Below are 57,671 nucleotides of genomic sequence, written 5' to 3' on the forward strand. Positions count from 1 at the left end.
CTGTCCTGTCCGCTTCACCGCCATCGTCATTCCCCCAAGGCTTTGCCCTAGGGAATCACAACTGGCGGATTACGCAACAGGCCCCTTGTGGGAGAAGGTGGCGCGAAGCGCCGGATGAGGGGTATCTATCCGCACGGAATACGCTGAGACACACCCCTCACCCAAGTGAGCCTGTGTCTGCCGGCGTCGCTGCCCTCTCCCACAAGGGGCGAGGGCACATTCATGCGCATCGCGCTCGTCGCAAAATCAGAGATCCCGCTCCCAGGTCTCGCCGACCAGATCGGCGCCGAAGCTGTGGTGCTTCTCTTCCTTCACGAGCTTGAATCCCGCACTTTGATAGATGCCGCGTGCGGCAACCAGGATGCTTTGCGTCCACAGCGTCATCCTGCTGTAGCCGCGCTCGCGTGCACCCTGGATGCATTGCTCGACCAGCGCGCGGCCGACACCGAGCCCGCGCGCTTTCTTCTCCACCTGCAACAGGCGCAGCTTGGCGATCTCGTCGGTGGCCTTGACCAGGAAGATCGAGCCGACCGGCTCGCCGCCCACTTCCGCGATCCAGCAGTGTTCGCGCGCGGCATCGTAGTTCTTGATGAACTGTGCGCAGATCTCGGCGACCAGCGCCTCGTAGCTGATGTCCCAGTTGTAGTCCGCGGCATAGGCGGCGGCCTGCTTGGAGATGACCCAGCCCATGTCACCGACGCGGTGGCTGCGCAGCATGAAAGCCGCAGGCTGGGTTCGACGTTGCTCCAGCACGGCCTCGATGGTCGCCATGGCCTGCGTGAGCCGCGTTGCATCGCTGGCCGAAAGCTGGGCCAGCATTGCGGCGACCTCGTTTTGCGAGCTCAGGTTCAGCTTGGCGTAGGTCTGGCGGCCCTTGGCGGTGAGGCTGAGCTGGTATTGCCGGCGATCGGCGGGCAGGGGCCTTCGCGTGATCAGCCCCTTTTCGTCGAAGCTTTGCACGATGCGGCTGAGATAGCCGGGGTCGAGGCCAAGCTCGTTTCCGATCTCCTTTGCCGCCAGCTCGTCGCGATGCGCGAGTTCGTAGAGCACCCGGGCCTCGCTGAGCGAGAACGGGCTCTTTCCGAGATGCTGGTCGAGCACACCGAGCTTGCGAGTATAGAAGCGGTTGAAGGCGCGGACCGCCGCGATGCGATCGTCAGCGACCTGTTCGATCGCAAGGGCTGATGGGGAAGAGCTTGATGGCATGGGGCACCTCGATACTTGCCATTGTCAATTAATTATTTGACTTTGGCAAGTATGCGGTGACTTCAGCCGACCATGACGATCCGGCTGCGCAGCATGGTCCGGGACGAGCGGCCGAGCCGGCGCAGCAGCCGTGCCTCGGAACGGCGGGCCTGCGGCGGGTAACCGCCGATCCGGTCGTAATGATCACGCGCAATCAAAAGACCCTGATCGCCGAGCGGGCCGATCACCCTGCGCACCACGGCCCGGAGGACGTCGCGCAATCCGGTATCGGCGTAAGGCGAGCGCGCATAGCGGAACACGGCAGCACGGTCCCGTCCGCTGGTCGCGACGGCCTGGATGAACTGGGTGGTTTCCTCGATCCAGCCGGTTTCGAGCACGGCGCCTGCGGGCAGGAACATCAGCCACGGCGAGCGGGCCTGGAGCGCGCCGGCCGCGAGCGCGGCGCCTTGCGAAGATCCCTCGAAGCCGACGAAACGGCAGCCTGCGACGTCGGCAACCCGCTCGATGACGCCATTGCGGGTGCCGTCGACCAGAAGCACCTCGCGGATGACGCCGGCGGCGGCCCCGGGGACCAGCGCGGCCAGAGTCGCCACCGCGGTCTGCTCGACGCCTTCGGTCGGAATGATGACGCTCAGCATGATTGAGGCTTCAATGTCTGCACTTCGGGAGAAGCGTAGCTTGTTATGATGTTGTCATAAACACGTGGCGTTGCCGAGTGCAACTTTCCGGCCGCGCTTCGGCGTGCGATGGTAAACTGCAGCCAGTCCTCGCAGCCAAATGTGTCACGCGCGGGTTGGCGATGTTGCCGAATGTTTCGGCACAAGTGCGTCCCGGGGGTATTAACCCGGAGTTTTACGGCGACATTGCGCGGCGCGCGGGTAGCCGGCTCCTGCAGGGAGGGTGCGCCCTGCAAGAAAGGTTCGAACGGGAAATGTGTGACTTTGGTGCCGGCGGAGGCTTCCTGTGAACGCCGATCAACTCGCTGTTGGCACGGCGTCAACGTCGCCGAAGCCGGAGGCTGCGCCGACCTTGCGGATCCGCGCGCTGATGCTGGGCGACCGCATCAACGCCGCCGGTCTCGAGATCGGCACGCTGGTCTCGTCGACGCCCGCCGCCTTCCGCGTCCATGCCGGCCTTGCCGTGATTTTCCGTTACGGCGTCGTGGTGCTGATCGGGCTGCTCCCGTCCGAGGAGAAAGTGCTGATCGACAGCCTGAAGCCGCGGGTGATCGGCGAGCTCAGCCCATATGAGGAAGAGATCGCGCAGGCACAGCTCTGCAAGGATGAGAGCGCCGAGGCCATCCAGCCGGGCGGGCCGATCTGCCTCGCAAAGTTCTCCGACGACCGTCTGCTGCTGGTTGCGGACGCGCTCGCCAAGAGCACGTCGCTGGCGCGCGACGAGCGCCGCGTCGCCGCGGTCTTCGATGTGATCGAGCCGTTTGCACGGGAGCTCGCCGAGCACGGCCGCACGCCGCGCCGTCGCAAGGGCATCCTGCAATTGATCGGCAATGCACTGCTGGTGCAGCAGCGCGTCGCCGGCCGCGTCGCGATCGCCGAGAAGCCCGACGTGCTCTGGGAGAAGCCCGAGCTCGACCGGCTCTATTCCCGCCTCGAGGACGAGTACGAGCTGAAAGAACGCCTCGACACGCTCGAGCGCAAGCTCACCGCGGTGTCGGAGACCGCCAACGCGCTGACCGACATCATCGACACCCAGCGCTCGCTCCGCCTGGAGATCGCGGTCGTGGTGCTGATCGTGATCGAGGTCGCGATCGGGTGTTTTCAGATATGGTCGGGAACGCATTGAGCGTTTTTTTCGCGCGCTGTTGTGCCTCAATCTCCACGAGTCCGGTGTCGTAGGGTGGGCAAAGGCGCTCTTGCGCCGTGCCCACCAGCTGTCGCCGCGGGAGAAAGATCGTGGACACGGCGCTTTTCCGCCTTTGCCCACCCTACGATATTGTCCCTTTAGGTTGCAGCACCGCTGCACAGGTGGCGTGCGATCGTCATCTCCTCATCCGTCGGGATGACGAACACGTCGACGGCGTTTCCGCCCCCGCTGATCCGCTCGCGCGCCGCGTCATTCGCCGTCGCATCGATCCGCACGCCGAGCCAGCCGAGCCGCTCGCCGATCGCGCTGCGGATCTCCTTGGCGTGCTCGCCGATGCCGCCGGTGAAGACCAGGCAATCGAGGCCGCCAAGCGTGGTCGCCATCATCGCGACCTGCTGCGCCGCGCGGAAGGTGAAGAGATCGACCGCCTCCCGTGCGGCAATCTCGCCGCTCGCCAGCAGCGTGCGCATGTCCGCGGAGATGCCGGAGACGCCGAGCAGGCCCGACTGGTGATAGAGCAGGTGCTGGACATCCTCGATCGACATCTTCTCGTGCTGTTGCAGATAGAGCAGCACGCCGGGATCGATCGTGCCGCAGCGCGTGCCCATCACGAGGCCGTCAAGCGGCGTCAGTCCCATGGTGGTGTCGACGCTGCGGCCGTTGCGCAACGCGCACAGGCTGGCGCCGTTGCCCAGATGCGCGATGACGGTGCGCTTGGCGACGACCTCCGGCGCAATCTCGGCGAGGCGTCCCGCGACATATTCGAAGGAGAGGCCGTGAAATCCGTAGCGTCGCACGCCTCGTTCCTCGTAGTGCCTCGGAATCGCGAAGCGGCTCGCGGGCGGCGTCAGGCCGTGATGGAACGCCGTGTCGAAGCAGGCGATCTGCCTCAGCGCTGGCCGGATCGCCGCGAGCGCGCGAATTGGCGCGAGGCACCGCGGCTGGTGCAGTGGCGCCAGCGGCGTCAATGCCTCCAGCTTCGCGGTGACGTCGTCCGTCAGCGCGACCGGGCCTGAATAGTCCGGCCCGCCATGAACGATGCGATGGCCGACGGCGCGCAGATCACGTTCGCCGAACCGGTCCTCGATGAAGGCGAGCACATCGGCGAACAGATGGTCGCCGTCGGCGTCCGGCGCCTCTGTCCGCGTCTCGAACAGGTCTTGGCCCGCGGGGCTCTTCACCACCAGCCGGGGCTTTGCCTCGTGCTCGTCGAGCAGCCCCTTGCAGAGCAGGCTGGGTTCAACAGCAGAGATGTCGAACAGGCCGAACTTGATGCTCGACGATCCCGAGTTGAGGACGAGGACCGTGTCCGGCATGGCTAATCGCCGGCCTCAGTCGGGGTATTGCCGCCGGAGCTGTTGGGCCAGACCCATTCCTGGACATCGGGCATGTCCTCGCCGTGCTCGCGCACGTAGCGCGAATGCTCGATCAGCTTGTCGCGGAATTGCTGCTTCGCCTGCGCAGCTTTGGCCGCCAGCCCGGGCACGCGTTCGATCGCCTCGATCGCGAGGTGGTAGCGGTCGAGCTCGTTGAGCACGACCATGTCGAACGGCGTCGTCGTGGTGCCTTCCTCGGCAAAGCCGCGCACATGCAGGCCGGCATGGTTGGTGCGGCTATAGGTCAGGCGGTGGATCAGATAGGGATAGCCGTGATAGGCGAAGATGACAGGCTTGTCGCGCGTGAACAGGCTGTCGAAATCGCGGTCCGAAAGCCCATGCGGATGCTGATCCCTGGGCTGCAGCGTCATGAGGTCGACGACGTTGACGACGCGGATCTTCAAATCCGGCAGCGCCTTGCGCAACAGATCGACGGCGGCGAGCGTCTCCAGCGTCGGCACATCGCCGGCGCAGGCCATCACCACGTCGGGCTCGCCCGTTGCATCTTCCGTCCCTGCCCAGGTCCAGATGCCGATGCCGGCATCGCAATGCGTGGCCGCTTCCTGCATCGAGAGCCATTGCAGCGCCGGCTGCTTGCCGGCAACGATGACGTTGATGCGGTTATAGGTCCGCAGGCAATGGTCGGCGATCCACAGCAGCGTGTTGGCATCCGGCGGGAAGTAGATGCGAACGATATCGGCCTTCTTGTTGGCGACGAGATCGACGAAGCCGGGATCCTGATGGCTGAAGCCGTTATGGTCCTGCCGCCAGACATGCGAGGTCAGGAGATAGTTGAGCGAGGCGATCGGGCGCCGCCATGGCAGATCGCGCGTGACCTTGAGCCATTTGGCGTGCTGGTTGAACATGGAATCCACGATGTGGATGAAGGCCTCGTAGCAGGAGAAGAAACCGTGGCGTCCGGTGAGCAGATAGCCCTCGAGCCAGCCCTGACAGAGATGCTCGCTCAGCATTTCCATGACGCGGCCGTCCTGCGCGAGGTGCACGTCGTAAGGCTCGATCGGCTCCATCCAGACCCGCTCGGTCGCCTCGAACACCGCATCCAGCCGGTTTGACGCGGTTTCGTCCGGGCCCATGATGCGGAAATTGCGCTCCTTCGCGTTGAGGCGGATGACATCGCGCAGGAATTTGCCGAGCTCGCGCGTCGCTTCGGCTGCGACGCCGCCGGGTTGCGGCACCTCGATTGCGAAGCTGCGGAAGTCCGGCAGCTTCAGCTCCTTCTTGAGCAGGCCGCCATTGGCATGCGGATTGGCGCCCATGCGGCGAATGCCTTCGGGCGCGAGCGCCTGAAGTTCTGGAATGAGCGCCCCGCTCTGGTCGAACAGCTTTTCCGGCTCGTAGCTGCGCATCCAGTTTTCGAGCACTTTGAGGTGCGCCGGGTTCTCGCGACAGCCCGCCACCGGCACCTGATGCGCGCGCCAAAAGCCCTCGACCTTCTTGCCGTCGACCTCTTTCGGGCCGGTCCAGCCTTTCGGGCTGCGCAGCACGATCATCGGCCAGCGCGGCCGCTCGACTGCCTTGCGGCCGTCGCGGGCGTGCTGCTGGATCGAGCGGATGCTGGCGAGCGCAACGTCGAGCGCATCCGCCATGGCCTGATGCATCAATTTGGGATCGTCGCCCGCGACGAACAGCGGCTCGTGGCCGAACCCGCGGAACAGGTCGCGGATCTCGCTGTCCCGCATCCGCCCGAGCACGGTCGGGTTGGCGATCTTGTAGCCGTTCAGATGCAGGATCGGCAGCACCGCGCCGTCATGCGCGGGGTTCAGGAACTTGTTGGAGTGCCAGGAGGCCGCGAGCGGGCCGGTTTCCGCTTCGCCGTCACCGACCACGCAAGCCACGATCAAGTCGGGATTGTCCAGCGCCGCACCGTAGGCGTGCACCAGCGCGTAGCCGAGCTCGCCGCCCTCGTGGATCGAGCCCGGCGTTTCCGGCGCCGCGTGGCTCGGAATGCCGCCGGGAAAGGAGAACTGCCTGAACAGCTTGCGCAATCCGTCCGTGTCGCGCGCGATGTCGGGATAGATCTCGCTGTAGCTGCCTTCCAGATAGGTGTTGGCGACCATGCCCGGCCCGCCATGGCCGGGACCGCAGACATAGAGCACGCTGACATCCAGCGCGCGGATGACGCGGTTGAGATGGGCGTAGATGAAGTTCAGGCCGGGCGTCGTGCCCCAATGGCCGAGCAGACGCGGCTTGATGTGCTCGGCCCGCAAGGGCTCGCGCAGCAGCGGATTGTCGAGCAGGTAGATTTGCCCGACGGAGAGGTAGTTCGCGGCGCGCCAGTAGCGATCGAGGAGGTCGAGGTTGCTGCTTGCCGCGGCCGATTGTTGTTGATTTGTCATGTTCCTGCTGACCTTCACCCGGCGATCGTCACCAACATTGTTCCGCGACGATTGATCCCTGGCCGGCATCAAACGAAATCGTTGCGACGGGTGTGTTGCGTGAGGTCAAAGGACCGCGCCCGAAATTTGAGCGGCTACTTTGCATGGGGTTGTTTTCCCATTTTTTGTTTGTGTTCTTGATTTGTTCCGTTGTCGTGCTATCTTGGCTTCATGAGTCCAGCAGCATCCTCTCATGCTCTCAAACACCCGCCGGTCAAGGCGCCCTCCGAGCCGGCGGGTGTGGACTCTGACTTTCCAGAGCTTGGCGTCGCCATCGACCGCGCACGCAGGCGGGGGCGGGGCGCACAGTCGAATGCCAGCGGCCGCTATGAGGCCGAGGCGCGCGTCGCCTTCGACGACGGCTGGCAGAGCCTGGAAGAGCTGCCGCCGTTCAAGACCAGTGTGGGGGTCGACACCTCGCGCAAGGTGATCACCCGCAACGATTCCCCCGATATCGGCTTCGACCGCTCGATCAATCCCTATCGCGGCTGCGAGCATGGCTGCGTCTACTGCTTCGCGCGGCCGACCCATGCCTATCTCGGCCTGTCGCCCGGGCTCGACTTCGAGTCAAAGCTGTTCGTCAAGCCCGAGGCGCCGGCGCTGCTGGAGAAAGAGCTCGCCGCGACCGGCTATGAGCCCCGGATGATCGCGATCGGCACCAACACCGATCCCTATCAGCCGATCGAGCGCGAGCGCAAAATCATGCGCGGCATCCTCGAGGTTCTCGAGGGTGCCGGCCATCCCGTCGGCATCGTCACCAAGTCGGCGCTGGTGGTGCGCGACATCGATATCCTCGCGCGGATGGCCAAGCGCAACCTCGCCAAGGTCGCGATCTCCGTCACCTCGCTCGATCCGAAGCTCGCGCGCACCATGGAGCCGCGCGCCTCGACGCCGCCGAAGCGGCTGGAGGCGCTGAAGCAGCTCTCGGACGCCGGCATTCCCACCACGGTGATGGTTGCGCCTGTAATCCCCGCGCTGAACGATTCCGAGATCGAGCGCATCCTCGATGCTGCCGCCCATGCCGGCGTCAAGGAAGCCTCCTATGTGCTGCTGCGGCTGCCGCTGGAGGTGCGCGATCTCTTCCGCGAATGGCTAATGGCGAACTATCCCGACCGCTATCGCCACGTTTTCACGCTGATCCGCGACATGCGCGGCGGCCGCGACTACGATGCGAAATGGGGCGAACGGATGAAGGGCACCGGACCAATGGCCTGGACCATCGGCCGCCGCTTCGAGATCGCCTGCGACAGGCTCGGCCTCAACAAACGGCGCTCCAAGCTGACGACCGATCACTTCGCGCGGCCGAAGCGGAACGGCGATCAGCTCAGCCTGTTCTGATCGGGGAAGTGGAAGAGGCGTCGCATGGTCAAGGAACTTCACCCGCCGGTGCCGCGGCTCACTGTCATCACGCTTGGCGTCAGCGATATCCGTGCCAGCATCGCTTTTTACGACGCGCTCGGTTTTGCGCGCCGGCTAAAGGCGACCGGCGAGGCCGTCGCTTTCTACGATACCGGTGGCCCGGTGCTCGCGCTGTATCCCTGGGATCAGCTCTCGGCCGACGCGACGTTGCCGGACCAGCCGAGGCCAGCGACCTTCCGCGGCATCACGATCGCCTGGAACTGTCGGACCCGAGAGGAGGTCGATGCGGTGCTGGCCTTTGCTCTCGGCAAGGGGGCAAAGCTGCTGAAGGCCGCGCACGAGACCGATTATGGCGGCTATTCCGGTTATTTTGCCGATCCCGACGGCCATCCCTGGGAGGTCGTGGTCGCGCCCGGCATCGAGGTCGGCGAGGACCGGCGGGTGCATCTGGCTGAATAGGGCGGCCTGAATAACGGGAATTGCGCGGGGTTCCCGGTTGCGCCGGCCGGGCCGCTTGCGCACGATCCCCGCCATGATTCGGGACAAGTCCGCCAAGACATCCGCCACGACACCGGCCAAAGACGCGCCAAAGAAGGACGCAGCGAAGAAGGCAGCGCCCGCCAAGGCCGGCAAAGCGCCTGCGACCAAAACAACGACCGTTCCCGCAGGCAAGAAAGGCATCATCGCGGTCGCACCGCCGAGCTTCCGGCGCGAGCGCGCGCTGATCAAGCGCGGCGTCTGGCCGGTCGCCGGCTGCGACGAAGCCGGCCGCGGGCCGCTCGCCGGCCCCGTGGTAGCCGCGGCCGTGATTCTCGACCCCGACCGGATTCCGCGCGGCATTGATGATTCCAAGCGCCTGACCGCCGAGGAACGCGAAAAACTGTTCGACAAGATCTGCGCCACCGCCCAGGTCTCGGTCGCCGTCGCCTCGCCCTCGCGAATCGACCGCGACAACATATTGCGCGCCTCATTGTGGGCGCTGAAGCGCGCCGTGGTGGCACTGCCGGAGGCGCCGAGGCACGTCTTCGTCGACGGCCGCGACCGGCTCGACACTCCTTGCGATTGCGAAGCCGTGATCGGCGGCGATGGCATCGTGCTGTCGATCGCGGCGGCCTCCATCATCGCCAAGGTGACGCGCGACCGCCTGATGTGCGCGCTGGCGCAGGACTGCCCAGGCTACGGCTTCGAGCAGCACAAGGGCTACGCCGTCCCCGAGCACCTCGACGCGCTCGACCGTCTCGGCCCCTCGGTCCATCACCGCCGCTTCTTCGCCCCGGTTGCGGCGGCGCGTGCCAAGCACATGCCGTGGACCGTCGAGCCGGTGCAGGATCTGTTTACGGTGACCGAGGTCGAGGTGCCGGTGGAAGCCAGCGTCGAGATCGACGCGTCGGCGGGTCTCTAACGGCTCTCTCCGCTGCCCTCTTCGCCTCTCCCGCCTGCGGGGAGAGGCCGCTTCCATCCGAGATGGGATGCGGGTGAGGGGCAGCCTCCGCGAGTCCATCTGTCACAGTGATTACCGACGCAGCCCCCTCACCCTGACCCTCCCAGCGCGAGCGAAGCTCGTCGCGCCCCGTAAGAACGGGGAGAGGGAGCACACCGTCGTTGCCACGACGCGTGACGCCCCTTATCAAAGTGTTTGTGAGCGAATAGGGCCGGCTGGACGGGTTGGCTGCATCTTTCGGACGTTGCATGCGGTTTACCTCCCTGGTCATCGAGCTCATTCGCGCCCGGCCGCGGCTGATCGTCTGGATCGCCGTGCTGCTGCAGGCCGCGATGTGGCTGTTCGTGGCGCTGGTGTTCTACCGCAGCCCGCCCGGCAGCCTCGCGACGCTCCTGGCTTTCGGACGTGAATACCAGGTCGGCACCGATCTCGGTCCGCCCTTGCCGGTCTGGCTCGCCGACATCGCCTATCGCGCCGCCGGCGGCCACATGTTCGGCGTCTATGTGCTGGCCGAGCTCTGCGAGATCGCGACGTTCATTGCGCTCTATCACCTCTCCCGCGCCGTGGTCGGCTCGCAGCAGGCGGTGCTCGCGGTGCTCTTGACCATGACGGTGCTCGCCTTCTCCTCGTCGGCGCTCGACTTCGGCCCGCTTGTCCTGGCCCGGCCGCTCTGGGCGCTGCTGCTGCTGCACTCCTGGCAGATCATCGGCCAGCGCCGCGGCAATGCCTGGTTCGCCTGGTCGATCGAGGCCGGTCTCCTGCTGCTGACGACGCCCGCGGCGATCTTCCTGTTGCTGCTGCTCGTCGTCTTCGCGGTCTCGACCGCTGGCGGCCGCCGGACGCTGCGCGCGCTCGATCCGCTGTTCGCGCTTGTTGTCGTCGCGGTGCTGGCGCTGCCCTATGCGGTCTGGCTGATGCGTGCCGAGACTCTCGTGATGCCGGCCCTGCCGCAAGTTGCGGAACTGAATGCCCGCGCCCTGCATGCGGCCTGGCTGTTCGGCGGCCTCGTGCTCGGGGCCGCTGCGATCCCGGCGCTGACCTTCCTCAACGCCGGCCTGTTCGCCGGCAAGGGCGAGGAGCCGCCGATCATCTTTAGGCCGCCGGTCGAGCCGCTGGGGCGCAACTTCGTCTATTTCTTCGCGCTGGCGCCTGCGCTGGGCGCGGTGCTGATCTCCGGCCTGCTCGGGCTCGAGTCCGTCGTCGGCGGCGCCGGCGTCGTGCTGGTTGTGTCCGGGCTTGCCGTGGTGGTCGCAGCCGGCGATCTCATCGCGATGCGCCGTGCGCGGATGCTGCGGACGGTCTGGGCCGCCGCCGTCGTGGCGCCGGCCGTCGGCGTCGTGCTCGCCGTCCTGCTGCTGCCCTGGACCGGCACGAACGAGATCGCGACCTCGATGCCGGCGCGCGCGATCTCGGACTTCTTCGACGAGAGCTTTGCCCGCCGCACCAACCATCGCCTGCGTGCGGTGGCCGGCGAGACCCAGCTTGCGAGCCTGATCACGCTGCATTCCGGCCGGCCGCATCTCTTCATCGACGCCGACCCTGCGCGCACGCCGTGGCTCAATCAGGCCAAATTCAGCGAGACCGGCGGCGTCGTGGTCTGGCGTGCCTCCGATACCGCCGGCACGCCACCGCCGGACATCCTCAAGCGCTTTCCCGGCATCGTCCCGGAGGTGCCGCGCGCCTTCGAATGGCTGGTGACCGGTCGTCAGCAGCTCCTGCGCGTCGGCTGGGCCATCGTGCGGCCGAAGGGGACGTGAGCCGCGCGCGTTGTTACGGACGCTGAAATCGTAGGGTGGGCAAAGGCGCAACGCGCCGTGCCCACGATAAAGGTGGTGGGCACGCTTCGTTTTGCCCATCCTACGAGAGCTGCGTGCCGCACCGCGTCCGGGACACGAGAGCTCACTAGCCCGCCAGCACCTTGGCGATCGCGCGCAGATCCTGCCAGGCCAGCCGCTTGTAGGACGGCGAGCGGAGCAGATAGGCCGGATGGAACGTCGGCAGCGCGCGGATGGTGCGCCCGCCGGCGTCGTACTCGAACCAGCGCCCGCGGGTGCGCATGATGCCTTCGCGCGTTCCGAGCAGCGTCTGCGTCGAGGGATTGCCAAGCGTCACCAGCACGTCGGGATTCACGAGCTCGATCTGGCGCTGGATGAAGGGCAGGCAGATCTGCGTCTCCTGCGGCGTCGGCGTGCGGTTGCCGGGCGGCCGCCACGGAATCACGTTGGCGATGTAGGCCGTGCTGCGGTTGAGCCCGATCGCGCCGATCATGAGATCGAGCAGCTTGCCGCTGCGCCCGACGAAGGGCAGCCCCTCGATGTCCTCGTCGCGGCCCGGCGCCTCGCCGACGAACATGATACGCGCCTGCGGATTGCCGTCGGCAAATACCAGCCGCGTCGCAGTGTGTTTCAGCGCGCAGCCCTCGAAGCTCTGCATCAGCTCGCGCAGCGCTTCCAGCGTCGGCGCAGTGCGCGCGGCCTCGCGTGCGGAGGCAATTGCGATGTCCGGCGCCGGTGTGGCCTCGCCGCGCATGGCCGCGGGGGCGGCGACAGGACGAGGTGCCTCGACCGGAGGCGCCACGCGCGGGGCCGGCGGCGGCGCATCCAATTCCGCCAGGCGGTCGATCGGTTCCTCCGCGAGCGCGCAATCGACACCGGCCTCCAGATAGAAGGCGAGAAGCTCGCGGACGGTGGGTGCGGGTTCGGGTATCATGGGAAAGTCTGACTATTATAGCATAGCGTTTTCGAGCGAAGTGGCCACCCGGTTCGCGTGAAGAAAACGCGTCAAAAAAGATGGGACCTCGCCGGTTCTGGCCTACCAGAACCGGGGAGGTCCCGTTTAGGGCGCCTTGCACCCCCCCTTGCACCCCGGCGAAACGCATTTCCGAGGTTGTCCTACCCGGAAAAATCGGAAACAAGAGGGCGCAAATGACCAAGGACCGTCTCAAGGGCTGAGATCAGATGAGCACCGAAGAACTTCCCCCGCGCGAATCCATGGAATTCGACGTCGTCATCGTCGGCGCCGGCCCCTCGGGCCTGTCGGCCGCGATCCGGCTGAAGCAGCTCAAGGCCGATCTCAACGTCGTCGTGGTGGAGAAGGGCTCCGAGGTCGGCGCGCACATTCTCTCCGGCGCCGTGATCGACCCCGCAGGGCTCGACAAGCTGATCCCGGACTGGCGCGATGATGCCGACTGCCCGCTGAAAACGCAGGTGAAGGACGACCGCTTCTACTGGATGACGGGCGGCGGCGCGATCAAGCTGCCGAACTTCATGATGCCGCCGCTGATGGACAATCATCACTGCTACATCGGCTCGCTCGGCAATGTCTGCCGCTGGCTGGCGCGCAAGGCTGAAGCGCTTGGCGTCGAGATCTATCCGGGCTTTGCTGCGGCCGAGGTGCTCTATGACGACGCCGGCAACGTCAAGGGCATTGCCACCGGCGACATGGGTATCGGCCGGGACGGCAAGCCGAAGGACTCCTTCACCCGTGGCATGGAGTTGCTCGGCAAGTACACGCTGTTCGCCGAAGGCGCCCGCGGCAGCCTGACCAAGCAGCTCATCGCCAAGTTCGCGCTCGATTCCAAGAGCGAGCCGGCGAAGTTCGGCATCGGCCTCAAGGAAGTCTGGCAGATCGATCCCGCCAAGCACCAGAAGGGCATGATCCAGCATTCCTTCGGCTGGCCGCTCGACCTGAAGACCGGCGGCGGCTCGTTCCTCTATCATTACGACGACAACCTCGTCGCCGTCGGCTTCGTCGTGCATCTCAACTACGACGATCCGTACCTGTCGCCGTTCGACGAATTCCAGCGCTTCAAGACCCATCCTTCGATCCGCGGCACCTTTGAAGGCGGCAAGCGTCTCGCCTATGGCGGGCGCGCCATTACCGAGGGCGGTTACCAGTCGGTGCCGAAACTCAGCTTCCCCGGCGGCGCGCTGATTGGCTGCGCGGCCGGCTTCGTCAACGTGCCGCGCATCAAGGGCGTGCACAATGCGATGGGCACCGGCATGCTCGCGGCTGAACATGTCGCGGCGGCGCTGGCCGCCGATCGCGCCAATGACGAGCTCGTCGAATACGAAAACGCCTGGCGCTCGTCGTCGGTCGGCAAGGATCTGTTCCTGGTCCGCAACGTCAAGCCGCTGTGGTCGAAGTTCGGCACCGTGCTCGGCGTCGCGCTGGGCGGCTTCGACATGTGGTGCAACACGCTGTTCGGCGCTTCGCTGTTCGGCACCCAGGCGCACGCCAAGCCCGATCGCGCCACGCTCGATCCGGCCAAGAGCCACGCGCCCAAGAACTACCCGAAGCCGGACGGCAAGATCTCGTTCGACAAGCTGTCCTCGGTGTTCCTGTCCAACACCAACCATGAGGAGGACCAGCCGGTCCATCTCAAGGTCACCGACATGAACCTGCAGAAGACTTCCGAGCACGACGTGTTCGCCGGTCCCTCGAATCGCTATTGCCCGGCCGGCGTCTATGAATGGGTCGAGGAAGGCACGAGCCCGCGCTTCCAGATCAACGCCCAGAACTGCGTCCACTGCAAAACCTGCGACGTGAAGGACCCCAACGGTAACATCACCTGGGTTCCCCCCGAGGGCGGCGGCGGTCCGAACTATGAGGCGATGTAAGAGCCGGCCGAGCACAAGGACCTGATCACGAGGGTGATCCGGCGCACGTTCGCGTGAGGACACCGCTGCGGCCACCGGTCGCGGCCACGATAAGGCCATACTGGCAGCGTCTTGGGACCGCTCTTGGCCGATTTAAGGCGTGCGGAAGGGATCGCCCGGCCCGAATCCTTGCGGCGAAGCGCCAAAAGCGGCATTGTCCGCCGGACGGTTCCGGGTCCCGATGCCACCGGCCGCGTTCGCATGCGATACGGCCCTCTGCTGCAAACCCAGGCACTACCAACTCAAGGCGAGCCCTGATGTTCTCAAATCGTTTCAACCGCTGGACTGTTGCCGCCATCGCCCTCATGGGCACAGCGATCGCGACCGTCCCCGGCAGGGTCCTGGCGCAGACGCCGGATCATCCGTCCGACACGGCGGCACAGTTTCCGACCCGAAACGATCTGAAGTCGCTCACCACCGCCGGCAGCTATCTCGCTGCCCGCCACGCCAGCGTCGAGCGCGACGCCGCCTCCGCCGCCGCCTTCTACCGCTCGGCGCTGCGCACCGATCCCAAGAACAACGAGCTGCTCGACCGCGCCTTCATCTCGTCGGTCGCCGACGGCGACATCGACGAAGCCGTCAAGCTCGCCGAGCGCATCCTCACCATCGACAAGACCAACCGCGTCGCGCGTCTCGTCGTCGGCGTGCATGATCTCAAGGTGAAGAAGTACGCGGCCGCGCAGACCAACATCAACCAGTCGATCCGCGGTCCGATCACCGATCTCGTCGCCACGCTGCTGTCGGGGTGGGCTGCCTATGGCGCGGGTGATGCCAAGGGCGGTGTCGCCACCATCGACAAGCTGGCAGGTCCCGAATGGTACCCGCTGTTCAAGGACCTGCACGCCGGCATGATCCTCGAGCTCTCCGGCAAGGAGAAAGACGCCGGCACCCGCTTCGAGCGCGCCTACAAGCTCGACGATTCCATGCTGCGCGTGACCGAGGCCTATGCGCGCTGGCTGTCGCGCAACAAGGATTCGGCCGCCGCGACCACCGTCTACCAGGCCTTCGACAAGAAGCTCGCGCGCCATCCGCTGATCCAGGAAGGCCTGCGCGAGACCAAGGCCGGCAAGAAAATGCCGCCGCTGGTCGATTCCGCCCAGGCCGGCGCCGCCGAAGCGCTCTACGGCATCGGCGCCACGCTGACCCGCCGCGGCGGCGAGGATCTGGCGCTGGTCTATCTCCAGCTCTCGCTCTACCTCCAGCCGACCCATCCGCTGGCGCTGCTCTCGCTGGCCGATCTCTACGAGTCCGTGAAGCGGCCGCAGATGGCGATCAAGGTCTATGAGCGCGTGCCGTCGACCTCGCCGCTCAAGCGCAATGCGCAGATCCAGCTTGCCATCGATCTGGATTCCGCCGACCGCACCGACGAGGCGATCAAGATCCTCAAGGGCGTTACATCGGAGGATGCCAAGGACCTCGAAGCGATCATGGCGCTCGGCAACATCGAGCGCGGCCGCAAGAGGTTCGGCGACTGCGGCGCGACCTATTCGCTAGGCGTCGACGTGCTGCCGCCCGGCAACGACAAGGCCAACAGCGTCTGGTACTATTATCGTGGTATCTGCGAGGAGCGCTCCAAGCAGTGGGCCAAGGCCGAGGCCGACATGAAGAAGGCGCTCGAGCTCCAGCCCGACCAGCCGCATGTTCTCAACTATCTCGGCTATTCCTGGATCGACCAGGGCGTGAACCTCGACGAAGGCATGAAGATGATCAAGCGCGCCGTCGAGCAGCGTCCCGACGACGGCTACATCGTCGACTCCCTCGGCTGGGCCTATTACCGCATCGGCAATTATGAGGAAGCGGTGAAGAACCTCGAGCGCGCGATCGACCTCAAGCCCGAGGATCCCACCATCAACGACCATCTCGGCGATGCCTATTGGCGGGTCGGCCGCACGCTGGAAGCCAAATTCCAGTGGTCGCACGCGCGCGATCTCAAGCCCGAGCCGGAAGAGCTGCCGAAGATCGAGGCCAAGATCGCCAATGGCCTCGCCGACGACAATTCGAACTCTTCGGCCGCGCAGGCGGAAAAGAAGAAGGACGACGGCAAGGGCGGCTAGGCTTGCGCATGATCCGGACCCGAAGGGCCGCGCTAGCGCAAAGCGTGTAGCGGTTTTCCGACAAGATCATGCGCGACAAGGAACTGAAGTTGGGGGCGTGTCGCCGATGCCGGCGTTGATTGAAGAAGGACGGGCGAAGGTCAATCTTAGCCTTCGCGTCGTGGGCCGTCGTGCCGATGGCTATCATGATCTCGAAAGTGTGGTCGCGTTTGCCGATTGCGCCGATCGGCTGACATTGGAGCCGGGCGGCGAGCTGAAGCTCACCACCACGGGACCGCTTGCCGCGGCTTGCGGCGATACCGCGGACAATCTCGTCTTCAAGGCGGCCAGGCTGTTGGCCGATGCTGTGCCGAACCTGAAGCTCGGCGCCTTCGCGCTCGACAAGGTGCTGCCGGTTGCCGCCGGCATCGGCGGCGGCTCGGCTGATGCGGCAGCGGCGCTGCGGCTCCTGGCGCGTCTCAACAATCTGTCGCTTGACGATCCGCGCCTGCAGAAGGTCGCGCTCGCGACCGGCGCCGATGTGCCGGTGTGCCTGCTCTCGCGCGCCTGCGACATGACCGGCGTCGGCGAGCAGCTGCTGCCGCTCGCATTGCCGAGCATGCCTTGCGTGATGGTCAATCCGCGCGTGCCTGTGGCGACCAAGGATGTTTTCCAGGAGCTGGGCCTGCGCAACGGCGAGCTTCTGGTCGGCGCCACCTCGGTTCTGGGAGCTCCGGCCTGGCCGGAGGAGGGCGGATCGATTGCCGATTGGGTCGACGTTCTCGAAACCGTTGCCAACGATCTCGAAAAGCCTGCGCTACGTATCGAACCTGTCATCGGCGACGTGCTGGAGGCCTTGCGTGGCTCCGCCGGCGTCAAGCTCGCCCGCATGTCCGGCTCAGGCGCGACGTGCTTTGCGATCTACGGCTCGCCCGCAGATACGCATGCCGCGGCCGAAAAGATCCGGCGCGACCACCCCGGCTGGTGGGTGCATGCGGGGACATTGAGCTGAGTCTCTCTCCGGAGACGGTGCCGTAGGGTGGGCAAAGGCGCTTTTGCGCCGTGCCCACCATCTCTCCGATACGGAGACAGATGCGTGGGCACGCTTCGCTTTGCCCACCCTACGGCAGTGCGGCTAACCCGCGCTTTGCTCGGTCAGCCCGAGAAACTTTCGGATCTCGCTCAGCACCTCGTCCGGCTTGTCGTGCTGCAGCCAGTGTCCCGCCCCGGCAATGGTCTCGACGCGCGCTTGCGGGAAGTAACGCTCCAGGCCTGCGGCCCTGGCACCGGCGAGAAAGCTTTCGCCGGCGTTCAAGAGCAGCGTCGGGCAGGCGATGCGCGACCACAGCGCGACGTGATCGTCCGGCCAGAGCCGGTGCGGCGCGCTAGCGCGCTGATAGGGATCGAACTTCCAGCTATAGGTGCCGTCCTCGTTCTGCCGTGCGCCGTGGGTGGCGAGATGCAGCGCGAGGTCACGGGACAGGCGCTTGTTGTGAAGCACCATCTGTGCGGCCGCGTCTTCGAGGGTCGCATAGCGGCGCGGCATGCGGTCGTGCAGTTTGTCGAGCTGGGCCACCCATTTGCCGATGCGCTCATGTGCCGGCGGCTTCGGCGAGTCCGGCAGCATGGTCACGCCGTCGAGCACGACCAGCTTCGAGACCTGCTCGGGAAACGACCCTGTAAAGATCAGGCTCACCATGCCGCCCATCGAATGTCCGACGAGGGTCACCTGAGGCGCTGCGATGGTGCGGATGAGCTGGGTGAGATCGTAGACATATTCGGTCAGCGCGTAGCTGCTGCCCCTGGTCCAGTCGGAATCGCCGTGGCCGCGCAGGTCGGGCGTCACCACGTGAAAATGCGGCTGCAGCGATCGGGCGATGACGTCCCAGCTGCGGCAATGATCGCGGCCGCCATGGACCAGGATCAGAGGCGGCGCGCCCTCATTGCCCCAATCGGCGTAATGCAGCCGCAGGCCATGGGACTCGTAGAAGCGGCTTTGCGGGGTGAGCATCGGGGCGCTATCCATTCACAGGCCGCCGCACCAATGCCAGCGACAGGCCGAGGCATGCAATGAAGCCGCCGGAGCCCTGCGTGAGACGCCGCATCAGATGCGGTCGTCCAATCAGCTGGTTGCGTGTCGCGGAGGCCATCAGCACGACGACGACGTCGGCGAGGGTGTTCAACGCCACCGAGATCGCGCCGAGCAGGATGAATTGCAGCGTGGGGCTCGACCCCGCGGGATCGAGGAATTGCGGAATGAAAGCGAGGAAGAACGCGGCGGTCTTCGGGTTCAGCGCCTCGACCAGCACGCCGTCGCGGAACGCGCGCTTGTCGCCGAAAGCTTCTCCCTCTAGCGACAGTGTGCGGCCGGCGCTGCGGAAAGTCTTGATGCCGAGCCAGACCAGGTAGAGCGCGCCGACGAATTTGACGGCGGCGAACAATTCGGCGCTGGCGAGAATGATTGCGGAGATGCCGAGGCTGCCCGCGACCACATGAACCAGCCCGCCCAGCGCCGTGCCTGCCGTCGATGCGAAGCCGCTGGCGCGTCCCTCCGACAAGGTCCGTGCCGCGACGTAGAAGATGCCGGGGCCGGGAACGGCGGCAATGAGACAGGCTGCGGCCAGGAACAGCCAGAAATTCGTTTCGATCATCCTGTTTTGGTAACGGAGCGGGCTGCGATTGCAAGTCTTCTGGCGCGGGAGGCTCTCGTTTAGCCCGTGCGGCGGAAGATCACGCTGGCATTGACCCCGCCGAAGCCGAAGCCGTTGGAGATCGCGTGTTGCATCGGCATCGGCCGCGCGCTGCCGGCGACGATGTCGATGCCATCAGCGCCCGCATCGGGGTTTTCGAGATTGAGCGTCGGCGGCGCGATTTGGTCGCGCAAAGCGAGCACGGTGAAGATCGCCTCGAGGCCGCCGGCGGCACCGAGCAGATGGCCGGTGGCCGATTTGGTCGCGCTGACGGCGATGCCGCGGTTGCGGCCGAACAGCGCCGCGATCGCGCCAAGCTCGCTCTCATCGCCGGCGGGCGTCGATGTCGCGTGGGCGTTGAGGTGCTGCAGATCCGCCGGCGCAAGGCTCGCCTGCCGGAGCGCGATCTCCATGGCGCGCCGCGCGCCGTCGCCGTCAGGCGGGCCTGATGTCATGTGGTAGGCGTCCGCCGTCGTGCCGTATCCGATCAACTCTGCGATCGGTGTGGCGCCGCGCGCGAGCGCATGTTCGAGCTCCTCGATGACAAGAATGCCGGCGCCTTCGCCCATGACAAAGCCGTCGCGGTCGCGATCGAACGGGCGTGAGGCGCGCGCCGCCTCCTCGTTGAACCCGCTCGACAACGCGCGAGCCGCCGCAAAGCCGCCGAGGCTGACGATGTCGATGCAGGCCTCCGCGCCGCCGCAGATCGCGATGTCGACTTCGCCTGATCGAATCATGCGCGCGGCATCGCCGATCGCCTGCACGCCGGCGGCGCACGCGGTGACCGGCGTGCCCAGCGCGCCCTTGTAGCCATATTTGATCGAGACGTGGCCGGCGGCGAGATTGGCCAGGAACGAGGGGATCGTGAACGGCGACAGCCGGCGCGCGCCGCGCTGCTCGGTGATGCGCACCGCCTCCGCCATCGCCGGGAAACCGCCGACGCCGGAGGCGATGATCGTCGCGGTGCGCTCCAGCGCGGCAGCGTCCTGCGGCGTCCATTTCGCCTGCGCGATCGCCTCGGCGGCCGCGAGCAGCGCGAACAGGATGAAGCGATCCATCTTGCGCTGGTCTTTTGGCGCGGCGGCCTGCGCGGGATCGAAGCCGCCCTCGGCATCGTCGGCCTTGTCGGGCACGAGTCCGGCAATGCGCGCCGGCAGCGCCTGCGCCCATTCGGGCAGAGGGCGCAGTCCGCTGTGGCCGGCGAGCAGCCGGCGCCATGAGGTTTCGACACCGCAGCCGAGCGGCGATACCGCGCCCATTCCCGTCACGACGATCCGACGCATATTACTCTCCAGCCGGCGCGACGGCCGGGTTCATGGCCTTGAGTGAAGCGATCCGCTTGCGCATGCCGCGGCTCGCGCGGGGACCGGCGACGACGATCGTATTGGCGAGCGTGATCGGCTGCATGTCGGCAGCGTCGACCACGACCGGATTGAACGGGCGAGCGTCGCTCCGGTTCGCCAGCACGATGGATTCGCCTTTGGGCGCGAGATGCTTGTTGCCGAAGGCGAGCAGCGTAGCGATCACCGGGAAGAAATCCCGCGCCTTGTCAGTCAGAACGTATTCGTAACGCGGCGGCCGCTCCTGATAACGGCGGCGCACGAACATGCCTGATGCGGTGAGATGGGCAAGCCGCCGCGACAGGATGTTCGGCGCAATGCCGAGGCTTTGCGAGAACTCGTCGAACTTCGTCGCACCCTGAAACGCATCTCGCAGGATCAGGATGCTCCACCATTCACCGACCGTCTCCACGGCACGGCCGACCGGGCATTCCAGGATCGAGGGGGATTTGGGCTGCATGGCGGGAAAGTAGGAGAGTCACTTGCAAAAAGCAAGTGACCGGGAGGTGGGCCGCACGAGCGCTGACGGAGGCGGGCCGCACATCCGCAAAAAGCTGTCACTGTAATTTGAAATGCGAATTGGCGAATGCCGGCTTCGCGCCATGCTCCGTCATTGCGAGCGCAGCGAAGCAATCCAGGCTCTCTTCGCGGAGGGATTCTTGATTGTTTCGCTGCGCTCGCAATGAAGGTGTTGACGCAGCTGGGACCTATCTCACCGGTGTCGTCCCGGCGAACGCCGGGACCCATAACCACAGGGAGTGGTTTGGCGAAGATTGGTTATTGTGGGTACTCGCACCGACACTGTGTCGATAGATCACGCGGTATGGGTCTCGGCGTTCGCCGGGACGACACCGAGTGTTTCGCTAGCGGTGCGCCGAAACTCAAAAGCCTAATGCGACCGCGCCAGACAGAACGCCACCACCTGCTCCAGCGCGCTCTTCATCGGGGAGGACGGGAACAGCGCCAGCGCGTCCACGGCCATGGCGCCGTAGTGCTGGGCGCGGCTGAGCGTATCTTCCAGCGCGCGGTGCTTGTTCATCAGCCCGATGGCGTGATCGAGATCGCTGTCGCCAATCTCGCCGCGCTCCAGCGCGCGGATCCAGAAGGCGCGCTCGGTGTCGTTGCCGCGGCGGAAGGCGAGCACGACGGGCAGGGTGATCTTGCCCTCGCGGAAATCGTCGCCGGTGTTCTTGCCGAGCTTTGCGCTCTTGCCGCCATAGTCGAGCACGTCGTCGACGAGCTGGAAGGCGATGCCGAGATTCATGCCGACAGAGCGGCAGGCGGTCTGCTCGGCCTTGGGACGGTTGGCGATGACAGGGCCGACCTCACAGGCGGCGGCGAACAGCTCGGCGGTCTTGCCGCGGATCACGGCGAGATATTCGTCCTCGGTGGTCGCGGTGTTCTTGGCGGCGGCCAGCTGCATCACCTCGCCCTCGGCGATGGTGGCGGCGGCCGCGGAGAGGATGTCGAGCGCGCGAAGCGAGCCGACCTCGACCATCATGCGGAAGGCCTGGCCGAGCAGGAAGTCGCCGACCAGCACGCTCGCCTCGTTGCCCCAGAGCATGCGCGCCGACAGCTTGCCGCGGCGCATCTCGCTCTCGTCGACGACGTCGTCGTGCAGCAGCGTGGCGGTATGCATGAACTCGACGGAGGCGGCCAGCTTGATATGGCCGTCGCCGGTATAGCCGGCGAGGTTGGCCATGGCGAGCGTCAGCATCGGCCGCAGCCGCTTGCCGCCGGAGGAGATCAGATGGTTGGCGACCTCCGGGATCATGGTCACGTCCGAACCGGTCCGCGACAGGATCGTGGCGTTGACGCGCTCCATGTCAGGGGCGACAAGGGCAACCAGCTCTTCGATCGACGCGCCGGGAGTTTCGAAAGGTACGATGACGGCCACGCCGGTCTCCAATATTTGCCCCGGAGGGGCTATTCTGACGGAAAGACAATAGAAACTGGCGGCGGATGCGGCAAGGCCCGCGGAACCATTGACATTTGCCGCTTTAGCCCCCTTTCAGGCAAGGAAACCTGCGTTTTGCGTGAACTGGTTCGGACCAACGATATGGTGCTGGTGTCGGCGATCGGCGCGCTGCTCGACGGCGCCAACATCCATCACCTGGTGCTGGACCAGAACATGAGCATCATCGAGGGCTCGCTCGGCATTTTGCCGCGGCGGATCCTGGTTCATGAGGACGACGCCCAGGAGGCGAGGGAGCTCCTCACCGAGGCCGGCCTCAGCCACGAACTGCGCGGCGATGAGTGAGGCCGCAGATATTACCGAGGACGCTTTTCTCGGCGGGCAGTTGCGCCTGAGGCAGAAGCGGAGTGGCCACAGAGCCGGGCACGACGCCATTCTGCTTGCGGCGGCGACGGAGGCCCGTCCCGGGGACCGCGTGGTCGATTTCGGCGCCGGGATCGGCACGGCCGGGCTGGCGCTGGCCCGGCGCGTCGCTGGTATCGGGCTGAGCCTGGTCGAGATCGATCCGGAGCTGGCCGAGCTCGCGCGCGCCAATGCAGCCGCGAATGCGCTTGCCGCCGAGACCATCGTGCTCGATGTCACGGCCGACGCCACCGCCTTTGCGGCAAACGGGCTGTCGCCCGACAGCGTCGACGCGGTGCTGATGAATCCGCCCTTCAACGATCCGGCCCGGCATCGCGGCTCGCCGGACCAGGCGCGTCACACCGCGCATGTGGCGACCGAGGAGACCCTGCATGCCTGGGTGCATGCAGCGCGTCGCATCCTCCGATCGAATGGTGTGCTGACATTGATCTGGCGCGCAGATGGCATCGCCGATGTCCTGGCGGCGCTGTCACGCGGCTTCGGCAGCCTTTCGATCCTGCCGGTTCACGGGGAGGCGGGGCGGCCTGCGATCCGCGTGCTGGTGCGTGCGGTCAAAGGCGGCCGGGCTCCGACGCGATTGCTGCCGGGCCTCATGCTCAACGACGAGTCGGGCGCGTCCAAAAAAGAGGTGACGGAGATTCTGGAGGGGAGAGCGGCCTTGCCGCTGGTGGAACCGTGACGGCTTACTGCGGAAGCGATTCCGGCTGTTGCTCTTGCGGGGACGTCAAGCGGATCGCCATGAACAGCGCACCGACCAGCAGCATCAGCAGATAGATTTTCATGGTGTTCTCCGCTGCCCCATTGCAGCCTCCCGACGGGAAATCTGCAAAACACGTTCCAGGCACTTCCAATGACAGTCGCGTGATAAGAAATGGTTAATCAGAGGTAACGGCATGGCCGAACAATTGAAAGATCGTGAGAGTTCCGGCCTGGCCGACAAGCTCATGCAATATCTGCCGGCGCGTTTCCGCCCGGGCACGGCTGTCGTGCCGGTGGTGCGGCTGTCCGGCGTGATCGGCGCGGTGACGCCGCTGCGCCCGGGCATGACGCTGGCGGGCGTCGCGCGGGTGCTGGAGCGCGCGTTCTCATATCGGCACGCCAAGGCGGTGGCGCTGGTGATCAATTCGCCCGGCGGCTCACCGGTGCAGTCGCGCCAGATCTATCTGCGCATCAAGCAGCTCGCGGCGGAGAAGAAGCTGCCGGTGCTGGTGTTCGTCGAGGACGTTGCGGCCTCCGGCGGCTACATGATCGCCTGCGCCGGCGACGAGATCATCTGCGATCCCTCTTCGATCCTTGGCTCGATCGGCGTGGTCGGCGGCAGCTTCGGTTTCCAGGAGGCGATCAAGCGGCTCGGCATCGAGCGGCGCCTCTACACGGCCGGCGCGCACAAGGCGATGCTCGATCCTTTCCTCCCCGAGAACCCCGACGATGTCGCCAAGCTGAAGGCGCTCCAGCGCGAGATCCATCAGATCTTCATTTCCCTGGTGAAGGAGAGCCGCGGCGCGCGCCTCAAGGGCGCGGACGACGCCCTGTTCACGGGCGAATACTGGGCCGGCGAGAGTTCGATCGCTCTGGGGCTCGCCGACAGCATCGGCGATCTCCGCTCAACTCTTCGTGCCCGCTACGGCGAGAAGGTTCTCACCCCCGTGATCGCGCAGCCGACCGGGCTGCTCTCCGGCATTCTGGGCCGGAAATCGCCCGGCGCGGGGCAGCTTTCGGCCATGGAATCAATGGCCGGCCTGCCGGACGATCTGATCTCGGCGCTTGAGACGCGAGCGATCTGGGCGAAATTCGGGTTCTAGGCGCAGCCCTCCCGCGCCATTTGGCCTCTTGGCGTGCCGATTGCGGCGTAGCCCTGTCTGCGCAACAATATGCGTGGGGGCTGAGCACTAGACGAGGATCGACAGATGCCGCCGTTCGTCGCTTTCGCGGGCGTCCTGGGTGGGCTTGCCGTGGTCCGCTGGGCCTACAAGACCGCTGTCCGGATCAATCAGGAGCTGGAGGAGATGCGCCTGTCGCGTGTCGCCGAGGCCGCCCATATGGGGAACATCCAGACGCTGAAACGTGACCCCGTGACTGGAGCTTACCGGCCGGGGTAGCGCTCTCAACACGTAAGGTGCCGTAGGGTGGGCAAAGCGAAGCGTGCCCACGACAGCACCTCAATCCTGGAAAGATGGTGGGCACGGCGCAAGCGCGCCTTTGCCCACCCTACGGCACCTCCCGGGATGAGGCCTGATTGGCCCGAATCCGCCCCGTTTGCCTTGATTCCCACCCCCGCCGTCGATACGGTCCCGCGCGATTCAAAACCCCCCGCGAGAGCCTGATCTGACGATGGACGCCTCATTGCCCGCCCATATGCGCCCGGAACGCTCGTTCCAGGGCTTCATCCTCGCGCTCCAGCGGTTCTGGGCCGAGCAGGGCTGCGTGATCCTGCAGCCCTACGACATGGAGATGGGCGCGGGTACCTTCCATCCGGCGACCACGCTGCGCGCGCTCGGGCCAAAGCCCTGGAACGCGGCCTATGTGCAGCCCTCGCGCCGTCCCAAGGACGGCCGCTACGGCGAGAACCCGAACCGGATGCAGCACTATTACCAGTTCCAGGTGATCATGAAGCCGTCGCCGCCGAACCTTCAGGAGCTGTACCTGAAGTCGCTCGCCGCAATCGGCATCGATTCCGCCGTGCACGACATCCGATTCGTCGAGGACGATTGGGAGAGCCCGACGCTGGGCGCCTGGGGCCTTGGCTGGGAGTGCTGGTGCGACGGCATGGAAGTCAGCCAGTTCACTTACTTCCAGCAGGTCGCGGGCTTCGAATGCGCCCCGGTCGCGGGCGAGCTCACCTACGGGCTCGAGCGTCTCGCGATGTATGTGCAGGGCGTCGACCGCGTCTACGACCTCAACTTCAACGGCCGCGAGGGCGACGCCAAGGTCACCTATGGCGACGTCTTCCTGCAGGCCGAGCGGGAATATTCGAAGCACAACTTCGAAGTCGCCGACACTGCGATGCTGTTCGAGCAGTTCAAGATGGCGGAAGCGGCCTGCCGGAAATATCTCGACGCCGGCTGGAAGGACGACAAGCGCGAGGCGCATCTGATGGCGCTGCCGGCCTACGACCAGTGCATCAAGGCCAGCCACGTCTTCAACCTCTTGGACGCGCGCGGCGTGATTTCGGTGACGGAGCGGCAGAGCTACATTCTGCGCGTGCGCGAATTGGCAAAAGCCTGCGGCGAGGCCTGGATCCATACTGAAGCGGGCGGAGCGGCCTGATGCCCGAACTTTTGCTTGAACTGTTCTCGGAAGAGATTCCCGCGCGCATGCAGGCTAAGGCGGCCGACGATCTGCGTCGCCTGGTCACCGACAAGCTCGTTGCCGAAGGCCTGGTGTATGAGGGCGCGAAAGCGTTCGCGACGCCGCGCCGCCTTGCGCTCACCGTGCATGGCATCCCCGCGCGCCAGCCTGATCTCAAGACCGAACGCCGCGGGCCCAAAGTCGGCGCGCCCGACGCGGCTGTGCAGGGTTTTCTGAAGGCGACGGGCTTGAAGTCGCTGGATGAAGCAAAAATCCAGCGCGACCCCAAGGGTGATTTCTACATCGGCTTGATCGAGAAACCCGGCCGCGATGCGATCGACGTGCTCGCGGAAATCCTGCCCGTCATCATCCGCACCTTCCCCTGGCCGAAATCGATGCGCTGGGGCGCGCGATCGGGCAAGCCGGGGTCGCTGAGCTGGGTGCGCCCGCTGCACGCGATCACTGCAACCTTCGGGCTTGAGACGGAAGAGCCTGATGTCGTGAAGTTCGAGGTGGACGGCATCGCGACCGGCCAGACCACCTACGGCCATCGCTTCATGGCGCCGGATGCGATTTCCGTGCGCCGTTTTGAAGACTACGAAGCGAAGTTGAAAGCCGCAAAGGTCATCCTCGATCCGCAGGCGCGCAAGGACATCATCTTCGCCGACGCCAAGGAGCTGACCTTCGCGCAGGGCTTCGAGCTGGTTGAGGATCAGGTGCTGCTCGACGAGGTCTCGGGCCTCGTCGAATGGCCCGTTGTCATGATGGGATCGTTCGAAGCGGAATATCTCGCCATCCCGGACGAGGTGATCCGCGCCACCATCCGCAACAACCAGAAGTGCTTTGTGGTCAAGGATACCAAGACCGGGAAGCTGACCAACAAGTTCGTCCTCACCGCCAATATCGAGGCGACCGACGGCGGCAAGGTCATCGTATCAGGCAACGAGCGCGTGATCCGTCCGCGCCTGTCGGATGCGAAGTTTTTCTACGAGACCGATCTGAAGACGAAGCTCGAGGATCGTCTGCCGAAATTCGAGCAGATCGTGTTCCATGAGAAGCTCGGCACCCAGGCCGCGCGCATCGGTCGCATCGAGAGGCTCGCCGCCGAGATCGCGCCGCTGGTCGGTGCCGACGTGGCGAAGGCGACGCGCGCCGCGCATCTGGCCAAGGCGGATCTGCTGACCGAAGTCGTCGGCGAATTCCCTGAAGTGCAGGGGCTGATGGGCAAGTACTACGCGCTGGCGCAGGGCGAGGATGCCTCCGTCGCCGCGGCCTGCGAAGAGCACTACAAGCCGCAAGGGCCCACCGATCGCGTGCCGACCGATCCGGTGAGCGTCGCGGTGGCTTTGGCGGACAAGATCGATACGCTCGTTGGCTTCTGGGCGATCGACGAAAAGCCGACGGGGAGCAAGGACCCCTATGCGCTGCGCCGCGCGGCGCTGGGCGTGATCAGGCTGATCGCCGAGAATGGGCTGCGGCTCTCGCTCACGAAGGTTGCGGCTTCCGCACTTGCTGGCTTGTTGGTGAAGCCTGCCGATGCCACGAGGCTTCCGAGCGATCTGCTCGCCTTCTTCGCCGACCGCCTCAAGGTCCAGCTCCGCGAGCAGGGCGCGCGGCATGATCTTGTCGACGCCGTGTTCGCGCTCGGCGGTCAGGACGATCTCCTGATGATCGTCCGCCGGGTCGAGGCGCTGGGAAAATTCCTGGAGAGCGACGACGGCAAGAACCTGCTCGCCGGCACCAAGCGCGCCAGCAACATCCTCTCGATCGAGGAGAAGAAGGACAAGCGTAGCTTCGACGGTGCGCCCGATGCTGCGCTTTATGGTCTGGCCGAGGAGAAGGCGCTGGCAAAGGCGATCGGCGAAGTGCAGGCGGAGGCCAGCGCCGCCGTTGCCAAGGAGGATTTTGCCGCCGCGATGAGCGCGATGGCAAAGCTGCGCCCGCCGGTCGATGCGTTCTTCGACAAGGTTCGCGTCAACGACGACGATGCGAAGGTGCGCGAGAACCGCCTCAAGCTGCTGAACGAGATCCGCAGCGCCACGCGCGCGGTGGCGGATTTCTCGAAGATCCAGGATTGAGGCCGCGGTCGCGCGGCAAACACCGCTGTCATTCCGGGGCGCGCGTAGCGCGAGCCCGGAATCTCGAGGTTCCGGGTTCGGTCCTCCGGACCGCCCCAGAACGACAGAGAAGAAAAAGCCCCGCCCGGCGGGGGGAAGACCGGGCGGGGCCTGATGTCCGATTTAACACTGCTCGCGCCAGCCTGATGTGACGCGCCGGACATCTAGTGTCAGCCAGTCGATGTCAGTCCAGCACCTCGACGATTCGGCGCGAGCGCGGCTCGACCAGCACGGTTTCGCCGTTCACGACGGTGTAGCGATAGGTGGTGGCACCGAAGCGTTGCGGCACGTCATAATAAGTGACGCCGCTTTCGGGTAGGGTGGCGCCGACCACGATGCGATCCGGAATGCGGAAGGCTGGCACACGTTGCTCGACGACATAGTCGCGGAAGGCGGGCCGCTGGTCGGCCGCAATGGTCGGAGCGCTGTCGACCACGGCGGGCGCGCGTCCGACGGTGACACCGCTTTGCGCCTGCGCCGCAACGGGCGAGCCGATCGCGGCCGCGAGCGCTGCAAGAGCGAGAATCCTGTTCCGCATGGACAACTCCTTCGACGTGATTTTGTTTTCGGGCGCGTCATTGGCGCGACCGGTTGGCCAATGCATGCACCCTTCGCAATGTTCCGGGAAAAGGCCTGCCGCATTCGCGGCAATTTCAGGCAGTTTTCGTGGGTGCCGGAACTCGCATCGCGTCTTGCGCGTCTCTACTCGCGGAACCGGGAGGGCTATGATCCGCCCGCGATTCGCCCCACCTCCACAGAAAGATAGTTCATGCACATCACCGTCGCCCACATTTCGCCGATCCTGTCGTTGATTGCGGGCGTGCTCATCCTGATCATGCCGCGACTCCTCAACCTGATCGTCGCGATCTTCCTCATTGTGAACGGTGCGATCGGGCTCGGGCTCCTGAAATGGCTCCGCTTCTAGGCGTTCATTTTCCGGAACTGTCCGACTTGCGCGGGCCCGCCCAAAATGGTGTAAGGCCCGCGAATTCCCATTCCTCTCGCAGGTTGTGTGCAAGCTATGGCCAAAGCCGCCTCGAAGCCCAATAAAACTCCAGCGAAATCAAAGTCTTCCGCCAAGGCGAAAGCCGCGCCGGCGGCCCGCAAGACGCTTGCCAAGAGCGCACCCAAGCCGGTCGCCAAAACGGCCGCGAAGGCTGCTGCCAAGCCGGCCGCGAAGGCTGTGACCAAGGCGGCTCTGCCGAAGGTCGCCGCGAAGCCTGCACCGAAGAAGACTGTACCGGCCAAGGCCGCGCCAGCCGCGGGCAAGGCCGGCAAATGGGTGTACACGTTCGGTGACGGCAAGGCCGAAGGCCGCACGGAGATGCGCGACCTGCTCGGTGGCAAGGGTGCGAACCTTGCCGAGATGGCCAATCTCGGCCTGCCGGTGCCTCCGGGCTTCACCATCCCGACCTCGGTCTGCACCTACTTCTACGCGCACGACAAATCCTATCCGAAGGAGTTGCAGTCGCAGGTTGAGAAGGCGCTCGACTATGTCGGCAAGTTGACCGGCAAGATCTTCGGCGATGCCAAGAACCCGTTGCTCGTCTCCGTGCGCTCCGGCGCGCGCGCCTCGATGCCGGGCATGATGGATACCGTGCTCAATCTCGGCCTCAACGACCAGACCGTGGAAGCGCTGTCGGAATTGTCGGGCGACCGCCGCTTCGCCTATGACAGCTATCGCCGTTTCATCACCATGTATTCGGACGTGGTGCTCGGCTTCGAGCATCATCACTTCGAGGAAATCCTCGACACCTTCAAGGACGGCCAGGGCTACACGCTCGATACCGACCTCGCCGCCGAGGATTGGGTCGAGCTGGTCGGCAAGTACAAGGACGCCGTCGCACGCGAGACCGGCAAGGACTTCCCGCAAGACCCGCACGATCAGCTCTGGGGCGCGATCGGCGCCGTGTTCTCATCCTGGATGAACGCGCGCGCGGTGACTTACCGCAAGCTGCACGACATTCCGGAATCCTGGGGCACCGCGGTCAACGTGCAGGCCATGGTGTTCGGCAACATGGGCGAGACTTCGGCGACCGGCGTTGCGTTCACCCGCAACCCCTCGACCGGCGAGAGCAAGCTCTACGGCGAGTTCCTGATCAACGCGCAAGGCGAGGACGTGGTGGCGGGCATCCGCACGCCGCAGGACATCACCGAGGAGGCGCGCCAGGAATCGGGCTCCGACAAGGCGTCGATGGAAGCGGCGATGCCGGAGGCCTTCAAGGAGCTGACGCGGATCTACACGCAGCTCGAGAAGCACTACCGCGACATGCAGGACATGGAGTTCACCGTCGAGCGCGGCAAGCTCTGGATGCTGCAGACCCGCGGCGGCAAGCGCACCGCCAAGGCGGCGCTGCGCATCGCCGTCGAGCTCGCCAATGAAGGCCTGATCTCGAAGAAGGAAGCGGTGACGCGCATCGATCCGGCTTCGCTCGATCAGCTGCTGCATCCGACCATCGATCCCAACGCCAAGCGCGACGTGATCGCGACCGGCCTGCCGGCATCCCCGGGTGCGGCCTCCGGCGAGATCGTGTTCTCCTCGGACGAAGCGGCCAAGCTTCAGGGCGACGGGCGCAAGGTGATTCTGGTCCGCATCGAGACCAGCCCGGAAGACATCCACGGCATGCACGCCGCCGAAGGCATTTTGACCACCCGCGGCGGCATGACCTCGCACGCGGCGGTGGTCGCGCGCGGCATGGGCAAGCCCTGCGTCTCCGGCTGCGGCACCATCCGTGTCGATTACGGCCGCGGCACCATGAGCATCGGCTCGCGCACCTTCAAGACCGGCGACGTCATCACCATCGACGGCTCGCTCGGTCAGGTGCTGGCCGGCCGCATGCCGATGATCGAGCCGGAGCTGTCCGGCGAGTTCGGCACGCTGATGGCCTGGGCCGACCAGGTCCGCAAGATCGGCGTCCGCGTCAACGGCGACACCCCCGATGACGCGCGCACCGCGATCAAGTTCGGCGCCGAAGGCATCGGCCTGTGCCGCACCGAGCACATGTTCTTCGAGGAGACGCGCATCCGCACGGTGCGCGAGATGATCCTCTCCGAGGACGAGCAGTCCCGCCGCGCGGCGCTGGCAAAACTGCTGCCGATGCAGCGCGCCGACTTCGTCGAGCTGTTCGAGATCATGAAGGGCCTGCCCGTCACGATCCGTCTGCTCGATCCGCCGCTGCACGAGTTCCTGCCGCACACCCACGCCGAGGTCGAGGAAGTGGCACGCGCCATGAATACCGACCCGCGGCGCCTGGCTGACCGCGCGCGCGAGCTCTCGGAGTTCAATCCGATGCTCGGCTTCCGCGGCTGCCGCATCGCGATCGCCTATCCGGAGATCGCCGAGATGCAGGCGCGTGCGATCTTCGAGGCGGCGGTCGAAGCCGAGAAGCGCACCGGCAAGGCCGTCGGCCTCGAGGTGATGGTGCCGCTGATCGCGACCAAGATGGAGCTCGACCTCGTCAAGGCGCGGATCGATGCGACCGCGCAGGCGGTGATGCGCGACACCAACACCAAGCTAACCTATCAGGTCGGCACCATGATCGAGCTGCCGCGCGCCTGTCTGCTCGCGGCCGAGATCGCAGAGTCGGCGGAGTTCTTCTCGTTCGGCACCAACGACCTGACGCAGACCACCTACGGCATCAGCCGCGACGACGCGGCGAGCTTCCTCGGTCCCTATGTCGCGAAGGGCATCCTGTCGGTCGATCCCTTCGTCGCGCTGGACCAGGAAGGCGTCGGCGAGCTCGTCAAGATCGGCGTCGCGCGCGGCCGCAAGACGCGGGCGAAGCTCAAGGTCGGCATCTGCGGCGAGCACGGCGGCGATCCCGCCTCCGTCGCCTTCTGCCACAACATCGGTCTCGACTACGTCTCCTGCTCGCCCTACCGGGTGCCGATCGCCCGTCTCGCAGCGGCGCAAGCCGCACTCGGCAAGGCGATCGCCAGCCAGGCGTAAGCAGAGCTAAATGCTGGAATGAGAGAGGCGGGGCCAAAACCCCGCCTCTTTTTCGTTTTCGCGATGCTCTCGCCAACCCGTCATTGCGAGCGCAGCGAAGCAATCCTGAATCTCTCCACGGCGGCAGCCTGGATTGCTTCGTCGCAAGAGCTCCTCGCAATGACGAGGTGGAAGCTCGGACAACTAGGAACCACACGCGCGTCCCGTAATGATACGCGCCAGCAAGAGTTCCTTCACCATTCGCGTTGACCTCTTGTTTACCGCTTCGCGTGACGACGCATTTACCACCGTGCGCGATCACCCCGTGAAAACGCCTGCAATCGCTTGAGTGTGCTGCACGCGCAACGCCGATTAACGCCCCGGCAACCTAAATTGGATACTTACGATAAAGATCGAATTGCACGGATGTACTGCGTTTCGATTTTTCTGGCGTAAGCGTAGCGTGAGCGTATCGATGTCTGTGTTGCGTAACCATCCGAAGGGCGCGCGGTTCGCGTCCTTCGGCATCGGTCTCTGCATCTTCGCATTGATGCCGAGAGAGACCGGCTATCAGGATATTGCCTCCCTGCTGGCGCGCCAACCCGGCGTCGCCGAGCGTTGGCAGAAGCAGGTGTTCTCTGCGGCGTCCTCGATCCAGCTCGCCACCTACAGCTTTTCCCGCCCCATCGGCACCTCGGTTCCGCAGAGCGCGATGGTTCGCCTGGCGAGCCTCGATGGCCGCGACGTCACCGGCGCGATCGGCCGCAATCCGGCGCTGCAGGCTGCGCCGCGCTACCAGGCTTCCGACTTTCCCAAGGTCGATCGCTCCATGAAGGGTGATCGCCTCGCCACCGTGACCCCGACCGAGACTCCCGAAGCGCCCGCTGCGGCGCCGGCGCAGCAAGATCCCGCGACGTCGAACAGCTCGGTGTTCGGCGCCAAGACTGCCGCGCTGCCGCAGGCGATGTCGCCGGAATCCGCGGCCGCGCTCGATCCCGAGCTGCAGGAAGCACTCCGCGCGCCGCCGCTGCCGCAGTATTCCAATCCACCGCGCGCCAGTGACGCGGCGCGCGCGCTCGCGACCGCGCCGCTCGAGGCGCTTAAGCGGACCACTGCGCCGACGACGCCGGTGCGGGATCCGTTCAGCGTCAAGACCTCCAACCTGTTCTTTGGCAGTTCCTCGCTCGGCGGCAATCTCGAAAGCATCGAGAGCTGGCAGCCCGGCGCCGAGCCGCTGATCGTGATGCCAGATCCCGACATGAAGGTGACGGCCTCGCTGTCGCCGCCCACAGTGGACATCGCCAAGGATATCGAGAGCGGCGAGAGCGTCGCGCCGAAGGGCGAGGTCAACGCCGACAACCAGCGCGCCAGATCGCCGGCGGAGCGTCTCGCGCTCGACGACAAGTCGCGCGCGAAGTCCGAGAAGTGCCTTGCGGAAGCCGTCTATTTCGAGTCGCGCGGCGAGGCCGTGCGCGGCCAGATGGCCGTCGCGCAAGTCGTGATGAACCGCGTGTTCTCCGGAAAATATCCCGACACCGTGTGCGGAGCAGTCTATCAGAACAAGCACCGCCATCTCGCCTGCCAGTTCACCTTCGCCTGCGACAACAATGCCGACGTGATCCGCGAGCCCGAGATGTGGGAGCGCGCCAAGAAGATCGCGAAGGCGATGCTCGACGGCCAGATCTGGCTGCCCGAGGTGGGCAAGTCCACGCACTATCATGCCTACTGGGTGCGCCCGTCCTGGGTCGCCGAGATGAAGAAGATGTACAAGACCGGCGTGCACACCTTCTATCGCCCGCGCGCCTGGGGCGACGGCAGCGAGGAACCGAGTTGGGGCACGCCAGCCCAGACCGCCGCGCTGTCGGCCGAGCTCGCGCAGGAAGCGAAGAGTTCCGCGGAAATGGGTGCGAGCGAGCGGCGCTGAGGCAATCAATCGTCGCGGCAGTGAAGGTGCGCTCCCTCTCCCGCTCGCGGGGGAGGGTCGGGGAGGGGGTGTTTCCACAGGCGAGAACCCCAGTGTGGAGAGAGCCCCCATCCGGCGCTTCGCGCCGACCTCCCCCGCAAGCGGGAGAGGTGCAGCCAGCCCCGGGCTCAGAGCGGTGATCTCACATCTCAATATCCAGCGCGCAATCAAAGTTCGGCGCCGAATGCGTCAGAGCGCCTGCCGAAGCGTAATCGACACCGGTCGCCGCGATGGCCGCGATCGAGTCCAGCGTGACGCCACCGGACGCCTCCAGCTTGAGACGACCCTCGTTGATCCGCACCGCCTCGCGCAGCGTCGCAAGGTCCATGTTGTCGAGCAGCACGGCTTCGGCAAGTCCGGTATCGAGCACCTCGCGCAATTGCGCCAGCGTATCGACCTCGATCTCGATCTTGACGAGATGGCCGGCGTGGGCGCGGGCGCGCTCCAGCACCGCACCGATGCCGCCGGCGACCGCGATGTGGTTGTCCTTGATCAGGATCGCATCGTCGAGGCCGAAGCGGTGGTTGAAGCCGCCGCCGCAGCGCACCGCGTACTTCTCCAGCGCGCGCAGCCCCGGCGTGGTCTTGCGCGTGCAGCAGATGCGCATTTTCGTGCCTTCGGTGCGGGCGACATAGTCGGCCGTGAGCGTCGCGACGCCCGACAGGCGGCCGACGAAATTCAGCGCGGTCCGCTCCGCCGTAAGAATGGCACGCGCCGGCCCCGAGATCGTCAGCACCTGCTGTCCGCGGACAACGCGTGCGGCGTCACGGACGTGCGCGCGCACGTCGATGTCGGGCGAGAGCTTCTGCAACGTCGCCAGCGCCAGCGGCAGGCCTGCGATCACGCCGGACTGGCGCGCGACCAGAATGGCTTGCGCCCTGGTCGCTTCCGGGATCGTCGCCAGCGAGGTGATGTCGCCGGCGCGGCCGAGGTCCTCGTCGAGCGCGCGCTGCACCGCTTCGTCGATCGCAAGCGGCGAGAGAAAGGCGTCGGGATAGAGCAGGGAGGTGGGGGTAATCATGGCAAACTCCGTCAGGCGATCATGGGTTGCGCAACGCGCGGCCGGGAACTCAGGCTCTCCGCGATCTCGCGCACCGCGGCGAGTGTCGTCATCGTTCGCCGCGCCTGCGCAGGGACGTCAGCGGGATGGTCGGAGCGGAAATGCGCGCCGCGACTCTCGCGCCGGCTCCACGCCGAGGCGGCAACGAGCAGGGCGGACGTCGCCATATTGCGCAGCGCGAGGCTGGTTGCCTCGCGTTCGAGCACGGCGAAGTGGTGCACGGCCTCGGTGAGGCCGTCGCCCTTGCGGATCACGCCGAGATGGGCGCTCATCATCGCGCGCAGCCGCTTCCCGGCCAGAGCATCCGGCGTGCCGCCGCGCGGTGTCACCAATGCGTCGGGGAGGCGGGCGGGCGCGGGGATCGAGCGGCCGGCGATGTCGTCGGCGATGCGCGCGGCGTAGACCACCGCCTCCAGCAGCGAGTTCGAGGCGAGCCGGTTGGCGCCGTGCGCGCCGGTCGACGACACTTCGCCGCCGGCCCAGAGTCCGTCGATCGAGCTGCGGCCGCGCGCATCCACGGCGATGCCGCCCATGTGGTAGTGCGCGGCGGGCGCAATCGGGATGGCTTGCGTGGCCGGATCGATGCCGGCGGCGATGCAGCTCGCATGCACGGTCGGAAATTTGTCGGCGAAGCGCGCGCCCAGCGCCTGGCGCGCATCGAGGAAGGCGCCGCGACCGGCCGCGATCTCGGCGAATACGCCGCGGGCCACGATGTCGCGCGGCGCAAGCTCCGCGAGCGGGTGACGCGCCGGCATGAAGCGCTCGCCATTGCCGTTGATCAGCGTTGCCCCTTCACCACGCAGTGCTTCGGTCGCGAGTGGTGCGGGATCGCGGCCGACCATGATGGCGGTCGGGTGGAATTGCACGAATTCCGGATCGGCGATCACGGCACCGGCACGCGCGGCGATGGCGAGGCCGGAGCCGCTGGCTTCCATTGGATTGGTCGTCACGGCGTAGAGATGTCCGATGCCGCCGGTGGCAAGCACCACAGCGCGCGCAGCGAGCAGGAACGGTCGAGCCGTGGGATTGCCGGCTTCGCGCAGTTGAAGGCCGGCGACGGCACCGTTCTCGGCCAAGAGGGCTTCGGCGACAAGCCCTTCGATGACACGGATCGACGGCGTACGGCGCACCGCGTCGCTCAAGGCCGCGATGATCGCGGCACCGGCACCATCGCCTCGCACATGCACGATGCGCCGGGCCGAATGTGCCGCTTCGCGTCCCACGGCGAGCCTGCCTTCGAGATCGCGATCGAAGGGGACGCCATAGGTCAGGAGATCGTGGATGCGCGGCGCGGCCTCGCGCGCGATCCCAAGTGCGACCGCCTCGTCGACGAGGCCGCCGCCGACCGCGATGGTGTCGGCGGCATGCGCTTCCGGTGTGTCGCCCTCGGCCACCGCCGCGGCGATGCCGCCTTGCGCCCATGCGGATGATGCGCCCTGTCCGAGCGGCGCGGCCGAGATCAACGTCACCGGCCGCGGCGCGAGCTTCAGCGCGCAGAACAGTCCGGCAAGGCCGCCGCCGACGATGACGATATCGTCGGTGCGGGTGAGGTTGTGGATGTTGTTGGTCATTGTTCTCTCCATTCACTCTGCCGTCGTCCCTGCGAACGCAGGGACCCATACGCCGCGGCGGAAGTTGTTGTGCGAAGCTGCGCGTTGCCTCTCTTCGCCAAACATCTTCCTGTGGTCAGCGCGACGAGCGCGAGCGCTCGCGCGGGGGTCCCGGATCTGCGCTACGCTTGTCCGGGACGACAGCTGTGTGTGACGCTGCATGTGTTGTTAATTCTTCAGATTGATCATCCGCTCGACCGAGCGCCTTGCGCGATCCGCAAGTGCGGGATCGATCGTCACCTCTTCGCGGAGCGTCAGCAGGCTGTCCAAAATGTTGGCGAGCGTGATGCGCTTCATGTGCGGGCAGAGATTGCAGGGGCGCAGCATCTCGACGTCAGGCAGCTCGGCGCGCACATTGTCGGCCATCGAGCATTCCGTGATCATCACCAGCCGCCGCGGCCGCTTTTCGCGCACCCAGTTGATCATGTGCGCGGTCGAGCCGGTGAAGTCGGCTTCCGCCAGCACGTCCGGCGGACATTCGGGATGTGCGATGATCTGCACGGACGGATCGGCCTCGCGAAAGGCGCGCAGCTCTTCGCCCTTGAAGCGCTCGTGCACCTCGCAGGCGCCTTTCCAGGCGATGATCTTCACGTCGGTCTTCGAGGCCACGTAAGTGGCGAGATAGCGATCGGGCAGGAAGATCACGCTTGGCGCGTTCAGGCTCTCGACCACCTGCACCGCGTTCGAGGAGGTGCAGCAGATGTCGACCTCGGCTTTCACCTCCGCCGAGGTGTTGATGTAGGCGACGACAGGCACGCCCGGAAATTTTTCGCGGAGCAGGCGCACGTCGGCGCCGGTGATGCTGGCGGCCAGCGAGCAGCCGGCGCGCGAATCCGGGATCAGCACCGTCTTGTCCGGGTTGAGCAGTTTTGAGGTCTCCGCCATGAAGTGCACGCCGCACTGCACGATGACATTGGCCTCCACCTTGGTGGCCTCGACCGCGAGCTGCAGCGAGTCGCCACCAATGTCGGCGACGCAGTGGAAGATCTCCGGCGCCTGGTAGTTGTGGGCGAGGATCACCGCACCCCGCGCTTTCTTCAGGTCGTTGATCGCCTTGATCGTCGGCGCCATCAGCGGCCACTCGATCGGGGGGATGACGTGCTTCACGCGCTCATAGAGCGGGGCGGTGGCGCGTTCGATCTCCGCCGTCCATCCCAGCGAAGGCGTCGGCAGCGCGCGCGCTGTGGGCGCTGGTGCGGGGCGGGGAGAGGAGGCGAGATGGCCCTGCGGCCGGTTGGCAAAATCGTCTGGACCGTAGATTTCAGTGATCGGCATTAGAGCCTCCCTCGTATGTCATTTATACTCAATATGAGTATATGTAGGGCCTGAGTAATCCGGCCGAGGGGCCGGAGCGGGTTTCATCGATCCTCATATATGCTCAATATGAGTAAATCAAAAGTAGCACGCTCTGCCGAGGACGGCTAGGTCCTGCCGCACACAATCTCGTCAGGTCGTCGTCCGACGCGTCTGGCGAAGGCCAGATTGAAACGCAATGCTCCCGCGGCAGCCCCTCGTGGAATGCAACCGTTTTTGATTTGGGATTTTCATGCAAATGCATTAAATGACGCATTCGCGGCCGCCTCTTTGCGAATCCGCCAATGACAGACGGGGAAATACCATGTCGACATCAGTGGGCGAACTCGCTCCGGCCTCACGTTCCTCCAGCTGGCGTACCCCCGCCGTCATCATTTTGTGCGGCTGCGCGATCGGCATGCTCGGCTTTGGCCCGCGCTCGGCGCTCGGTTTCTTCGTGCAGCCGATGAGCCATGAATTCTCCTGGGGCCGCGACGTGTTTGGCCTCGCCATCGCCTTTCAGAATTTGCTGTGGGGACTGGGTCAGCCCATCGCCGGCGCGGTCGCCGATCGCTTCGGCCTGTTCCGGGTGATGTGCGTCGGGGCGCTGCTCTATGCCGGCGGCCTCTTGCTGATGCGCTATTCCTCGACGCCGCTGTCGCTCAACATCGGTGCCGGCGTCATGGTCGGCTTCGGACTCGCCGGCTGCTCGTTCAATCTGGTGCTGTCGGCATTCACCAAGCTGCTGCCGGCCGAAAAGCGCGGCCTCGCGCTCGGTGCCGGCACGGCCGCGGGATCATTCGGGCAGTTCCTGTTCGCACCGATCGGCGTCGCGTTGATCGACAATTTCGGCTGGCAGCAGGCCCTCTCCGTGTTCGGCTTCCTGATGCTGCTGATCATCCCGCTGTCACTGGCGCTCTCGACGCCGCCGGCTGCAACTACGGCCAGTGCGACGCCGGCGGATGAGCAGACCATCACCAGGGCGCTCGCCGAAGCCTTCGGTCACCGCTCCTATGTGCTGCTGGTGCTCGGCTTCTTCACCTGCGGATTCCAGCTCGCCTTCATCACTGTGCATCTGCCGGCCTTCCTGGTCGATCGCGGCATCTCGACGCAAACCGGAGGCTGGGTGATCGCGGCGATCGGCCTGTTCAACATCATCGGCTCGCTCAGCGTCGGCTATCTCCAGAACTCGCTACCCAAGCGCTACATCCTCTCGGCCATCTACTTCACGCGTGCGCTCGCAACCCTCGCCTTCATTTCGTTCCCGATCACGCCGTTCTCGGCGATCGCGTTCGGTGCTGTCTCCGGCCTGACCTGGCTGTCCACGGTGCCCCCGACCTCGGCGCTGGTGGCGCTGATGTTCGGCACGCGCTGGCTTGCGACGCTGTACGGCTTTGCCTTCGTCAGCCATCAGGTCGGCGGCTTCCTCGGTGTCTGGTTAGGGGGCATCGTCTTCGAACGCTTCGGTTCCTATACGCCGATCTGGTGGCTCTCGATCCTGTTCGGCGTGCTTTCCGCGCTGATCAATCTTCCGATCGTGGAGAAACCTGTCGTTCGGGCGGTTGCGCAGCCTGCCTGATCGGCTAAACATCCCGGTCAAACCAGTCAGGGAGTTCAGCTGTGGCCACATTCAAGGCGATCCGGATCGACAAGGCGGACAAGGGCACCACTGCCGCGCTGACGCAGTTCGATGAAGCCGAACTGATGGACGGCGACGTCACCGTCCGCGTGGAATGGTCGACGCTGAACTACAAGGACGGCCTCGCGCTCACCGGCAAGGCGCCGGTGGTGCGCCGCTTCCCGATGATCGCCGGCATCGACTTCGCCGGCACGGTCGAGCAATCCTCGCATCCGCAATGGAAAGCGGGCGACAAGGTCGTCTGCACCGGCTGGGGCATGGGCGAGACCCATCTCGGCGCCTATGCCGAGATGGCACGGGTGAAGGGCGACTGGCTGGTCGCCTTGCCGCAAGGCCTGTCGGCCCGCGATGCCATGGCAATCGGTACCGCCGGCTTCACTGCGATGCTCTCGGTGCTGGCACTCGAGAAGCACGGTCTCTCGCCGAAGAGCGGCCCTGTGGTGGTGACGGGTGCTGCCGGTGGCGTCGGCTCGGTCGCCACCGCCGTGCTCTCGAAGCTCGGCTACCACGTCATCGCCTCGACCGGCCGAGCCTCGGAGGCCGACTATCTGAAGCATCTCGGAGCAGCCGAAATCATCGACCGCAACGAATTGTCGGCGCCGGCTAAGCCGATCGCTAAGGAGCGCTGGGCGGGTGGCGTCGACAGCGTCGGCTCGACCACGCTGGCGAATCTGCTCTCGATGACGAAATACGGCGGGGCCATCGCGGCCTGCGGCCTGGCCGCTGGCATGGACCTGCCGTCATCCGTCGCGCCCTTCATTTTGCGCGGGGTGTGCCTTCTCGGCATCGATTCCGTGATGTGCCCGATCGAGCCGCGGAAAGCCGCCTGGCAGCGCCTGGCGTCAGATCTTGATCGGACTAAACTATCTGAAATCACTCACGAAATTCCTCTTGATCAGGTACCGGAGTGGGGCGCAAAAATCCTGGCCGGCCAGGTCCGCGGCCGCATCGTGGTAAAAATTGTCTAACGGCGTTCAGACTTTACCAACCAAGCTGCTTCAATGTCGCCATGGTTAGTATGGTAAGCAGCGGGTAAAGAGATAAGGCATCGCCCGCCGCGGGGGTTAGTTCGGAGTTGAGCATGCTTGCGCGTATTGTGTTGGGGGCTGTCACGGCGGCAGCAACGTTTGCGCCGGCCCTTGCCGGAAGCATGAACGCCGACGAGGCGCGTCGCTTCGTGGCAGGCAAAGTGTTTGCCTTCACCTGTTTCGACGGCACCCGCGGCGCGGGCCGCATCCTGGACGATCTCGGCGCCGCCGGTGCGGTGCAGTTCTCCGGCGCGGGCCCGGTCAAGCATCTCCGCCTGCCCGGCAATACGCTCCAGATCCGTGGCCAGAATGTCTGCGCCTCGATCAAGGGCATTCCATTCGAGCCTTGTTTCAACCTGGAAAAGACCGACGATCGCAGCTTCCGCGGCTCGGTGTCGGGGATGGGCTTCGCCTATTGCGACTTCCATCACCAGGGTGGCAACCAGATGCTGATGGCGCGCGCTGCGGCGCGTCCGCGCTCGCTGCACAGGACAGAGCACACCGGTTCCGTCGGCGCGTCCAACACCGAAGTTGCCGCGCGCGTCGAGACGCCGCGTGTCGAGAGCAGCCGGCTCGAGCCGGTGAAGTCGGAGCCCGCCAAGAACGAGGGCCCGCTGGAGCTGCGCCGTTCCACCCAGTGAGTCGGCTGCGCGGGACGGTCCGCGCACTTTGTTGTTGAAGACGTTCATCGAACGCCAAGCCGCCGCGCCGTAGTCATACGGACGGCGGCTTTCATGCGTTGGTAGCTGTTCGCGCGCCAGTTTGCGGACGGCCGGGGGGCGCGGCCCGATAAAAGGGTTCAACGATGTCGCTGTACTTTTTCCGCATCAGCACCGGTCGCTATTCCGGCGCCGCCGACCAGCCGTACGAATTCGAGGACCGCACAGCCGCCTGGACCGAGATGACCGAGGTCTGCGCCAATCTGCTCGGCGGCATCGCGCGCAGCCTGAAGCCGAACGCCGAGTGGTGCATGGAGCTGCTCGACGAGGACAAGAAGCCGGTCTTCCGCATCAGTCTCGTCGGTGAGAGCGTAACGCAGCGGGGCGGGGGTCCTATCACTGCGTGTGATTAACCTGTTAAGCGCGCATACCGTGCTGAAATTCAAGGGGTTTTCCTACCGATCCCGTATTTGCCGGGAGGCCGCGTTAACCAAATTGGAATGGTGAACGCATACTTTTTGGACAAGGGCGATCAACGCCGAGGGCGGCTGGCAATGACTCGGCCGCGCATTCCCTAGGGGAAGCATGCCGATGTTGAGCCTCGTTCAGAATTTGCGGATTGGGACCAAGCTGGCGATCTCATCGGCGGTCGGCATCCTCCTGGTCCTCGCGATGATAGCAGGTCAGGTGATCGGAAACGGCAACGTGCGCCGGTCCAGCCAGACGGCGTCCGAGCAGCAGGAGCTCGCACGCGAGGCAGTCGAATCCAAGCTCGCGGCGCGCGCCATGCAGCTCGCCGCACGCGACATCCGCCTCGCCAATAATTCAGATGGACTGCAGAAGGCGCGCGACGCGCTGGTCGAACGCGCCGGTCATTTGGTGAAGGTTGCCGACGCAATGCTCACGCTCTCGCACGTGCCGGAAAACCGCGCGAGGATAGAGAAGCTCAAGGTCCTCACGGCGAACTACCTCAAGGGAGCTCAGCAGCTCGCATCCGTGCGCGGTGCCGCCCTGGCTCTCACGGGTGAGGATGCCGCTACTCGCCTCGCCAAGCTCGTCGATGAGGGGACGCGTCTCGCCCGCGAGGTCACGTTGCCGATCGCAGGCGAGATAGACCAGGCTGCCAATCAGATTGCCGACGTCGCCAGGCACAGAAGCGAAGAGGAGATTGCGGCCTCCGCGCGGGAGATGGCGTCCAGCGAGCATATCGCAATAGTCATCGGCGCTTTCACGGCGCTCGTCCTCCTCGGCTCCTGGCTCACGTCGTTCCTGACCATCGCACGGCCGATCCGCGCGCTCACGGTGGCCATGGACAAGCTCGCCGGCGGCGACTTTTCCGTGGTGCTGCCCGGTCTCGGCCGCAAGGACGAGGTCGGCGGTGTCGCGGCGGCTGTCGAGAAGTTCAAGATCGTGTCCGAACAGAAGGCGCGCGAGGAGGCCGAGGCCAAGATCAGGCAGGATCAGGCTGCAGCCGTGCAACGCAAGGCCGAGATGTCCAGGCTGGCCGATGGCTTCGAGGCGGCGATCGGCGAGATCGTCGATACCGTGTCATCGGCCGCGACTGAACTGGAAGCGTCTGCGTCGACGCTCACGTCGACTGCGGCGCGCGGACAGGAACTCACCACCATGGTTGCTGCCGCCTCCGAAGAGGCGTCCACCAACGTGCAGTCGGTGGCGTCGGCGACCGAAGAGCTGTCGTCGTCGATCACGGAGATCAGCCGCCAGGTGCAGGAATCCGCGCGCGTCGCCAGCGAAGCGGTCAGCCAGGCCCGCACCACGACCGACCGCGTCGGCGAGTTGTCGAAGGCGGCGGCGCGGATCGGCGACGTGGTTGAATTGATCAACACCATCGCCGGCCAAACCAATCTCCTGGCGCTCAATGCGACCATCGAGGCCGCGCGCGCCGGCGAGGCGGGCCGCGGCTTTGCCGTCGTCGCCTCCGAGGTCAAGGCGCTCGCCGAGCAGACTGCGAAGGCGACCGGCGAGATCGGCCAGCAGATCGCCAGCATCCAGACCGCGACCGAGCATTCGGTCGGCGCCATCAGGGACATCAGCGACACCATCGAGAAGCTGTCGGAGATTTCCTCGACCATCGCGGCTGCCGTCGAAGAGCAGGGCGCGGCGACGCAGGAGATCTCCCGCAACGTGCAGCAGGCGGCGGAGGGCACCCATCAGGTGTCCTCCAACATCACCGACGTGCAGCATGGCGCGAGCGAAACCGGCTCGGCATCCTCGCAGGTGCTGGCGGCGGCGCAATCGCTGTCCGGCGACAGCAACCGCCTCAAGCTCGAGGTCGGCAAGTTTCTCGGCACCGTGCGCGCCGCCTGAACCGCGACATTCCTCGGCAGATCTGCTTGCAACCGCCGCGTGACTGCGCGGCGGTTGCGCGCGTTCGTAATTCGACGCCGCGACCCTTGGCGCGCGGGGTTAACTTTCCGGAAAAGCGACGCAGTCATGATTGCCGCAATTTCCCGGATGCTGAGTCGTCCTTCGCGTATTGCGTCTCAATCGTTGGAGCACATTCATGAGTGGCATTTCCATTCGCCTCACTCACAAGGTCATGGCGATCGGACTGTTCGGCCTCATCGGGCTCGTCGCCTTCGGCACGATCTACCAGATTGGCAGCCTCTCCCAGGACACGTCTCGCGACGCCGCCGAAGAGGCGCGCAGGCTGTCCGATCTGAACCAGCGGATCACCCATCAATTGCTCGAAGCGCGCCGGGCCGAGAAGGATTTCCAGCTTCGCCGCGATCAGTCCTATGCGAAGCGTCACGCCGAACTTGCTTCCAACATTACCCACAATCTTGATCGTCTCGGCAGCGCGACGCGTGCGGCAGGGTACGCGGCAGTCGGGGAAAAGGCGTCACTGGTCCGCACCGGGTTCGAGAGATATGTGAGCGAATTCGCGGCCGTCGAACGGGCCGAGGTCAAGCTTGGATTGAACGAGACCCTCGGGTTGTCAGGCTCGTTGCGCACGGCGGTGCACGACATCGAGACCAAGCTCAAGGACGTCGACGATCCCAGGCTCACCAGCGGCATGCTGACGATGCGTCGTCCCGAGAAAGATTTCATGTTGCGCCGCGACCCGAAATACCTCGACGCCCTGAAGAAGACGGCGACGGAATTCTCCGGGCAAGTCGAGGCGTCGGCGATCCCGCCGGCCGTCAAGGCCGATATCGGCAAGAAGCTCTCCAAATACCAGGACGACTTCGTGGCGTGGGTAGCCGGCGCGCAGGATCTGGCCGCGCACGGCTCGGCGATGTCCAAGGAATTCCGCACCATCGAGCCCGTGCTCGACGAGATCGAAAAGACCGTCAGTCAGCGATATGACGCGGCGAAGGCCGCCGAAGAGTCGATGCGGGCCTCGATCAAGCTCTGGATGTGGGTCGCACTCGGATGCTCCATCCTGCTGGTGGGGAGCGTGTCCTTCTTCACCGGCCGCTCGATCTCGACCGCGCTGATCGCCATGGTGCGGTCGATGACCGGTCTGGCAAACGGTGACACCTCCGTCGTGATCCCCGGCGTCGGCCGCAACGACGAGATCGGCGAGATGGCCGGCGCAGTCGCGGTCTTCAAGATCAACATGGCGGAAGCCGAGCGACTGCGCGCCGAGCAGGCCGAAGCGGACGCGCGTGGGCGAGAGCAGCGCAAGCTCGACATGCAACGGCTCGCCGATACGTTCGAAGGCGCCGTCGGCGAGATCATCGAGACGGTGTCGTCGGCGGCAACCGAGCTCGAAGCGTCGTCGAACACGCTGACCCACGCCGCCGAGCGCGGCAATGGGCTTGCCACCGCCGTGGCGGCGGCCTCGGAGGAGGCGTCCGCCAACGTGCAGTCGGGGTCGTCCGCGAGTGAGGAATTGACCTCCTCGGTCTCCGAGATCAGCCGCCAGGTGCAGGAATCGGCGCGTGTCGCCGACGTCGCCGTCGGCCAGGCTCAGCGCACCAATGCGCGCGTCGCCGAACTGACCAAGGCGGCTTCCCGCATCGGCGACGTCGTCGAGCTGATCAACACCATCGCCGCGCAGACCAACCTCCTGGCACTCAACGCGACGATCGAAGCGGCGCGGGCGGGCGAAGCCGGCAAGGGTTTTGCGGTGGTCGCGACCGAAGTGAAGGCGCTTGCCGAGCAGACCGCGAAAGCCACCGGCGAGATCGGTCAGCACATCGGTGCGATCCAGACTGCGACAGACGAGTCCGTCGGCGCGATCAAGGAGATCGGTGACACCATCGCGAAGATGTCGGAGATCTCGTCGACCATTGCCGCTGCGGTGGAGGAACAGGGCGCCGCCACGCAGGAGATCTCCCGCAACATCCAGCACGCCGCGCAAGGCACTTCCGCAGTCTCGTCGAATATCGCCGACGTCCAGCGCGGCTCCGGCGAAACCGGGGCTGCCTCGGCGCAGGTGCATTCGGCCGCGCAGTCGCTGTCGCAGGAGAGCAACCGGCTCAAGAGCGAGGTCGCGCGCTTCCTGGAATCAGTACGGGCGGCCTGAGGCGGTCGTCCGGTGCATGTGGTGGTGCGTCGTGTTTCGCATCGCAGCACGAGGTGTCCTTGCAGCAGCAAGAGACGGTTGCGGAGAAAATAACGCCCGACGAGACCGACCCGTAGTTTTACGTAGGCTCCTGTTAACGCCTGCTTGCAATTATGGGGCGCAATCTTACGGGATAAGAACCAGCCAGCATTGTTGAACTGACCTTCGCCCGGTCGTCCGTCGTGACGCCTGCGGCGCGGGTGACGTGCGCGCTGCCAGGGTATCATCGGGATTTGTGTGATGTCGAAGTTGTCGATCGTTTTCAAGCTTCTGACCGTGCTGTCGGTCCTCGTTCTGTCGCTCGCCGGGGTCGGCGTGACGGCGATCGGCACCATGCAGAATATCAACGCTCACACGGTCGAGATTGCACAGAGCTGGCTGCCGAGCGTGCGTGCGCTCGGGTCCATGCGCGCCGACATCAACGAGCTGCGCGTCGCGCTCCGTTTGCACCTGATGCAGGACACCGCCGAAGGCAAGGAAGCCGCCGAGAAGCGGCTGGCCGGCTTGCGTGAGCGCATCGAGAAGACGCGCAAGGTCTACGAGCCGCTGATCACGGCCGCCGAAGAGCGCGCGCTCTATGAGCAATGGAGCAAGGCGTGGGGCGAATATCTGAACGGCGTGCAGGAGACGATGGCGCTGTCGCGCAAGAGCGTCGGCCGCTTCCCGACCGACGCCAACGAGATGTTGCAGACCAAGGTCGCCAAGATGGCCCAGGCCGCCGATCCCCTGCTTCAGAAGGGCATCGAGCTCAATAACCAGGGCGCCGAGCTGGAGACCAGGCAGGCGGCCGACAGCTACGCCACCATCTTCCGCGTCCTGGTCGGCATCATCGTGCTGTCGGTCGTGATCGCGATCGGCGCCGCCTATTATCTCGTGCGCGACGTCTCTCGCGGCATCGCCTCGATCATTCGTCCGATGCAGTCGCTCGGCGAAGGAGACCTCTCGGCCGAAGTGCCGCATCGCGGCGAGAAGACCGAGATCGGCTCGATGGCGGATGCGCTCCAGATCTTCAAGGAAGCGCTGGTTGCCAAGAAAGCCGCCGATGAGGCGGCCGCACGCGACGCCGAGGCCAAGATCGAACGTGGTCGCCGCGTCGATGCCATCACGCGCAATTTCGAGGCCATGATCGGCGAGGTCGTCGAGACCGTGTCGTCGGCCTCGACCGAGCTCGAGGCCTCCGCGGCCACGCTGAGCGGCACGGCGCAGCGCGGCCAGCAACTCGCAACCGTCGTTGCGGCTGCGTCCGAGGAAGCTTCCACCAATGTCCAGGCGGTCGCGTCCGCCTCGGAGGAGCTGTCGTCCTCGATCACCGAGATCAGCCGCCGCGTGCAGGATTCGGCGCGGATGGCCGCGGAAGCCGTCGAGCAGGCGGCGCGGACCAACGATCGCGTCAACGCGCTGTCGCAGGCGGCCTCCCGCATCGGCGACGTCGTCGAACTCATCAACACCATCGCCGGCCAGACCAACCTCCTGGCGCTGAATGCGACCATCGAAGCGGCGCGCGCCGGCGAAGCCGGTCGCGGCTTTGCCGTCGTCGCCTCCGAGGTCAAGGCATTGGCCGAGCAGACCGCGAAAGCGACCGGCGAGATCGGGGCGCAGGTTGCAGGCATTCAGTCTGCAACGCAGGAATCCGTCAGCGCCATCCAGGAGATCGGCGGCACCATCGAGCGGTTGTCCGAGGTGTCATCGGCCATCGCCGCCGCCGTCGAGGAGCAGGGCGCCGCGACGCAGGAGATTTCGCGCAACGTCCAGCAGGCCGCGCTCGGCACGCAGGAAGTCTCGTCCAACATCACCGACGTGCAGCGCGGCGCGATCGACACCGGCTCGGCCTCGGGCGAAGTGCTCTCGGCGGCGAAGTCGCTGGCGACCGACAGCACCCGCCTGAAGGTCGAGGTCGCGCAGTTCCTGGAATCGGTCCGCGCGGCCTGATCTTTACGCGCTCGCCTGCGGAGCCGGCGGCGGTGCGACCTGCCGCCGGAACAGGATGCGCTGGTAGAGCCAGCCGATCGCGACCAGCACGACGCCGAGGCACATGAACGACAACGCGCGGTAGACGCCCGTGAGCGTCGACATGTCGATGACGAAGGCCTTCAGGATCGTCAACGCGATGACGGCAGCCGAGGCCAGCCGTGCGCGCTCCGAGTTGACGAGAATGCCGACCCCCAGCAACGCCACGCCGAAGGCGAGCCAGCCGATCGAGTAGGTGTATTGTTCGGCGCCCGTCGTCGCGCCGGTGGAGAGGATCGGGCCGTGATAGAAGCGGCGGATCTCCAGCGTGACATAGGCGAGCGCGAACACCAGCGCGCCGCCCGCAATCGTGTTGGCGTAGACCTTGCCGCGCATCCCCACCACTGCGTAGGACAGCAGCAGCATCAGCACCGCCGGCAGCGCATAGCCGAGCAGCAGCAGGTTGAACACGGCGCCGCCGACGTCGATGTGCCAGATCAGCGGGTTCTCCAGGATCAGGAGGCCGAACACGCTGATGAGCCCGCCGATCGCCGTCAACACGACCGCGCCGACATTGCGCACGATGCTGCGGCTGCGCAGCCGCAAGCGCTCCAGCCCGATCGCCATCGCGAGCGTGACGCAGACCTGCAGGGCGAATTCGAGCAGCGACGGCGGCGAGGTCATCCGGCCATTGGTCGCAAAGTGCCGGATCTCCATGAAGGCGAGCAGCGCGGTGAACAGGATCGCCGCAGTCTCGACCATGCGCAGCGGCGCATCGTCGGCGCGGCGGCGCAGGAAGATGCTCGCGGCCCAGAACGAGGCCGCCGGCAGGCCATAGCCCCAGAGCAGCCAGTTGAAGATCGGCGTGGTACCGACAGCATCGCCGACGATGCGCGGATCATAGCCGATGCGCGCGGTGACGATGCCGGCGAAGATGGCAGCGAGCCAGCGCAGGAATGGGATCGGCCGCTGCATCGAGATCCAGGCGGTGCCGAGCGACATCAGCGCCAGCGCAATTGTGAGCCAGCCCTTCTCCAGCGCGAAGGTCAGCGCCAGCGCCAGCGCGCCGAGCGTGCCGGTCGCGAACAGGGCGGTGGAGACGGCGACGCCCGGCCGGGTTTCGCGGCGTGTAAGCGCTTCGGTCGCAGCACCGAAGGCGGCGGCAAGCAGCACCGCGAGGATCGCGAACGGGATCGAGCGGTCGAGATGGGCGATGCGCGCGTAGAGCGCGATGAGGATCGCGATCGGCGTGGCGACGGCTGCGGCCGACCACACCACGGGAATGATTGCAGAGTTGGAGCGGCCCTGCGCGAGGAAGCCCGCAACGCCGAAGCCGATGGCGAAGATCGCGGCCATCACCAGATGCAGCGTCACCGAGCTGTCGATCGCGGCCGGTCCAACACCTGCGATGGGGCCGCCCGGCAGCACCAGCATGTCGGGATTGGCGCGCACCGCCCATTCGGCGAACACGATGAAGACGGTCGCTGCGGCCGCACCGAGCGCGCCGGTCGCCGCCGGCGCACGCCAGGCGACGAGAAGCGTCGCGCCGACGAGAAGCGTGAACGCGATCAGCGCCAGATCCGCATGTGCGCTCGACAGCACGATCAGCATGGCGCCGAACAGGTAGGCGCCGAGCGAGCTCGATGAGACCGGCTCGATCTCGCCGTCCTCGATGCTGGGGCCGAACATGAAGCCGCAGACGACGAGCAGCGCGGCGAGCACGAAGCCTGCGATGACCTGGAAGGCGTGCGGCGCGACCTGCAACTCTTCGCTATCCAGACCCGGGAAGATCCAGAGCACGGCAAAGGCGATCGTCGTGACCGCCAGCCAGCGCCACAGCCGGATGCGCGCGAGGCCGAAGCTCGCGGCGGTGACGACGGCGAGATAGATGTAGAGGGCCCAATAATCCGGCTTGCCGCTGGAGACGAGCAGCGGCGTCACGAAGGCGCCGACCACGCCGAGGCCGGCCAGCGCCGGCCCGTGCAGCAGCGCGGCGGCGAGCGTGCACATGGCCACGATGCCGAGCAGCACGAAGGCGGTGGCGGGCACGAGGAAGCCGTAGAGCGCATAGGCGGCATAGATGGTCGCGAACGCCACCGCCGTACCCGCGGCGGTGAGGATCGCCGGGATGTTGGCGATCGGCAGCGCCTGGATGTTGGAAATGCTTTCCTTGCGCCGCGACCACTCGCCGGCCCCGAGCAGCGCAGCTGCGAACAGGCCGCCCAGGAACACGCGCACGCCGGGGCCGAGCAGACCGGCCTCGATCGAATAGCGCACCATGAAGAAGCCGCCGAGCGCCAGTGCCAGGCCGCCGATCCAAACCACCCAGCGGGTGCCGAGCTGCTCCTCGAAGCCGGGCGCAGCAGCCGGCACTGGAGGTGGTGCGGCAGCCGCGGGGCTCGCTTCGAGCGGCGGCGGTGAAAGCTCTTCGGTGACGAGTGGCGGCGGCGCCAGCTCGGCTTCGGGTGCAAGCGGCGGCGGCTCGGCGGCCGTTGTTGCGGGCGCAGGCGCCGGCTCCTGCGCGGGCATGAGCGGCGGCGGCTGCACCTGCCGTTGCGCGTAGAACATCTCTTCGAGCGAATTCAGTCGCCGGCGCAGCTCGGCCGCCTGGCTGGAGGCCTTGATCGCGATCAGGAAGGCGGCGATCGCAATGATCCACGCAAAGACGTCAAACGGGCCGTCGAACATAAAGCCTCCAGGCGACCGGCGGGCAGGGGCCGGTCACATAGTATGTCGGGTCAACGCCGGGAGCGCACGCGCAAGCCCGGCGCGGGCCGCTCCTGGAGCACGTCGCGCCGGAAGCGATAGAGCGCCGCCGGCCGTCCGCCCGTCTGTGTCGACATCACCCCGGTCGGTTCGACCAGGGCTTCCATTTCGACCAGGCGACGGAAATTCTGCTTGTGCAGGTGCCGGCCGGAGATTGCCTCGACCGTATGCTGCAGTTCGGTAAGTGTGAATTCGGGCGGCAAAAGTTCAAAGACGACAGGACGATACTTCAGTTTTGCACGCAGCCGCGCGATCGCCGTAGCGAGAATCCGGCGGTGATCGAACTGCATCGAGGTCCCGAGCGGGGGAAGCGTCTTGCGCGCTAATGCCGCAGGGCGGCCGTCGCGCCGCGCCTCCTCGACCAGCCCGGCCTCGTACAAGAGCTCGTAGCGGTCGAGCACCCGCTCCTCGTCCCAGGCCGCCCCGTCGAGGCCGAAATAGAACCGCACGCGATCCCTGCGCGGCAGCGCGCGCGTCGTCTCCGGCGTCTCCTCCGCAGCCCATTCGGTCAGCGCGGGAATGATGTCGCGGGCGATGATCGCCGGCGGCTCCTCGCGCCGGTCTTCCCACGGGAAGAAGCGATACCATGGCGCGAAGCTCGCCGCATTGGCTGCAAGCTCGCCGTCCACCGCGCGCGTCAATGCGAGATAGCCGATCGACACCATATGCGCGCCGGTGTCGCCAGCCTCGGCATGGCGGCCGCGATCGCCGAAGGTGTAGAGCTGCTCGACATAACCGAGCCGCAAGCCCGCCTGTTCCTCGACCCAGGCGCGCAGGCCGATGTCGAAGGTGCGATGCGCGAGCGCGTCGAACGGGCCGAACGGCAGGCCGGCAAGCCCGTCATTGCCGCGCGCGGTGAGGATCAGCGGCTCATGCCCCTCGATCGCGACGATCGCCGCGGTCAGGCCGATCTCGATCGGCGTCAGCAGCGTCTCGCTCATGCGGCTGATATCGCGGGCGGTGAGAGAAAAATATGCCGATTGATTGGGCCGGCCTCTCCACGAACTCGCTGCACCTCTCCCGCTTGCGGGGGAGGTCGACGCGCTCGAAGAGCGCGGCGGGTGGGGGCTCTCTCCCCACGGGGGTCCTCGCTTGCGGATATACCCTCTCCCCAACCCTCCCCCGCAAGCGGGAGACGGGGCGCACCTGCGGTGTCGCGCGCAGCTGTCATTCGAGCTCGATCACGAAGGGGCGGCCCTCGACCATCATCGCGCCGGGGCCGATCTCGTCGAGCGCGCGCAGCATGCGGCCGTCGCGTCCCAGCGCACGATCGGCAAGGCCGACGATGCGCCGGTTCGGCGAGGCGATCGGCGAAGCCGAGCGGATCTTCCTGGCGATCTCGAGCTCGTCGCGGTTCGGATTGAGCGCGCACACCGCCGCAAACGCGCTCGCAGTGGAGCGGCTGATGCCGGCATAGCAATGCACCACCAGCGGCGCACTGCGGTCCCAGCCGCGGACGAAGTTCAGCACCTGATCGATATGGGTCTCGGACGGTGCGACGAAACCGTCCATCTCCTCGGTGATGTCGTCCATCGAGACCTTGAGATGGTTGGCGGGCAGCACGGACACCGGCCGTGCCACCTGCTCGACATTGGCCATCACGGTCAGCACGTGGCTGGCCCTGGTGAGGCGGACGGTTTCGGGAAGCGCGGCGAGGGAACAGACGTGGATCATGGGGGACCTTTTTGCCGCCGAGTATAGCCGGTGCCGTAGGGTGGGCAAAGCGGAGCGTGCCCACCACCTTTGTCGCAAAAGCGAAAGGACGTGGGCACGGCGCAAGCGCGCCTTTGCCCACCCTACGGCACCTACGCGAACACCGCGCCAAACCGCTCCAGAAACTGCTTCTCGGCCCGGGCCGCCGTCCACGGCGTCAGATAGTCGCGCCGGACGCTGTCGGAGAGGCCGGGATCCTTGCCGAACAGGCGCCGCGCCTCGCTTTCGCTGAAGCCGGCAAGCTCGGTCGCTTCCAGATAGGCCGCCCCGCGATCGGCGGCCTTGATCGCCAGCGTGACCTCCTCGGGCAGCACCGGCGGCAGTCCGAAGCGGACATGGATGGCGCCGAGCAGGCGTTTCTCCACCGCCTTGTAATGGCCGTCGAGCACCGCCTTGAACGGCGAGATCATGTCGCCGATGACATATTCGGGCGCATCATGCAGCAGCGCTGCGAGCCGCATGCGCTGGTCGACCCGCGGCATCTCGTGCCGCATCACGGTCTCCACCAGCAGCGTGTGCTGCGCGACCGAAAAGATGTGCGTGCCAACGGTCTGCCCGTTCCAGCGCGCGACGCGCGCCAGCCCATGCGCGATGTCGGCGATCTCGACGTCGAGCGGGGAGGGATCGAGCAGATCGAGCCGCCGTCCCGACAGCATGCGCTGCCAGGCGCGGGACGCCACGTCGCGTGCAGTCTTCTTCGCCGTCATTTGACCTTGAGGCGCGGCTTGCGTTGCGACTTGCTGCAGCTGGCGTGACAGTGGCAGTCGACGAGGTGGTCGTTGACCATGCCGGTCGCCTGCATGAAGGCATAGACGATGGTCGGGCCGACGAATTTGAAGCCGCGCGAGGACAGATCCTTCGAGATTTGCACCGACAGCGGCGTCGAGGCCGGCACGCTCGCGGTGGTCTTGAAATGATTGACCTTGGGCCGTCCGTCCATGAAGTCCCACAGCAGTTTCGAGAAGCCGGGACCCTTCTCCATGATGTCGAGATACGATCTCGCGCTCGCGATCGTGCCGTCGATCTTGGCGCGGTTGCGCACGATGCCGGCATCGTTCATCAGCGCGTGCACCTTCTTGGCATTGTAGCGCGCGATCTTCTCCGGCTGGAAATCGTCAAAGGCTTTGCGAAAATTGTCGCGCTTGCGCAGGATCGTGATCCAGGACAAGCCGGCCTGGAAGCCGTCGAGGATCAGCTTTTCGTACAGCGCGCGGTCGTCATATTCCGGCACGCCCCATTCGGTGTCGTGATAGGCAACATAGAACGGGTCATCGCCCGGCCAGGGGCAGCGGGTCTTTCCGTCGGGATGCAGGCGGGGAGCGCGGCTCATGCGATGGGTTGCTTGGCTGGAATGCGAACGACGTCCGGTTCCGCAAGCTTCAAGACGAGGCCGCCTGCGGTGAGGGGCTGGCCGGCATCGAGCGCGTCTGCGACACGGTCGATGCGCACCAGCGCAATGCCCTTGCCGCCGGATGTCGAGCCGATGGTGCCGACCGGCTTGTCGCCGGCAAGAATGGTCGCGCCGGCCTCGGGCGAGGGACCATCGAGCAGCACCTTCACGCTGCGGGTACGCGCGGTGCCGCGATGCTGCATGCGCGAGACGACCTCCTGGCCGACATAGCAGCCCTTGTCGAAGTCGACGCCGGCAAGACGGTCCATGTTGGTCTCGTGCGGAAACGCATCGCTGTACATGAAATCAAGCCCGCCGCGCGGCACGCCGAGCGCGATGCGGTGCGCCTCGTATTCGGCGGCGTCGACCAGCTCGGCCCCGATGAGGTCGGAGAGTTTCTGTTTGAGATCCTCAGGGATCAGGATGCGGGTGCCGAGCGCTTCGTTGCGAGGATCAGCGAAGGCGAGGTCCGGCTGCGCCGCAGGCTGGCCGTCCCAGGCGGCGAGCACGCCGAGATCAAGGTTTTCCACCGTGACCTTGGCGCGCAGCTTGTAGAATTTCAGCTTGGTGGCGAAGCTCTCGGCCAGTGCTTTGGGGCAGTCGATCAGGAACCCGCCGCCGTGACCTGCGGGGACTTCCGTGATCAGGAAATCCACGATGATCTTGCCCTGCGGCGTCAGCAGCGCGCCGAATCGCCCCAGCCCCGGTTTCAGCCTGTCGAGGTCGGTCGTGACCAGGCCGTTGAGGAAGTTGCGCGCATCCTCGCCCGCGACCTTGACCACGCCCCGGTCGGGAAGAAACGCTGATTTCATGCGAAAATCTCTTGCGACATGTTGCTCCGGAACGTAAGCCCGCAAGGCATAAACGACAAGACCTCGAGCCCTGCGCTTGGGGATGAGAAGGGCCTTCAGCCATGACCCAGCGTTTCGATGTGATCCTCAAAGGCGGCACCGTCGTCAACCAGGACGGCGAGAATGTTCGCGATATCGGCATCACCGGCGGCCGCATCGCCGAGCTGGGCCCGTTGTCGCAGGGCTCGGCCGCCGAGGTCATCGACTGCAAGGGCCTGCACATCCTGCCCGGCGTGATGGACACACAGGTGCATTTCCGCGAGCCCGGGCTGGAGCAGAAGGAAGACCTCGAGACCGGTTCGCGCAGCGCCGTGATGGGCGGCGTCACCGCCGTGTTCGAGATGCCGAACACCTCTCCATTGACCGTGACTGAAGCCACCTTCACCGACAAGGTGAAGCGCGCCCATCACCGCATGCATTGCGATTTCGCCTTCTTCATCGGCGGCACGCGTGAGAACGTGCAGGACCTGCCGGTGCTCGAACGTGCGCCTGGCTGTGCCGGCGTCAAGGTGTTCATCGGCTCCTCGACCGGCGCGCTGCTGGTGGAGGACGACGAAAGCCTGCGCCGCATCTTCCAGGTGATCCGCCGCCGCGCGGCCTTCCATGCCGAGGACGAATACCGCCTCAACGACCGCAAATCGCTGCGCATCGAGGGCGACCCGCGCTCGCATCCGGTGTGGCGCGATGAGACCGCGGCGCTGATGGCAACGCAGCGCCTGGTCAAGCTCGCGCACGAGACCGGAAAGCGCATCCACGTGCTGCATATCTCGACCAAGGAAGAGATCGAGTTCCTGCGCGACCACAAGGACGTCGCCTCCTGCGAGGCGACGCCGCACCACCTCACGCTGGCTGCGCCCGAATGCTACGAGCGGCTCGGCACGCTCGCGCAGATGAACCCGCCGGTGCGCGGGGCCGATCATCGTGCCGGCATCTGGCGCGGCATCGAGCAGGGCATCATCGACGTGCTCGGCTCCGATCATGCCCCGCATACGCTGGAGGAGAAGCAGAAGACCTATCCCGCCTCGCCCTCCGGCATGACCGGCGTCCAGACGCTGGTCCCCCTGATGCTCGATCACGTCAATGCGGGCCGGCTTTCTCTGGCGCGCTTCGTCGATCTCACCAGCGCCGGCCCCGCGCGCCTCTACAACATGGCCTGCAAGGGCCGCATCGCCGCCGGCTACGACGCCGATTTCACGGTCGTCGATTTGAAGCGCAGTGAGACCATCACCAACAAATGGGTGGCGTCGAAAGCAGGCTGGACCCCCTATGACGGGTTGCGCGTCACCGGTTGGCCCGTCGGCACCTTCGTCCGCGGCCGCCGCGTGATGTGGCAGGGCGAGCTGGTGACGGCCTCGCAGGGCGAGCCGGTGCGGTTTCTGGAGACGCTGAAGCAGTAGCTTGCCGCGCTCGTTGTGATCCGTCATCCTGTGGTGTGCGCCATGCAATGCTCTTGCATTGCATGGCAAGCCTCGAAGGATGAGCGGCCCCGCTAGTGGCCGTGCCCTTCGAGGCCTCCGCTACGCTCCGGCACCTCGGGGTGACGGGGATAGTATGCGTATGATGGGAGACTATCCAATGAGCCAAAGTGCCCTCATCGCCACCGAACAACTTGCCGCCATCCTCGGCGATCCCAACCTGCGCCTCTACGATTGCACGACCTACAACGAGCCGGTGCCGCCGGGCAGTGACGTACCGTATCGCGCAGTCCCCGGCGACAAGACCTTCGCCGCAGGCCACATCCCCGGCGCCGATTTCCTCGACCTGCAAGGCGAGTTCGCCGACACCTCCGCGCGCCCCCTCTTCATGATGCCTGATGTCGGCCAGTTGGAGGCCGCCTTCGGCCGCCATGGCCTCGATGCGAGCAAGACCATCGTGCTCTACAGCATCGGCACAATGATGTGGTCGACGCGGTTCTGGTGGATGCTGCGTTCGCTCGGCGTCGATGCGCTGGTGCTCGACGGCGGCTTCGACAAATGGAAGGAGGAGGGACGTCCGGTCGAGACGGGCGCACCGAAAGGCTATCCGGCCACGACCTTCAAGGCCACGCCGCGCGCGGGCTTCTTCGTCGACAAGAATGTCGTGAAGGCACGGATCGGTGATCCCTCGACGGCAATCGTCAACGCTCTCTTGCCGCAATTTCACCAAGGCCTCGAGCCGAGCCGCTACGGCCGGCCGGGCCGCGTGCCGGGCAGTATCAACGTTCCCGCCCCATCGCTCGTCAATGCCGACAAGACGCTGACAAGTCTTGCGGATGCGGAAGCAAAGTTCGTCGCCCGGGGCGTCACGCGCGACAAGACCGTGATCTGTTATTGCGGCGGCGGCATCTCGGCGACGATCAACCTCTTGCTGCTGACGCAGCTCGGCTACGACAAGCTGACGCTCTACGACGGCTCGATGGGCGAATGGGCACGGGACCTTTCGCTCCCGATCGAGACGGATTAGGTGGGCGGCTCTTACCTCCCCTGGAGGGGAGGGTAAGAAAGTCAGGAACTTTTTTCCTTGGTTTGCATCCAATGTCCGGAACCAATGGAGATAAGGTGCCCGCCATGCCAGGGACCGCAGCCGGCCTGTCCGCCGGCGTCAGGACATCGGAAGTCGAGCTGATCGAGCGCGCGCGGCGCCGTGACGAGGCTGCGCTCCGCGAGATCATGCAGGCCAACAATCGCAGGCTCTATCGCCTCGCGCGCGGGATATTGCGCAGCGACAGCGAGGCCGAGGACGTAGTGCAGGAAACCTATGTCCGCGCCTTCACGCATCTCGATGGCTTTCTGGGTGAAGCCGCGCTGTCGACCTGGTTGTCGCGCATTGCGATCAACGAGGCGCTCGGGCGCTTGCGCAGTCGGAAGCCGCAGGTCGAGCTGGGATCGGTGCCGGAGGCAACGCTGGAAGCACAGATCATCCAGTTTCCCCTTTCGTCCGCCGCAACCGATCCGGAAAAATCCATGGCCCAACGCGAGATCCAGCGTGTCGTCGAACACGCGGTCGATGAATTGCCCGATGCCTTCCGCATGGTCTTCATCGCGCGGGTGATGGAGGCCATGAGCATGGAGGAGACGGCCGAACTGCTCGGCATCAGGCCCGAGACCGTCAAGACGCGGTTGCACCGTGCGCGCACCCTGTTGCGCGAGAACGTCGAGAAGAAGATCGGCCCCGTCGTGATGGACGCGTTTCCGTTCGCCGGACAGCGCTGCGAGTGCCTGACGGAGGCGGTGCTCAGGCGCCTT

The 57,671-nt window shown here is 65.8% G+C and carries 46 protein-coding genes and 1 pseudogene (1 of these 47 running past the window's edge); 27 read left to right on the forward strand and 20 right to left on the reverse strand.

Features of this window, described 5'->3' with window-relative positions:
• Positions 1-246: 246 nt before the first annotated feature.
• Positions 247-1,206: a helix-turn-helix domain-containing GNAT family N-acetyltransferase gene (locus GGD61_RS30155; protein ID WP_092262377.1), complete on the reverse strand. Its 960-nt coding sequence runs from the start codon at positions 1,204-1,206 to the stop codon at positions 247-249.
• Positions 1,207-1,268: 62 nt separating this feature from the next.
• Complete coding sequence (locus GGD61_RS30160) at positions 1,269-1,844, reverse strand: glycosyl transferase (RefSeq protein WP_183231740.1); 576 nt, start codon at positions 1,842-1,844, stop codon at positions 1,269-1,271.
• A gap of 325 nt (positions 1,845-2,169) precedes the next feature.
• Here GGD61_RS30160 and GGD61_RS30165 point away from each other — a divergent pair, with 325 nt between their 5' ends.
• Complete coding sequence (locus tag GGD61_RS30165) at positions 2,170-3,009, forward strand: RMD1 family protein (RefSeq protein ID WP_092262384.1); 840 nt, start codon at positions 2,170-2,172, stop codon at positions 3,007-3,009.
• A 142-nt stretch (positions 3,010-3,151) separates the two neighbouring features.
• On the opposite strand, the pseudogene GGD61_RS30170 reads toward GGD61_RS30165, so the two are convergent.
• Positions 3,152-4,346: pseudogene (locus GGD61_RS30170) on the reverse strand (acetate/propionate family kinase).
• A 2-nt stretch (positions 4,347-4,348) separates the two neighbouring features.
• Positions 4,349-6,763 carry a phosphoketolase gene (locus GGD61_RS30175; protein ID WP_177237504.1) on the reverse strand — a complete coding sequence of 805 codons (2,415 nt, stop codon included), beginning with the start codon at positions 6,761-6,763 and terminating at the stop codon, positions 4,349-4,351.
• A 210-nt stretch (positions 6,764-6,973) separates the two neighbouring features.
• Here GGD61_RS30175 and GGD61_RS30180 point away from each other — a divergent pair, with 210 nt between their 5' ends.
• The 4 genes from GGD61_RS30180 to GGD61_RS30195 all read left to right on the forward strand — a co-directional run bounded on the left by GGD61_RS30180 (position 6,974) and on the right by GGD61_RS30195 (position 11,359).
• Positions 6,974-8,140, forward strand: a complete 1,167-nt coding sequence (locus GGD61_RS30180; protein WP_092262390.1) for a PA0069 family radical SAM protein — start codon at positions 6,974-6,976, stop codon at positions 8,138-8,140.
• 24 nt (positions 8,141-8,164) lie between these two features.
• Positions 8,165-8,620, forward strand: coding sequence for a VOC family protein (locus GGD61_RS30185; protein WP_183231741.1), 456 nt, complete (start codon positions 8,165-8,167; stop codon positions 8,618-8,620).
• Between the two features lie 73 nt (positions 8,621-8,693).
• Positions 8,694-9,563, forward strand: coding sequence for a ribonuclease HII (locus GGD61_RS30190; RefSeq protein WP_092262607.1), 870 nt, complete (start codon positions 8,694-8,696; stop codon positions 9,561-9,563).
• A 287-nt stretch (positions 9,564-9,850) separates the two neighbouring features.
• A complete protein-coding gene (locus tag GGD61_RS30195; protein ID WP_092262395.1) occupies positions 9,851-11,359 on the forward strand; it encodes a glycosyltransferase family 39 protein in 1,509 nt (502 codons plus the stop codon).
• Positions 11,360-11,504: 145 nt separating this feature from the next.
• Here GGD61_RS30195 and GGD61_RS30200 read toward each other — a convergent pair whose 3' ends face one another.
• A complete protein-coding gene (locus tag GGD61_RS30200) occupies positions 11,505-12,311 on the reverse strand; it encodes a uracil-DNA glycosylase family protein (RefSeq protein WP_183231742.1) in 807 nt (268 codons plus the stop codon).
• 248 nt (positions 12,312-12,559) lie between these two features.
• Here GGD61_RS30200 and GGD61_RS30205 point away from each other — a divergent pair, with 248 nt between their 5' ends.
• From GGD61_RS30205 to GGD61_RS30215, 3 genes are all read left to right on the forward strand, one after another.
• Positions 12,560-14,221 (forward strand): electron transfer flavoprotein-ubiquinone oxidoreductase, encoded by a 1,662-nt coding sequence (locus GGD61_RS30205; RefSeq protein WP_183231743.1) that lies wholly within the window; start codon positions 12,560-12,562, stop codon positions 14,219-14,221.
• 296 nt (positions 14,222-14,517) lie between these two features.
• On the forward strand, positions 14,518-16,314 hold the full coding sequence (locus tag GGD61_RS30210; protein ID WP_018323347.1) for a tetratricopeptide repeat protein: 1,797 nt from the start codon (positions 14,518-14,520) through the stop codon (positions 16,312-16,314).
• A gap of 106 nt (positions 16,315-16,420) precedes the next feature.
• Complete coding sequence (locus GGD61_RS30215; RefSeq protein WP_177237505.1) at positions 16,421-17,305, forward strand: 4-(cytidine 5'-diphospho)-2-C-methyl-D-erythritol kinase; 885 nt, start codon at positions 16,421-16,423, stop codon at positions 17,303-17,305.
• Between the two features lie 123 nt (positions 17,306-17,428).
• Here the strand turns inward: GGD61_RS30215 and GGD61_RS30220 are convergent, their stop codons facing one another.
• From GGD61_RS30220 to GGD61_RS30240, 5 genes are all read right to left on the reverse strand, one after another.
• On the reverse strand, positions 17,429-18,304 hold the full coding sequence (locus tag GGD61_RS30220; protein ID WP_177237506.1) for an alpha/beta fold hydrolase: 876 nt from the start codon (positions 18,302-18,304) through the stop codon (positions 17,429-17,431).
• Positions 18,305-18,311: 7 nt separating this feature from the next.
• The gene (locus tag GGD61_RS30225; RefSeq protein WP_092262408.1) at positions 18,312-18,944 is read right to left on the reverse strand and encodes a LysE family translocator; all 633 of its coding nucleotides are present in this window, start codon (positions 18,942-18,944) and stop codon (positions 18,312-18,314) included.
• 59 nt (positions 18,945-19,003) lie between these two features.
• The gene (fabF, locus tag GGD61_RS30230) at positions 19,004-20,266 is read right to left on the reverse strand and encodes a beta-ketoacyl-ACP synthase II (protein ID WP_092262409.1); all 1,263 of its coding nucleotides are present in this window, start codon (positions 20,264-20,266) and stop codon (positions 19,004-19,006) included.
• 1 nt (position 20,267) lies between these two features.
• Positions 20,268-20,783: a helix-turn-helix domain-containing protein gene (locus GGD61_RS30235; RefSeq protein ID WP_018323352.1), complete on the reverse strand. Its 516-nt coding sequence runs from the start codon at positions 20,781-20,783 to the stop codon at positions 20,268-20,270.
• 429 nt (positions 20,784-21,212) lie between these two features.
• Positions 21,213-22,220, reverse strand: coding sequence for a polyprenyl synthetase family protein (locus tag GGD61_RS30240; RefSeq protein ID WP_026202916.1), 1,008 nt, complete (start codon positions 22,218-22,220; stop codon positions 21,213-21,215).
• 135 nt (positions 22,221-22,355) lie between these two features.
• Between GGD61_RS30240 and GGD61_RS30245 the strand changes: the two genes are divergently transcribed.
• From GGD61_RS30245 to glyS, 6 genes are all read left to right on the forward strand, one after another.
• A complete protein-coding gene (locus GGD61_RS30245) occupies positions 22,356-22,583 on the forward strand; it encodes a DUF2007 domain-containing protein (protein WP_018323354.1) in 228 nt (75 codons plus the stop codon).
• The gene (locus GGD61_RS30250) at positions 22,576-23,340 is read left to right on the forward strand and encodes a tRNA1(Val) (adenine(37)-N6)-methyltransferase (protein WP_092262411.1); all 765 of its coding nucleotides are present in this window, start codon (positions 22,576-22,578) and stop codon (positions 23,338-23,340) included. The genes GGD61_RS30245 and GGD61_RS30250 overlap by 8 nt, the downstream gene beginning before the upstream one ends.
• Positions 23,341-23,554: 214 nt before the next feature.
• Entirely contained in the window at positions 23,555-24,463 is a 909-nt protein-coding gene (locus GGD61_RS30255) for a S49 family peptidase (RefSeq protein WP_092262413.1), read from the forward strand.
• 105 nt (positions 24,464-24,568) lie between these two features.
• Positions 24,569-24,760 (forward strand): hypothetical protein, encoded by a 192-nt coding sequence (locus GGD61_RS30260; RefSeq protein WP_008131462.1) that lies wholly within the window; start codon positions 24,569-24,571, stop codon positions 24,758-24,760.
• Between the two features lie 232 nt (positions 24,761-24,992).
• Positions 24,993-25,928 (forward strand): glycine--tRNA ligase subunit alpha, encoded by a 936-nt coding sequence (locus tag GGD61_RS30265; protein WP_018323356.1) that lies wholly within the window; start codon positions 24,993-24,995, stop codon positions 25,926-25,928.
• The gene (gene glyS / locus GGD61_RS30270; RefSeq protein WP_092262417.1) at positions 25,928-28,027 is read left to right on the forward strand and encodes a glycine--tRNA ligase subunit beta; all 2,100 of its coding nucleotides are present in this window, start codon (positions 25,928-25,930) and stop codon (positions 28,025-28,027) included. Before GGD61_RS30265 ends, glyS begins: the two co-directional genes overlap by 1 nt.
• 223 nt (positions 28,028-28,250) lie before the next feature.
• Here the strand turns inward: glyS and GGD61_RS30275 are convergent, their stop codons facing one another.
• The gene (locus tag GGD61_RS30275; RefSeq protein WP_092262610.1) at positions 28,251-28,604 is read right to left on the reverse strand and encodes a DUF1236 domain-containing protein; all 354 of its coding nucleotides are present in this window, start codon (positions 28,602-28,604) and stop codon (positions 28,251-28,253) included.
• Positions 28,605-28,835: 231 nt separating this feature from the next.
• Between GGD61_RS30275 and GGD61_RS30280 the strand changes: the two genes are divergently transcribed.
• The 3 genes from GGD61_RS30280 (at position 28,836) to GGD61_RS30290 (ending at position 33,918) form a co-directional block, all read left to right on the forward strand.
• A complete protein-coding gene (locus tag GGD61_RS30280; protein ID WP_008562090.1) occupies positions 28,836-28,991 on the forward strand; it encodes a DUF3096 domain-containing protein in 156 nt (51 codons plus the stop codon).
• Positions 28,992-29,087: 96 nt separating this feature from the next.
• Positions 29,088-32,015, forward strand: coding sequence for a pyruvate, phosphate dikinase (ppdK, locus tag GGD61_RS30285; protein ID WP_177237507.1), 2,928 nt, complete (start codon positions 29,088-29,090; stop codon positions 32,013-32,015).
• 454 nt (positions 32,016-32,469) lie between these two features.
• The gene (locus GGD61_RS30290) at positions 32,470-33,918 is read left to right on the forward strand and encodes a cell wall hydrolase (protein WP_177237508.1); all 1,449 of its coding nucleotides are present in this window, start codon (positions 32,470-32,472) and stop codon (positions 33,916-33,918) included.
• Positions 33,919-34,099: 181 nt separating this feature from the next.
• On the opposite strand, the gene nadC is transcribed toward GGD61_RS30290, so the two are convergent.
• From nadC to nadA, 3 genes are all read right to left on the reverse strand, one after another.
• Complete coding sequence (gene nadC, locus GGD61_RS30295) at positions 34,100-34,978, reverse strand: carboxylating nicotinate-nucleotide diphosphorylase (protein ID WP_092262424.1); 879 nt, start codon at positions 34,976-34,978, stop codon at positions 34,100-34,102.
• A gap of 11 nt (positions 34,979-34,989) precedes the next feature.
• Positions 34,990-36,588 (reverse strand): L-aspartate oxidase, encoded by a 1,599-nt coding sequence (locus GGD61_RS30300; RefSeq protein ID WP_092262427.1) that lies wholly within the window; start codon positions 36,586-36,588, stop codon positions 34,990-34,992.
• A gap of 207 nt (positions 36,589-36,795) precedes the next feature.
• The gene (nadA, locus tag GGD61_RS30305; protein WP_092262431.1) at positions 36,796-37,902 is read right to left on the reverse strand and encodes a quinolinate synthase NadA; all 1,107 of its coding nucleotides are present in this window, start codon (positions 37,900-37,902) and stop codon (positions 36,796-36,798) included.
• Between the two features lie 343 nt (positions 37,903-38,245).
• On the opposite strand from nadA, the gene GGD61_RS30310 reads away from it, so the two are divergent.
• The 7 genes from GGD61_RS30310 to GGD61_RS30340 all read left to right on the forward strand — a co-directional run bounded on the left by GGD61_RS30310 (position 38,246) and on the right by GGD61_RS30340 (position 47,709).
• Complete coding sequence (locus tag GGD61_RS30310) at positions 38,246-39,499, forward strand: MFS transporter (protein WP_092262434.1); 1,254 nt, start codon at positions 38,246-38,248, stop codon at positions 39,497-39,499.
• A gap of 41 nt (positions 39,500-39,540) precedes the next feature.
• Entirely contained in the window at positions 39,541-40,527 is a 987-nt protein-coding gene (locus tag GGD61_RS30315) for an MDR family oxidoreductase (RefSeq protein WP_092262437.1), read from the forward strand.
• Between the two features lie 113 nt (positions 40,528-40,640).
• On the forward strand, positions 40,641-41,228 hold the full coding sequence (locus GGD61_RS30320; protein ID WP_092262441.1) for a hypothetical protein: 588 nt from the start codon (positions 40,641-40,643) through the stop codon (positions 41,226-41,228).
• Between the two features lie 164 nt (positions 41,229-41,392).
• Positions 41,393-41,659 (forward strand): DUF6894 family protein, encoded by a 267-nt coding sequence (locus GGD61_RS30325; protein ID WP_092262444.1) that lies wholly within the window; start codon positions 41,393-41,395, stop codon positions 41,657-41,659.
• Between the two features lie 178 nt (positions 41,660-41,837).
• Entirely contained in the window at positions 41,838-43,574 is a 1,737-nt protein-coding gene (locus tag GGD61_RS30330; protein WP_092262613.1) for a methyl-accepting chemotaxis protein, read from the forward strand.
• 196 nt (positions 43,575-43,770) lie between these two features.
• Complete coding sequence (locus tag GGD61_RS30335) at positions 43,771-45,741, forward strand: methyl-accepting chemotaxis protein (protein ID WP_183231744.1); 1,971 nt, start codon at positions 43,771-43,773, stop codon at positions 45,739-45,741.
• Between the two features lie 279 nt (positions 45,742-46,020).
• A complete protein-coding gene (locus GGD61_RS30340; RefSeq protein WP_177237509.1) occupies positions 46,021-47,709 on the forward strand; it encodes a methyl-accepting chemotaxis protein in 1,689 nt (562 codons plus the stop codon).
• Positions 47,710-47,712: 3 nt separating this feature from the next.
• Here GGD61_RS30340 and GGD61_RS30345 read toward each other — a convergent pair whose 3' ends face one another.
• The 6 genes from GGD61_RS30345 to GGD61_RS30370 all read right to left on the reverse strand — a co-directional run bounded on the left by GGD61_RS30345 (position 47,713) and on the right by GGD61_RS30370 (position 54,408).
• Positions 47,713-50,415, reverse strand: coding sequence for a DUF2339 domain-containing protein (locus tag GGD61_RS30345; protein WP_183231745.1), 2,703 nt, complete (start codon positions 50,413-50,415; stop codon positions 47,713-47,715).
• Between the two features lie 50 nt (positions 50,416-50,465).
• A complete protein-coding gene (locus GGD61_RS30350) occupies positions 50,466-51,434 on the reverse strand; it encodes an NrtR DNA-binding winged helix domain-containing protein (RefSeq protein ID WP_177237510.1) in 969 nt (322 codons plus the stop codon).
• 226 nt (positions 51,435-51,660) lie between these two features.
• Complete coding sequence (locus GGD61_RS30355; RefSeq protein ID WP_018323373.1) at positions 51,661-52,167, reverse strand: tyrosine phosphatase family protein; 507 nt, start codon at positions 52,165-52,167, stop codon at positions 51,661-51,663.
• A gap of 131 nt (positions 52,168-52,298) precedes the next feature.
• On the reverse strand, positions 52,299-52,913 hold the full coding sequence (locus GGD61_RS30360; RefSeq protein ID WP_018323374.1) for a YfbR-like 5'-deoxynucleotidase: 615 nt from the start codon (positions 52,911-52,913) through the stop codon (positions 52,299-52,301).
• Positions 52,910-53,536: a DNA-3-methyladenine glycosylase I gene (locus GGD61_RS30365; RefSeq protein ID WP_092262461.1), complete on the reverse strand. Its 627-nt coding sequence runs from the start codon at positions 53,534-53,536 to the stop codon at positions 52,910-52,912. Before GGD61_RS30365 ends, GGD61_RS30360 begins: the two co-directional genes overlap by 4 nt.
• A complete protein-coding gene (locus tag GGD61_RS30370) occupies positions 53,533-54,408 on the reverse strand; it encodes a folate-binding protein YgfZ (RefSeq protein ID WP_018323376.1) in 876 nt (291 codons plus the stop codon). Before GGD61_RS30370 ends, GGD61_RS30365 begins: the two co-directional genes overlap by 4 nt.
• A gap of 101 nt (positions 54,409-54,509) precedes the next feature.
• Between GGD61_RS30370 and GGD61_RS30375 the strand changes: the two genes are divergently transcribed.
• The 3 genes from GGD61_RS30375 to GGD61_RS30385 form a co-directional block, all read left to right on the forward strand.
• Positions 54,510-55,844 carry a dihydroorotase gene (locus GGD61_RS30375; protein WP_092262463.1) on the forward strand — a complete coding sequence of 445 codons (1,335 nt, stop codon included), beginning with the start codon at positions 54,510-54,512 and terminating at the stop codon, positions 55,842-55,844.
• Positions 55,845-56,022: 178 nt separating this feature from the next.
• Positions 56,023-56,889, forward strand: a complete 867-nt coding sequence (locus GGD61_RS30380) for a sulfurtransferase (RefSeq protein ID WP_092262465.1) — start codon at positions 56,023-56,025, stop codon at positions 56,887-56,889.
• Between the two features lie 104 nt (positions 56,890-56,993).
• Positions 56,994-57,671, forward strand: partial view of an RNA polymerase sigma factor gene (locus GGD61_RS30385; protein ID WP_177237511.1) — the 5' portion only. The gene runs 15 nt beyond the window's last position; only the first 678 of its 693 coding nucleotides appear in the window; its start codon is at positions 56,994-56,996; the stop codon falls past the right edge of the window.

Origin of the sequence: Bradyrhizobium sp. SBR1B (assembly GCF_014198205.1) — a bacterium.
Classification (GTDB): domain Bacteria; phylum Pseudomonadota; class Alphaproteobacteria; order Rhizobiales; family Xanthobacteraceae; genus Bradyrhizobium.

What these genes read in the sequence shown, in the direction of transcription:
- GGD61_RS30275 (WP_092262610.1), bottom strand. Translation starts at nt 28,604, where the DNA reads ATGCGGAACAGGATTCTCGCTCTTGCAGCGCTCGCGGCCGCGATCGGC.
- nadA (WP_092262431.1), bottom strand. Translation starts at nt 37,902, where the DNA reads ATGCCGATCACTGAAATCTACGGTCCAGACGATTTTGCCAACCGGCCG.
- GGD61_RS30350 (WP_177237510.1), bottom strand. Translation starts at nt 51,434, where the DNA reads ATGAGCGAGACGCTGCTGACGCCGATCGAGATCGGCCTGACCGCGGCG.
- GGD61_RS30235 (WP_018323352.1), bottom strand. Translation starts at nt 20,783, where the DNA reads ATGCAGCCCAAATCCCCCTCGATCCTGGAATGCCCGGTCGGCCGTGCC.
- GGD61_RS30225 (WP_092262408.1), bottom strand. Translation starts at nt 18,944, where the DNA reads ATGATCGAAACGAATTTCTGGCTGTTCCTGGCCGCAGCCTGTCTCATT.
- GGD61_RS30370 (WP_018323376.1), bottom strand. Translation starts at nt 54,408, where the DNA reads ATGAAATCAGCGTTTCTTCCCGACCGGGGCGTGGTCAAGGTCGCGGGC.
- GGD61_RS30300 (WP_092262427.1), bottom strand. Translation starts at nt 36,588, where the DNA reads ATGACCAACAACATCCACAACCTCACCCGCACCGACGATATCGTCATC.
- GGD61_RS30345 (WP_183231745.1), bottom strand. Translation starts at nt 50,415, where the DNA reads ATGTTCGACGGCCCGTTTGACGTCTTTGCGTGGATCATTGCGATCGCC.
- GGD61_RS30320 (WP_092262441.1), top strand. Translation starts at nt 40,641, where the DNA reads ATGCTTGCGCGTATTGTGTTGGGGGCTGTCACGGCGGCAGCAACGTTT.
- GGD61_RS30260 (WP_008131462.1), top strand. Translation starts at nt 24,569, where the DNA reads ATGCCGCCGTTCGTCGCTTTCGCGGGCGTCCTGGGTGGGCTTGCCGTG.
- GGD61_RS30160 (WP_183231740.1), bottom strand. Translation starts at nt 1,844, where the DNA reads ATGCTGAGCGTCATCATTCCGACCGAAGGCGTCGAGCAGACCGCGGTG.
- GGD61_RS30190 (WP_092262607.1), top strand. Translation starts at nt 8,694, where the DNA reads ATGATTCGGGACAAGTCCGCCAAGACATCCGCCACGACACCGGCCAAA.
- GGD61_RS30335 (WP_183231744.1), top strand. Translation starts at nt 43,771, where the DNA reads ATGAGTGGCATTTCCATTCGCCTCACTCACAAGGTCATGGCGATCGGA.
- GGD61_RS30330 (WP_092262613.1), top strand. Translation starts at nt 41,838, where the DNA reads ATGTTGAGCCTCGTTCAGAATTTGCGGATTGGGACCAAGCTGGCGATC.
- GGD61_RS30215 (WP_177237505.1), top strand. Translation starts at nt 16,421, where the DNA reads ATGCCGGCGTTGATTGAAGAAGGACGGGCGAAGGTCAATCTTAGCCTT.
- GGD61_RS30355 (WP_018323373.1), bottom strand. Translation starts at nt 52,167, where the DNA reads ATGATCCACGTCTGTTCCCTCGCCGCGCTTCCCGAAACCGTCCGCCTC.
- GGD61_RS30255 (WP_092262413.1), top strand. Translation starts at nt 23,555, where the DNA reads ATGGCCGAACAATTGAAAGATCGTGAGAGTTCCGGCCTGGCCGACAAG.
- GGD61_RS30195 (WP_092262395.1), top strand. Translation starts at nt 9,851, where the DNA reads ATGCGGTTTACCTCCCTGGTCATCGAGCTCATTCGCGCCCGGCCGCGG.
- GGD61_RS30280 (WP_008562090.1), top strand. Translation starts at nt 28,836, where the DNA reads ATGCACATCACCGTCGCCCACATTTCGCCGATCCTGTCGTTGATTGCG.
- GGD61_RS30200 (WP_183231742.1), bottom strand. Translation starts at nt 12,311, where the DNA reads ATGATACCCGAACCCGCACCCACCGTCCGCGAGCTTCTCGCCTTCTAT.
- GGD61_RS30175 (WP_177237504.1), bottom strand. Translation starts at nt 6,763, where the DNA reads ATGACAAATCAACAACAATCGGCCGCGGCAAGCAGCAACCTCGACCTC.
- GGD61_RS30365 (WP_092262461.1), bottom strand. Translation starts at nt 53,536, where the DNA reads ATGAGCCGCGCTCCCCGCCTGCATCCCGACGGAAAGACCCGCTGCCCC.
- GGD61_RS30250 (WP_092262411.1), top strand. Translation starts at nt 22,576, where the DNA reads ATGAGTGAGGCCGCAGATATTACCGAGGACGCTTTTCTCGGCGGGCAG.
- GGD61_RS30310 (WP_092262434.1), top strand. Translation starts at nt 38,246, where the DNA reads ATGTCGACATCAGTGGGCGAACTCGCTCCGGCCTCACGTTCCTCCAGC.
- GGD61_RS30155 (WP_092262377.1), bottom strand. Translation starts at nt 1,206, where the DNA reads ATGCCATCAAGCTCTTCCCCATCAGCCCTTGCGATCGAACAGGTCGCT.
- GGD61_RS30220 (WP_177237506.1), bottom strand. Translation starts at nt 18,304, where the DNA reads ATGCTCACCCCGCAAAGCCGCTTCTACGAGTCCCATGGCCTGCGGCTG.
- GGD61_RS30340 (WP_177237509.1), top strand. Translation starts at nt 46,021, where the DNA reads ATGTCGAAGTTGTCGATCGTTTTCAAGCTTCTGACCGTGCTGTCGGTC.
- GGD61_RS30360 (WP_018323374.1), bottom strand. Translation starts at nt 52,913, where the DNA reads ATGACGGCGAAGAAGACTGCACGCGACGTGGCGTCCCGCGCCTGGCAG.
- GGD61_RS30205 (WP_183231743.1), top strand. Translation starts at nt 12,560, where the DNA reads ATGAGCACCGAAGAACTTCCCCCGCGCGAATCCATGGAATTCGACGTC.
- GGD61_RS30325 (WP_092262444.1), top strand. Translation starts at nt 41,393, where the DNA reads ATGTCGCTGTACTTTTTCCGCATCAGCACCGGTCGCTATTCCGGCGCC.
- GGD61_RS30380 (WP_092262465.1), top strand. Translation starts at nt 56,023, where the DNA reads ATGAGCCAAAGTGCCCTCATCGCCACCGAACAACTTGCCGCCATCCTC.
- GGD61_RS30180 (WP_092262390.1), top strand. Translation starts at nt 6,974, where the DNA reads ATGAGTCCAGCAGCATCCTCTCATGCTCTCAAACACCCGCCGGTCAAG.
- GGD61_RS30185 (WP_183231741.1), top strand. Translation starts at nt 8,165, where the DNA reads ATGGTCAAGGAACTTCACCCGCCGGTGCCGCGGCTCACTGTCATCACG.
- GGD61_RS30265 (WP_018323356.1), top strand. Translation starts at nt 24,993, where the DNA reads ATGGACGCCTCATTGCCCGCCCATATGCGCCCGGAACGCTCGTTCCAG.
- GGD61_RS30375 (WP_092262463.1), top strand. Translation starts at nt 54,510, where the DNA reads ATGACCCAGCGTTTCGATGTGATCCTCAAAGGCGGCACCGTCGTCAAC.
- GGD61_RS30210 (WP_018323347.1), top strand. Translation starts at nt 14,518, where the DNA reads ATGTTCTCAAATCGTTTCAACCGCTGGACTGTTGCCGCCATCGCCCTC.
- nadC (WP_092262424.1), bottom strand. Translation starts at nt 34,978, where the DNA reads ATGATTACCCCCACCTCCCTGCTCTATCCCGACGCCTTTCTCTCGCCG.
- glyS (WP_092262417.1), top strand. Translation starts at nt 25,928, where the DNA reads ATGCCCGAACTTTTGCTTGAACTGTTCTCGGAAGAGATTCCCGCGCGC.
- fabF (WP_092262409.1), bottom strand. Translation starts at nt 20,266, where the DNA reads ATGCGTCGGATCGTCGTGACGGGAATGGGCGCGGTATCGCCGCTCGGC.
- ppdK (WP_177237507.1), top strand. Translation starts at nt 29,088, where the DNA reads ATGGCCAAAGCCGCCTCGAAGCCCAATAAAACTCCAGCGAAATCAAAG.
- GGD61_RS30290 (WP_177237508.1), top strand. Translation starts at nt 32,470, where the DNA reads ATGTCTGTGTTGCGTAACCATCCGAAGGGCGCGCGGTTCGCGTCCTTC.